Here is a 45,078-nt window from a genome sequence, read left to right as displayed (position 1 = left end):
CAGCGGCGCGCCCGGCGTGGTTGTCGCCGTGGAGGTGCGGCCGCGCTGATAGCCGGCGTTGGCGTTCAACGCCGGCAGCAACTGGGCGCGGGCGATGCCGGCCTGGGCCGCGGCTTCGTCGACGCGGGCGGCGGCGGCGGCCAGGTCCTGGTTGTGTTCCAGGGCCTCTGCGATCAGCTGGTCCAGCACCGGATCGTTGAACTGTTTCCACCAGTCCATGGCGATGGCCGGACTCTGGACCTGGGCGCTGTCCGGCAGCTCCAGTTTGGGGCGGCTGTAGTCGGGGCCAACCGCGCAAGCGGTCAGCGCCAGCGCCACCAATGAGGGAATCAGGGCGCGCTTAAACATGGTCGGCCTCCTCCGCCGCAACCGGCTTTTTGCGCCGCTCGGACGCCTGCATGATCAGCCGGAAGAACATCGGCACAAAGAATGTGGCGATGAAAGTAGCGGCCAGCATGCCGCCCACCACCGGGGTGCCCAACGCGCGACGGCTGGCGGAACCGGCCCCGCTGGAAATCACCAACGGCACGCAGCCCAGGATGAAAGCCATCGAAGTCATCACGATGGGGCGGAAACGCAGCCGCGCCGCTTCCAGCGCGGCGTCCATCAACGGCAAGCCCTGCTGACGCTGCTGCACGGCGAACTCCACGATCAAGATAGCGTTCTTGGCCGCCAGGCCCACCAGCGTGACCACGCCGATCTGGAAGTAGACGTTGTTGTCCTGATGGCCGATGACGGCGGCGAGCAAAGCGCCGAACAGCGCGAAGGGCACCGAGGTCACCACCGCCAGCGGCAGGCTCCAGCGTTCATACTGCGCCGCCAGGATCAGGAACACCATCAGGATGCCGAACAGGAAAGCCGTGGCGGCGGTGCCGCCGGCCAGTTTTTCCTGATAGGCGCTGCCGCTCCAGGCCAGCGCATAGTCGTTGCCCAATACTTGCCGGGTCACCTCTTCCAGCGCCTGGATGGCCTGGCCGGAACTGACGCCGGGCGCCGGCTGGGCCAGTATCTTGGCGGCATTGAAAATGTTGAAGCGGTCCACCAGCTCCGGCCCGTAGCTGGATTTGACTTCCACCAGGCTGGACAGCGGCACCATCACCCCCTCGGTGGAACGCACATAGATATTGGCGATGTCCTCCGGCCGCGCGCGGAAATCCGCCTCGGACTGCAACTGCACCTTGTAGGTGCGGCCGAACTTGTTGAAGTCGTTGACGTAAAGCTGGCCGAAGGTGGCTTGCAGGGTGTCGAACACTTGGTTGATGTCCACACCCAGCGCCTTGGTTTTTTCACGGTCCAGGTCCAGGTATTTCTGCGGCACGTTGGCGCGGAAGGTGGTGGTCACGCTGGCGAACTCCGGCCGCTGCCGCGCGGCGGCCAGCAGTTTCTCCGCCGCCTGGCTGAGCTTTTGCGCGCCATGGTCGCCGCGGTCCTGCAGATAAGCCTCCAGGCCGCCGGTAGTGGACATGCCGATGATGGGCGCAGGGTTGAAAGCGCTCATCACGCCGGTCTGCACGGTGCGGCCCAGGCGATTGAACTCGGCGGACACGGAGAAAGAGTCCTCGCCCTTGGCCTTGCGCTGGTCCCAATCTTTGAGGGTAACAAAGCTGGTGCCGCGGTTGGTCTGCTTGGAACCGGACAGGATGTCGAAACCGGTGAAGGTGGTGACGCTTTCCACATTGGGGTTGGCCATCATCAGCCGGTCGAATTCCGCCGTGGCCTTGGCGGTGCGAGTCAACGCGGCCGCGTCCGGCAGCGCGGTGCTGGCGAACAAGGTGCCCATATCTTCATTAGGCACCAACGAACCCGGCACTTTCTGGTACAAACCGACCGTGGCCGCCAGAATAACGGCAATCAGGCCGAAAGCGACGCCGACGCGGCGGTTGAGAAACAGCACGCCCAACACATAGCGGCCGGTCAAGCGTTCAAAAGCGCGGTTGAACCATTGGAAAAAACGCGGCGGCTGATGATGGCCGGGCTTGAGCAACAAAGCGCACAATGCCGGGGTCAGCGTCAGCGCGACAATGCCGGAGATGATCACCGACATGGCGATGGTGACGGCGAACTGCTTGTACATCACGCCGGTCATGCCGCCCATGAAGGCCACCGGCAGGAAGACCGCGCACAAGACCAGCACGATGGCCACCAAGGCGCCGGACACCTCCCCCATCGCCAGCACCGCGGCCTCCTTGGCGCTGCAGCGCCGCTCGCTCATGATGCGTTCGACGTTTTCCAGCACCACGATGGCGTCATCCACCACAATGCCGATGGCCAGCACCATGCCGAACAGGGTCAGCAGATTGATGGAAAAGCCCAACAGCAGCATGCCGGCGAAGGTGCCGATCAGCGACACCGGCACCGCGATGCAGGGAATCAGCGTGGCGCGGAAATTCTGCAGGAACAAATAAACCACTAGGAACACCAGCACCGTGGCTTCCAGCAGGGTTTCCACCACGCCGTGGATGGAGACCTTGACGAACTTGGTGGTGTCGAAGGGAATGGTGTAGTCCACCCCGGCCGGGAAGCGGGCCTTGAGCTCCTCCATCTTGGCGGCGATGGCGGCGGATACCTTGAGCGCGTTGGCGCTGGGTTGCAGATAAGTGGTGATGCCGACGCTGGGCTTGCCGTTGCGGGTGCCGAGCACATCGTAGTCGTTGCCGCCCATTTCCACCCGCGCCACATCCTTGACGCGGATCTTGGAGCCGTCCGGCATCGAGCGCACGATGATGTTCTCAAATTCCTTGGGTTCGCTGAGCCGGCCCTTGGCGTTGACCGTATAAGTAAAGCTGATGGGCGCGCTGGTGGGCTGAGCGCCGATCTTGCCGGCGGCGAACTGAGCGTTCTGCTCTCGCACCGCCTTGGCCACGTCGGACGGGGTCAGGCCCAGCTGGGCCATGCGGTCCGGCCGCAGCCACAGCCGCATCGCGTAATCCGTGCCGCCCATCATCGCCACATCGCCCACGCCGGGAATGCGCTTGAGCTCATCCATTACGTTGAGCAGAGCGAAATTGGACAGGTAGTTGCGGTCGTACTGGCCCGTGGGCGAGCCGATGGAGATCACGCTGAGCACCGAGGTGGACTTCTTGCGCACCGTGACACCCTGGCGCTGCACCTCGTCCGGCAGCTGCTTCATCGCCGCCTGCACCCGGTTATTGACGTCGATGGTGGCCTGGTCCGGATCGGTACCCACGGCAAAATAGACATTGAGGCTGAGCTGGCCGTTGGAAGCGGCGCTGGATTGCATGTAGAGCATGTTTTCCACGCCGTTGAGCTGCTGCTCCAGCGGCGCGGCCACGGTTTGGGCGATGGTTTCCGGCGTGGCGCCCGGGTAATTGGCCGACACCGACACCACGGCCGGAACGATCTGCGGATACTGCTCCACCGGCAGCGCGCGCATCGCAGCCAGGCCGGCCAGCACGACGACGATGGACAACACGCTGGCGAAGATGGGGCGATTAATGAAGAAACGCGAGAACATAAGCCTCTCCTTACGCCTTGGCCGGCGCGGCGGTCACCGGCTTGACCACCGTGCCGGGACGAGCTTGCATCAGGCCATCGACAATCACCCGCTCGCCGGCCTTGAGGCCGGATTCGATCACCACCCGGCCGCCCACCTGAGCGCCCAGCTTGACCATCCTGGCCTGCACTTTGTTGTCCGCGCCCACCACCATCAGTTGATTGTCCGCTTGAGCCTGAACCACAGCCTGCTCCGGCACGGTCAGCACATTCTTGCGCACGCCCAGATCCAGCAGCACGCGCACGAACTGGCCCGGCAGCAAACGCTCGTCCTCATTGGGAAATTGCGCCCGAGCGCTGATGGTGCCGGTTTTGGGATCCACGCGGTTGTCGCGGAAATCCAGCTTGCCGCTTTGCGCGTAGACCCGGCCGTCCGCCAGACGGATGCGAACCGGGTGGAGGGTGCCGTCATCCGCGCTCACTTTGCCGGTGGACAGGCTGTGCTCGTAATTGAGGCTGTCCTGCTCGGAAATGGAGAAATTGACGTAGATGGGATTGAGCTGAGAAATGGTGGTCAGCGGCTCGGCGGCGTCCACGCGGATCAGGCTGCCTTCGGATTGCACCTGCTTGCTAGTCAAGCCGGGAATCGGCGCGGCGACGCGGGTGTAGTCCAGGTTGAGCTGGGCTTCCTTGACCTTGGCGTCAGCGGATTGTTTGGCCGCCTTGGCGGAGTTCAGAGCCGCCACCGCGTTGTCGTAGTCCATTTTGGAAACCGCCTGTTCCTGGTACAGCGGACGGATGCGCTCCAGATCGGCTTCGGCTTTTTGCAGCGCGGCCAACTGCACCGCCTGCGCGCCCTTCGCCTGTCCCAGCTGCGCTTGGTAAGGGGCGGGATCGATCTGGAACAGCGTCTGGCCCTGCTTCACCGGCTGGCCTTCCACATAGGTGCGCTTGAGCAAAATGCCGCCCACGCGGGCGCGCACCTCGATATCACGGTAACCGGCGGTTTCGCCCACCAGTTCCATGGTCATGGGCACGTCGCCGGGCACAGCGGTTTCCACGGTGACTTGCGGTACGACGGCAGCCTGTTGCTGCGGCGAGCCGCAGGCGGCAAGCCAAACGGGCGAGGACAATAGCAGGGCAAACGACAATAGCTGTCGCGGCGAATAGCGCATTATTATTTCTCCATATGAGCGGGTATTCAGGATGGGCGGGCCAACCCAGGCGCAAGCGGAAACCTTGTAGGGTCAAGCGGACTGCTCTGAACCAGAGGCGCGGCAGTCCTGTTTGGAAGCGGCTGAAGACCCGCTAACCCCCTCACGTTGAGCCTGCTTGCACTGCCTGCGTCGGCGTGCATTGGCTCAGGTTCTCTACGAGGGCTTGTTAGCGGCTCTAAACCGCCTCCCATTAGAACAGCCTGTTATGAAGTGTTTTTTTTGAAAACAGCCGTTTTTGTAAATTGCGGGTAAATTCACGGGAAAACGGTGTAAAAAGTTGTGAATGCGAATCAAATCTATAATGACGATCGCGACGAGCCGTTTTTGCGGTTTCAAGCCGCGCCGCCAACTATCACCATCGCTAAGAGCCTGTTCTAAAGTCTCGCGAGCAAGAGCGAGACAAGGCGAAAACAAGCGAAAAAGCGGAGTGGTCGAGTGGTACATGAGCATTTTGAGCTTGTACTCACCGTGCAACGCTTCACGAAGCGCAGCAGACTTTGAACAAGCTCTATGGCAGAGGCTGAAAGGCTTTCAATAGACGCTCATAGCTGCCGTCCCCACGCATTGCGCTCAGGCCGGCCTCGAATTTCGCCGCGTTCTCACGGCCCTTGGGCCGCGCCTTGGAGAAAGCCAGCCAAAAGCCATCCTGGCTGATGCTCCCCACCTTGCGAATGCGGCCCGCGGCGGCGGGGTTGCCGCGGATGCGCAACTGGCCGGGACGCGTGTTCATCAAGACACAATCCACGCGGCGGGCCAAGAGCATGCGAATCAGGTCGTCATCCGAATGCGCCACGGATTTTATGATTTTGGAATCTCTCATGAAAGCGCTGGGATAGGTGTAGTCCTGAGTAATCCCCACTCTTCGTCCGGCCAAGTCCCGCAGACTCAGCCCGGCATCGGCGGCGGCAAGCGAAAAGATGGCCAGCTCCTCGGTGAACATCGGCGTTGGATGCCACCAGAACTGCCCGCGATTATCGTCGGTAATGGTGGCGCTGAGACACCCGGCAACGCGGCCAACCCGCGCCAACATCAAACAACGTGCAAACGGCACCAGTACGAAGCTGACCAAAACGCCCTGGCGGCGGAAGGCCTCCCGCGCCAGTTGCGGCGCCAGCCCCTGCGGCGCGCCATCGGCGCCACGCTCCGAATACGGCGGCCAGTCATCCTCCACGGCGATAAGCAGAGACGGAGGCGATGCGTCCGCTTGCGCCGCCACGGCGAGCAGGACCGCACACAAGATTCGTCGAAACCACGCTTGCATCTGTATCCCCTTCTCCACCGCAACGACACGGCCCGACAATGGACAAGCGCCGCTCGCCAACAATCGCCCGCTGCCAACGTGCGGTTCCCTAGCCACGCTTAATATCGACAGCTTTTCTAGTCAAGACGCCCTCATCAGCACCGCGGCCTCTCCTTTCCGCGAAACCACGTATGAAAATCGCGAGCCCGCCGATCGAATCGTCCTGGAACCTTATGGCGCTGCTGGATACCGTCCATCTTCTATCTCACCGGGAACAACGGCCTTCCCGCGCCACCGCCTAAGCTGAAGCGGGCAACGGCAAAGCGCTTGACCCCCGCGCGCGGGCAATGCCAAGATCATGAATCGCCCCGCCTTCATGCTAACCGCTGCCGCTTGAGGAGATTGGTTTGGAACCGTTTTGCCATCCGCTGGAAGTGCGCTGGTCCGACTGCGACGCCAACCAGCACGTCCGCCATACCGCCTACGCCGATTTCTGCACTCATGCCCGCATCGAATGGCTGCGCGGCCAGGGCTTCGGCTTTGAACAATTTCAGGCGCTGGGCTTTGGCCCGGTCATTTTCAAGGAGTGGACCGAGTATTTCAAGGAACTGCGGCTAAGCGAGCGTATCCACGTGCGCCTGGCCATCGCCGGCCTCAGCCAGGATGGCAAACGCTTTTGCATCCGCCACGAAATCTACAAAGAGGACGGCCGGCTGGCCGCGCGTCACGAAGTCAGCGGTTCATGGATAGACCTGACCCTGCGCAAGCTGACCACGCCGCCGCCGGAACTGAGCGCCATCTTCGCCTGGGCGGAGCGCACCGAGGATTTTCAGGCGCTGGATTGAGAAACGCCGAACGCAAAAAAGCCCTGACTGAAACAGTCAGGGCTTTTTGCTTGCTTTGGCGGAGAGGGGGGGATTCGAACCCCCGTTAGGGTATTACCCTAAACACGCTTTCCAGGCGTGCGACTTAAACCACTCATCCACCTCTCCAGAATCTCTGCGAAACAAGGCGCTTGGCGTTTCGTTCACAGAGGCTGCGCAGTATATAAGCCCTATCCATCCGGCGCAAGTGTTTTGTAAGCGGAATGAGAAAAAAGCGCGTCGACATACTCGCCCACCCCTTCTCGTTCGCGCCGCAGCCAGCCGGCGATCGCCGCGCGGAAACGCGGGTCGGCGATGTAATGGGCGGACCATGTCCGCTCCGGTTCAAAACCGCGCGCCAGTTTGTGCTCGCCCTGGGCGCCTCCTTCGAAGCACTGCAGGCCGGCGCGGATCGCGTATTCCAGGCCTTGGTAGTAGCACAGTTCGAAATGCAGGCAAGGAATATCGACCAACGCGCCCCAGTAGCGTCCGTACAGCACGCCGTCCTGCTCCAGACACAGGCTGGCCGCCAGCGGCGCGCCGTCCCGCTCGGCGACGAACATCAGGCAATGCGAACCCAGCCGCTCCGCCAGCAGCGCGAAGAAAGCCGGGTTCAAATAGGGCGCGGAGCGATGCTCCAGATAAGTCTGGCGGTAGCAGCGGTAGAAAAACGTCCAATCCTCGGCATGGATGGCCTCGCCGCGCAGAGCCCGCACATTGACGCCCGCCTCCGCCACCTTGCGCCGCTCCTGGCGGATTTTCTTGCGCTTGTCCCGGCTCAACGTGGCCAGGAAGGCGTCGAAGTCGGCGTAGCCGCGGTTTCGCCAATGGAACTGCACGCCCTCGCGCAACAGCCAGCCGGCCTCGCCCAGCGCTTGCGCCTCCTCCCGCGTGGGAAACAGCACATGGGCCGACGACAAGCCGTGCTCGTCCACAACCTGCTCCAGGCCGGCGATCAATTGCGGCCAGGCCTCCGGAGCGCCCAGCAACCGGCGGCCGCTCACCGGGCTGAACGGCGACGCCACCACCAGCTTGGGATAGTATTGCAGCCCGGCGCGCGCATAGGCTTCGGCCCAGGCCCAGTCAAACACGTATTCGCCGCGCGAATGGCGCTTCAAATAAGCCGGCGCCAGCGCCTGCAAGCGGCCCTCCCGCTCCACTGCCAGCGGCAAGGGCTGCCAGCCGCTGGCCTCGCCCACGCAAGCGGCCCTCTCTAGCGCTTCCAACCATGGGCGGCCCATGAACAGGTTGCCGCTCTCCCCCAGCCCGGCCCATTGTTCCACGCTCCAGGCGCCCACTCTCTCATGCAATTGCAGCGACACCATGATTCCTCTCGGGCGTTTGCGCCGTCTATCAGGTAAAATTCCATCTATCTCGAAACATTCGGTTCCCTATCAAGATGCGTATCGCGCTCGCCCAGTTCAACCCCGTTGTCGGCGATATCGCCGGCAACACCCGCAAAATCCTCGACCTCGCCCACGCCGCCATCGCCCAGGGCGCGGACGTGCTGGTCACGCCGGAGCTGGCCTTGACCGGCTACAGCCCGGAAGATCTGCTGCTGCGCGACAGCTTCTACCGCGCCTGCAGCCAGGCGCTGGACGAGTTGCTGGAGCTGGACGGCATCACTCTGGTGGTGGGACACCCGGCCCGGATGGGAGCGGAGCGCTTCAACGCCGCCACTGTGCTGCGCGACGGCAACCGCCTGGGCCAGTATCACAAAATGCTGCTGCCCAACGACGAAGTGTTCGACGAATGCCGCTACTTCACCCCCGGCGCGGCGCCTCTGGTGTTCCAACAGGGCGACGCCAAGGTGGGCGTGCTGATCTGCGAGGACGTGTGGTCCGTCGACCCGGCCGCCGAGGCCGCGGACGCCGGCGCGGACGTGGTGGTGGTGCTCAACGCCTCCCCCTTCCATCGCAACAAGATTGAAACCCGCCACGACGTGCTGCGCTTCCGCGCCGAGGAAACCGGCCTGCCCTTCGCCTACGTCAACCTCACCGGCGGCCAGGACGAACTGGTGTTCGACGGCGCCTCCTTCGCCGTCAGCCGCGCCGGCGAGGTGGTGGCCCAGGCCGCCGCCTACAACGACGAGCTGCTGATCGTCGACTTCGACGACGGCGACCTGCTGCCCGGCGCCAAAGCGGCGCTGCCCGGCCCGCTGGAAAGCGTCTACCGGACGCTGGTGACCGGCGTGCGCGACTACATCGGCAAAAACGGCTTCCCCGGCGCGCTGCTGGGCCTGTCCGGCGGCATAGACTCCGCGCTGACGCTGGCGGTGGCGGTGGACGCGCTGGGCGCGGACAAGGTGCACGCGGTGATGATGCCCTCGCGCTACACCGCGGACATCTCGGTGACCGATTCCCGCGACATGGTGAACCGCCTGGGCGTGAAGTACGACGAAATCGAAATCTGGCCGATGTACGAAAGCTTCGTTCAGGCGCTGGCGCCCAGCTTCGCCGGCCTGTCCGAAGACACCACCGAGGAAAACCTGCAAGCGCGCATCCGCGGCACCCTGCTGATGGCGCTGTCCAACAAGAGCGGCAAGCTGGTGCTCACCACCGGCAACAAATCGGAAATGACCACCGGCTACTGCACCCTGTACGGCGATATGGCCGGCGGTTTCGCCGTGCTCAAGGACGTGGCCAAGACCCTGGTGTTCGAACTGTGCCGCTGGCGCAACCTGCAAGGCGAGATCATCCCGGAGCGCATCATCACCCGCCCGCCGTCGGCGGAATTGCGCCCGGACCAGACCGACCAGGACAGCCTGCCGCCCTATGAGGTGCTGGACGCCATCATGGCGCGCTACGTGGAGGAAAACCTGTCCGCCGACGCCATCATCGCCGAAGGCTACGCCGAAGCCGATGTGCGCCGCGTGGTGCGGCTGCTGAAGATCAACGAGTACAAACGCCGCCAGGCGCCAGTGGGCCCGCGCGTCACCCACCGCGGCTTCGGCAAGGACTGGCGCTACCCGATCACCAATAAATTCAGCTGACGCCCGCAGCCGGGGCCGCCGCGCCCCGGCGCCGCATGACATAGGCGATGCCGGATGCGTTAAAATGTCCGGCTCGCGCCGGATCGTCTCCGCCCGCCCCGCGCCGAATCTCGCTCAAGGAAACATCATGCGTCTGAAGAAATCGGGACTATGCGCCGCGCTGTGCGGCATCGCCCTGCTGACTGGCTGTGTCTCGCCCCTCGCCAACAAGAGCGCCGACCAGGCCGTCCGCAAGATCATGCTGCAAAACTGGAACAGCAAGGGCTACAACATCGACGCCGACATCGGCTTCGACGAACTGAAGGTCGCCGACGTCGACAAGGCCAAGGAAGACGGCGGCCAGCTGGAGCAGGCGGCCGCCTCCGCCGCCGATCAAATCGCCCGCAGCATGCGCCTCAACATCAAGGCCGCGCTGGACGTGCCAGGCGGCAAGCTGGAACTGATTCCGGCGCTGCGTCTGGAACGTCGCAACTTGCTGACCAGCGTGCAATTGCCGCTGCAATTCCACGCCAAGGACCTGTCCTTGCTGGTGGATCCGTCCGCCGCCTACCTGTTTGTACCGGAGATGCAAGCCTACGAGGGCAAGTTCCTGCGCGTGCGGCTGCCGCAGCGCGTGGCCGACAACTTCCCGCTCCAGGCCATGTACCAGGCCATGCCTAAACTGCTGGACGAAGCCTACGCCAAAGTGGACAAACAGGCCTTCAGCTTCCAGCCGCTGGACCCGCGCGCGGCGGAACTGGGCGCGCGTTACCGACTACGCATCGCCATGAGCCGCGCCCAGGAAAACCAGCTGGCTTCCCAGATTATCGCCGGCCTGATCCAGGTGGCGCGCCAGGAAGCCGCGCGCAAGCCGGAGATCAAGCCCGGCCCGCTGGGCAGCGAAAGCTTGCTGCAACTGATTGATAGCCTGATCAAGGCCTCCGACGCCAACCCGCTGAACAGCAATACCGTCAGCGATCTGTACGTCAGCCGGGGCGGCGACCTGCTGGCCATCCGCCAGACCATACGCTTCGACAGCCCGCGCGTCCGCGGCCAGGCCCACGCCGACATCCGCTACAGCCATCTGGGCAAGCCCGTGTTCGCCTTCCAGCCCGCCGAAGCGGACATCCTGGACTTGGAGCGCCTGGACAAGCCGGAATGGCTGAAATCGCTGGGTCTGGCCTTGCACGCGCTCAACCAGCCGCCGGCGGCCGGCGACGAAGCCGCGGCAGTGGAAAACGCCGCCCCGCAATAATCGCTAACAAACCAGCAACACCGCCGGCCCGCTCGAAGAAACCCCGCGCCGCGCCGGCGGTCCCATCTTGGTCACGCGGCCCGGGCCGCCCACCGCAAGGATTTCCCCGCATGAAGATGAAACCGATCTCCGCCACACTCATCCTCGCCGCCCTGGCGCTGCCGGCGGTCGTCAACGCCGCCGCCATCGCTCAGCTCAAGGCCTTCGTCGCCGGCAACAAAACCCTGAGCGCCGACTTCAAACAAGTGGTCAGCAACAAGAACAAGCGCGAGGAAGCCAGCGGCCGGCTGGAAATCGCCCGTCCCGGCAAATTCCGCTGGGAGTACAACAAGCCCTACGAACAATTGATCGTCGGCGACGGCAAGACGCTGTGGGTCTACGACAAAGACCTGGCGCAAGTCACTCGCAAGGCGCAGGGCGCGGCCCTGGGCTCCAGCCCTGCGGCGCTGCTGGCCGGCAACAACGCCATCGAACAGAACTATCAACTGAAGGAAGCCGGCAAAACCGGCGAGGTGGAGTGGCTGTCCGCCAGCCCCAAGCAGGCCGACAACAGCTTCAGCGCCATCCGCATGGGCTTCAAGGCCAATATGCTGGTGGAAATGGAGTTGACCGACAGCTTCGGCAACCACACCAAGGTCAGCTTCAGCGCGCCGCGGCAGAACCCGCCGCTGACCGCCTCCCGCTTCGCCTTCGTTCCGCCCAAGGGCGTGGACGTGGTCAGCGGCGATTAAAGCCCGCCAACAAAACCCCCGATCCTGCGTTACGCCTCCTTGTCGCGCCACTTTACTGCCTGCGTCGGCGCGCCTTGGCTCAGATTCTCTACGTGGTTTTGTTAGCGACGCTAAACCGCCCCTCTTTAATAGCCGCCTCTGGGCGGCTTTTCTTTGTAAACCGCCCCTGCCTTGCGCCAAAAACACCACAATCCAACACCGTTCCCGCAGCGTGAACTTGACTTTTATATATCTAAAAACATATCTTAAGATATATTTTCCATAGGAGAGCCGCCATGCCTCACCGCCTCGACACCCTTCTCCGCCGCTTTGGCGGGCGCCATGCGCGTCATCGCCCCCACGCGATGGCCAGACACGGCCACGGCGGCTTCGGCGGCGGTGACGACGAAAGCATGACCCGCGGCCGCAAATTCAGCTCCGACGAACTGCAACTGCTCTTGCTGGCGATGCTGGAAGAACGGCCCAGCCACGGCTACGAACTGATCAAGGCGCTGCAAAGTCGCAGCAACGGCTTTTACAGCCCCAGCCCAGGCATGGTCTACCCGGCGCTGACTTATCTGGAAAAATTGGGCTACGTCACCGTGAGCCAGGAAGGCAACCGCAAATGTTATGCGCTGGCGGAGGCCGGTCGCGTGTCTCTGGAACAGAACCGCGAGCAAGTGGAATGGATGATGGCGCGGCTGCAGCACATCGCCCGCAAGATGAACTCCATCCGCCGTGCGCTGACCGGAGAAATGCCGCCGCCGGACGACGCCGCCGGCAGCTGGATTCCGGAGCTGACCCGCGCCCGCGGCGAATTGAAGCAAGCGCTGATGCGAACCGCCAACGTAGACGAGGATGAACAGCGCCGCATCGCTGCTATTCTGCGGCAGGCCTGTGAGCAAATTCTGGGCGACACCGGCTAAGACCCGCCAACAAAACCCCTGATCCTGCGTTGCGCCTCCTTGTCGTACTACTTGTACTGCCTGCGTCAGCGCGCCTTGGCTCAGGTACGCTGCGCGGTTTTGTTAGCGGCTCTAACCCCACGCGCCCAGCCACGACATCAAGACAGGACACCCGATGACCACACCCAATCTGACCGTGCAACGCCTGCGCCACCCGCTGCGCTTCCGCCTGCTGCAAGTGCGCGCCACCCGCCAGCTCGGACCTAAACTACTCCGCGTCACCCTGGGCGGCGAAGACCTGGCCGGTTTTACCACCGCCTCCTTCGACGACCACCTTAAAGTGTTCTTTCCAGAACACCCGGACGGCAAGCCCGTGCTGCCGACGCTGGTGGACGAAACCCTGATTTACCCCGAGGGCCAGCCCCGCCCGACCGCGCGCGACTACACCCCCTGCTGCTTCGATCCTGAGCGGCAGGAACTGGACCTGGAGTTCGTGCTGCATGAAGCCGGCCCGGCCACCAGCTGGGCGGCTCAGGCCAAGCCCGGCCAATATCTGGGCATCGGCGGCCCGCGCGGCTCCTTCGTCATCCCGGCGGACTTCGACTGGCACCTGCTGATCGGCGACGAATCCGCGCTGCCGGCTATCCGCCGCCGCCTGGCCGAACTGCCGCCCACGGCCAAGATCATGGCTCTGCTGCAAACCAGCGAGGCGGACGAGCGCTGCGAACTGCCGCCCCACCCCAACGCCGACATCCGCTGGGTACATCAGGACGTCGCCGACTCGGAACCGGCTCTGCTCTCCGCGCTCAAGCAACTGGCGCTGCCAGCGGGCGAAGGCTTTGTCTGGGCTGCCGGCGAATACCACGCCATCCGCGCGGTGCGCCTGCACCTGCGCGAGGAGCGCGGCATCGACAAGAGCCGCATCCGCGCCGCCAGCTACTGGCGCGAGGGCAAGGCCGCCAGCCACGAAACCCTGGAAGACTGAGCAGCGGCTCAAACGACAAAGCCCCCGAACGGGGGCTTTGCTCAACTGGAGGCAAGAGACCAAGCAAGCCCCGCCTCTCCGGCAAGGCTTGCCCAAACGGGCTCAGTTGCGCGTCACCGCGTCGCCGGGCGCGTAAGCCGCGGCGTCGATGGGCGAATGCGCGGCGATGTACTCGCGCAGCATCTCGGCGTCGACGAAGCCGGTGTTGACGTAACCCGGATGCTTGTTCATCAGCGGATAGCGGTCACCGCCCGCGGCGATGAAGCTGTTGATCGCCATCCGATAGGTCTTGGCCGGATTGATGGGCTGACCGCCAATCAGCGCCTGCTGCAGCTGACCGCCGACGATGCGCAGCTTGACGCCGGCAAATTGGCCGAAGGCGCCCGCGCCGGGCGTCATGCTCGCGGCGGCTTTCAAGTAGTCCAGCGCCTCCTGGCCGTTCAGGTCCACATAGGCCAGGGTGCTGCCGAAGGGGAACACCTTCAACACGTCGCGGTAGTTGATCGCGCCGGCCGGCAACGAATCACGGATGCCGCCGGAATTGGATACGGCGAAGTCCGCCTTGACCTTGTCCATCATCACCTTGCCGACGAACACACCCAGATTGGTGGGCTGACTGCGCACCACGCCGCGATCGCCGTCCAGCTTGGCGCTGGTCCGGCCCACCGGCACATCCAGCGCCGCCTGACCTTTGTTCTGATAGTTTTGCAGGAAGTTGCGCAACTTGCCGTCTTCCTCGATCAACTGGGTATACGGCACCTTTCGTTCCTTGCCGTCCTCGCCCTTGACGGTTTTTTTCAGATTCACCGGCATCAACTGATATTTGGAGAGCTTGAGCTTGCCGTTCCGGAACTCGAAATCGGCGCGGCCCACGTATTTGCCCCACTCGTGCGCCTGCACAATCCAGGCGCCATTCTGGCGATCCGGCGCGCAGGGAGCACCCGGCACGTAGGCGTCGTCGCGCTGATTCTCCGCCTTCATGCACACCGGGTTCTGGCTGTGGCCGCCCACGATCAGGTCCAGCCCCTTCACCGCGCGCGCCATTTCCACATCGCCCGGCGCGTTCACGCCGTGCTGGCCATCGGTGTAATGGCCCATATGGGTGGCGGCGATGACGATGTCGGCCTTCTGGCGCAGTTCAGGCACCAGTTTACCGGCCTCGGCGATCGGGCTGCGGAACTCGATGCCCTTGACCTGCTCCGGGTTCACCATCTTGGCGGTGTCGTCGGTGGTCAGGCCCAGCACCGCCACTTTCACCCCGCCCAGATTGAACATCGCGTAGGGATCGAACATGCGCTTGCCATCCTGGTAGATATTGGCGGACAGCATGGGGAAGTTGATCCACTGGCGCTGCTTCATCAGCACCGGCACCGGCTTGTCGAACTCGTGGTTGCCCACCGCCATCGCGTCGTAGCCGATGCGGCTCATGCCGCGGAAGTCCGGCTCCGCGTCCTGCAGATCGGATTCCGGCACCCCGGTGTTGATGTCGCCGCCGGACAGCAGCAGCATGTAGCCGCCGTCGGCCTTGACCTCGGCGCGCACCTGATCCACCAGCGTCTTTTGCGCGGCCAGCCCGTATTCGCCGTCGCTATTGGGCCAGAAACGACCGTGGTGGTCGTTGGTGTGCAGGATTGTGATTTTGTAAGTCTTGTCTTCGACGTAATTGCCTTTGCCCGGCGTGGCGGCGCAGGCGGAGAGCAGGCCGGCGGCCAGCAGGGACAGGGCAATCGGTTTCACGGACAGTTTCATCGTTAATCCTCGTTCTTATGCAGGCGGCGGCTTGCGCAAGCCGCAAAAATGGCGGACCCGCGGGCCCGCCATTGCTGGAAGTGATTCACCAGCCGGACGCGCAAAGCGTCCAGCCAGGCGCCGGCGCTTACTTGCTCCAGCTATCCTTCAGGCCCACGGTGCGGTTGAACACCGCCTTGCTGCCGGCCTGGTGGTCGTGGCGGTCGGTGACGAAGTAGCCCAGGCGTTCGAACTGGAAGCGGGACTCCGGTTCGGCCTTCAACACGGCGTCTTCGACATAGGCGGTGACGGTGCTCAGCGATTCGCCGTTCAGGAACTGGCGGAAATCGACATACTCGCCGTCTTCGCCGCGCACCGCGTCCGGGCGCGGCTCGGTGAACAGACGCTCGTACCAGCGCACTTCGGCCTGGATCGCGTGTTCGGCGGACACCCAGTGAATCACGCCCTTGACCTTGCGGCCTTCCGGGTTCTTGCCCAGGGTGTCGTGGTCAATGCTGCACTTGAGTTCCACCACATTGCCGGCCGCGTCCTTGACCACTTCCTCGCACTTGATCACGTAGGAATAGCGCAGGCGCACTTCGCCGCCGGCGGTCAGGCGCTGCCACTTCGGCGGCGGCACTTCGGCAAAATCGTCCTGTTCAATCCAGATCTCGCGGGCAATCGGCACTTCGCGCTCGCCAAACTCCGGATGATGCGGATGGAAGGGCGCGCTGCGGCTGGCGGTAACGGCGGCGTCGTAGTTGGTCAACGTCACTTTCAATGGTTTCACCACCGCCATCACGCGCGGAGAGTCGTTTTCCAGCGTCTCCCGCACCGCGCCTTCCAGCACGCTCATGTCAATGATGTTCTCGCCCTTGGACACGCCGATGCGCTGAGCGAACAGGCGGATGCCGGCCGGGCTGAAACCGCGACGGCGCATGCCTTCCACCGTGGGCATGCGCGGGTCGTCCCAGCCGCTCACCAGGCCGTCGTTGACCAGCGCCTGCAGCTTGCGCTTGGAAGTCAGCGCGTACAGCAGCTCCAGCCGCGAGAACTCGTACTGGCGCGGGTGGCAGCCGATGCTGATATTGTCCAGCACCCAGTCGTACAACGGGCGGTGGTCTTCAAACTCCAGCGTGCACAAGGAGTGGGTAATGCCCTCGATGGCGTCGGAAATGCAGTGGGTGTAGTCGTACATCGGATAGATGCACCACGCGTCCCCGGTGCGGTGATGATGCGCACGGCGGATGCGGTAGATCACCGGATCGCGCAGATTCACATTGCCGGAAGACATGTCTATTTTCAGACGCAGCGTCTTGCTGCCGTCCGGGAACTCGCCCGCCCGCATGCGGGCGAACAGGTCCAGGTTTTCTTCCACGCTGCGATCGCGGAACGGGCTGTTCTTGCCCGGCTCCGTCAGGCTGCCGCGGTACTGGCGCATTTCTTCGGCGTTCAGATCGCAGACGAAGGCCTTGCCGTTCTGGATCAGCTCCACCGCGTAGCCGTAAAGCTGCTCGAAATAATCAGAAGCGAAACGGACGTTGCCGTCCCAGTGGAAACCCAGCCACTCCACGCTGTCCTTGATCGACTGCACGAACTCGTCGGACTCTTTCTCCGGATTGGTGTCGTCCATGCGCAGATTGCACTTGCCCTTGTAATCATCGGCCAGGCCGAAGTTCAGGCAAATGGATTTGGCGTGACCGATGTGCAGGTAGCCGTTGGGCTCCGGCGGGAAGCGAGTGACGATGCCGCTATGCTTGCCGGAAGCCAGGTCCTCGTCAATGATGTTGCGGATGAAATTGCTGACAACCGGCGCGTTGTTTTCCGTGCTCATTGTTTTGTGCAGTGCGATTATGACTAATCGAAGATTGTAACCGATTTCGCCCCGACTGGGAGCGGACCGGCCACGCCCGCCTCCCGTTTGATCGCCTTACACCAAGACCTTGCCCGTCAACTGTTCCAACAGCGCCAGCGGCGACTGTTGCGGCTGCGCCATCTCCGCCGCCGGCAGCCAGAAAGTCTGCTCCAGCATGAACTGGCCGGACATCACCGCGTGAGACGCCTGATCGGAGAAACAGACCCAGGCGCAGCCGGGCGGAAACGGCATGGTTTCCTGCGGACATTGGCGCTGGTAATCCAAATCCGCCTTCATCGCGTCGTGCAGATGCAACATGATGTGGTCGTAAGCGCTGCGCTTGCGCTTGGTGATTTTCAAGGCCGCCAGCAAGGCCGCCGAACCCGGCCATTGCCGCGGCACCCGCGGCAGCATGCGCCGCGCCATGTCGACGAAGGGCTCGCCCACCCGCCACACTCTGGGCTCGCCATGCGGGTTGATATTGCAGAACACTCGCAAAATGCGTTCGCCGTAATTGGGGCGGGACGGAAACGCGTCCACGTGCAGCCGGCTGTCGTCCTTGCGCCAGGAAGTCCGGCGCTCCTCTACCCGCATCAGCCGCAGGCTGGTGGGCGCGGCGCGCAGCTTGCCTTGGTACTCCGGCAGCAGCCTCGAGGCCAGATCGGCAGCGGCCCGCTGGTAACGCGAGATCAAGCCGCGCGCCTCCGCCTCCCGCTCCGCTCCGCCCACCACGCCGTGCAAGGCGCCGTTGCCCGGCTCCAGGCTGATGTTCTTGCGCTTGGGATCGGCGATGGCCGGGTCCAGCAAGCGCCCCTCCTCGGCCAGCAGCTGGAAGTCGAAACGGGGAAGATACAAAACCTTGCCCCGCTCCAATTCATCCACATAGCGGCCTTGCGCCGCCTCATCCACCAATACGATCTGGCTCGTCATATTGAGCTCCTGCCTAAAACAATGATTTCCTTCACGGAGGGAATGGCGGAAACAACGGAACTGACGCCGAGGCCTGCCCGGTTTTACCCGCCCCCTCCTCCTCCGGCCGCGCCATGGCGGCTGCTCGGCAAGCCGTTTCCGGTCTGGCGAATGGGCCGCTAGGATACGCCCGCGGCAGGAGAATGTCATGCCGAAACCGTCGCCTCCCGTTCCTGCGGCCAGGACGCGCAGCGCCTTGATTTTGATGAGCAAAACCGCCCCTTCGGCAAAACCCTACTGCAACCAAGGCAATTCTCAATAAAAAACAAGCGCTTATTCCACAAGCAAGGCGCAACTATGGCATAATGTCGGGTTGCTCGAACTTCAGTCCATTGCCAGCATGACGACCGCACACGCCGCCAAACCGATCACCTCTTACCGCAAGTACTGGGCCAGCCGCTTCGGCCCCGCCCCGTTCCTGCCGATGACCCGCGCCGAGATGGACCAGCTGGGCTGGGATTCCTGCGACATCATCCTGGTCACCGGCGACGGTTATATCGATCACCCCAGCTTCGGCATGGCGCTGGTGGGCCGGCTGCTGGAAGACCAAGGCTTCCGCGTGGGCATCATTTCCCAGCCGGATTGGCACTCCGCGGACGCTTTCCGCGAGCTGGGCAAGCCCAATCTGTTCTTCGGCGTCACCGCCGGCAATATGGATTCGATGATCAACCGCTACACCGCGGACCGCCGTCCGCGCTCGGACGACGCCTACACCCCGCACGCCGCGGCCAACAAGCGCCCGGACCGCGCCGTCACCGTCTACGCTCAACGCTGCCGCGAGGCCTACCCCGGCGTGGGCGTGATGGTGGGCAGCATTGAGGCCAGCCTGCGCCGCATCGCCCACTACGACTACTGGAGCGAGAAAGTGCGCCCGTCGGTGCTGATCAACTCCAAGGCCGACCTGCTGCTGTACGGCAACGCCGAGCGCGCGTTGGTGGAAGTGGCGCATCGCGCCGCCAGGGGCGAAAAGCTCAGCGAGATCCGCGACGTGCGCGGCACCGCCTTCATCGTGCCGCACGGCTGGCGTCCGGACGAAGAATGGCAGGAGATGGATTCCAGCGTGGTGGATCTGCCGGGCAAGGTGGACGCCCACCTCAACCCTTACCAGGAAATCCCGGAACAGGCGGCCGAAGCCACCAAGGACCAGGACCCGTCCAAACCGCAAGTCATCCGCATCGAATCGCGCGAAGAGCGCCTGGCCAAGCGCCGCGCCGAACGCGCCAAGACCGTGATCCGCATTCCGGCCTACGAGGCCGTGGCCCACGACCCGGTGCTGTACGCCCACGCCAGCCGCACCCTGCACCTGGAATCCAACCCCGGCAACGCCCGCGCTCTGGTGCAGATGCACGGCGAGCGCGACGTGTGGCTGACGCCGCCGCCCATTCCGCTCACCACCGAGGAAATGGACCACGTCTACGGCCTACCCTACGCCCGCAATCCGCACCCCAGCTACGGCGACGCCAACATTCCGGCCTGGGAAATGATCAAGTACTCGGTCAACATCATGCGCGGCTGTTTCGGCGGCTGTACCTTCTGTTCCATCACCGAGCACGAAGGCCGCATCATCCAGAGCCGTTCCGAGGAATCCATCCTCAAGGAAATCGAGGAAATCCGGGACAAAACCCCGGGCTTCACCGGCCACATCTCGGACCTGGGCGGCCCCACGGCCAATATGTACCGCCTCTCCTGCAAGGACCCGAAGATCGAGCGCTCCTGTAGGAAGCTGTCCTGCGTGTTCCCGGACATCTGCGAAAACCTGAACACCGACCACAGCCACCTGATCCAGCTCTACCGCAAGGCGCGCGCGCTGCCGGGGGTGAAGAAGATCAACATCCAGTCCGGCTTGCGCTACGACCTGGCCGTGCGCTCACCCGAATACATCAAGGAACTGGTGCAGCACCATGTGGGCGGCTATCTGAAGATCGCCCCGGAGCACACCGAGGACGGCCCGCTGTCCATGATGATGAAACCGGGCATGGGCGCTTACGACAAGTTCAAGGAACTGTTCGAGCGCTTCAGCCGTCAGGCCGGCAAGGAGCAATATCTGATCCCCTACTTCATCGCCGCCCACCCCGGCACCAGCGACGAAGACATGATGAACCTGGCGCTATGGCTGAAGAAGAACAACTTCCGCCTGGACCAGGTGCAAACCTTCACCCCCACGCCGATGGCGATGGCCACTACCATGTGGCACACCCGCCGCAACCCGCTCAAGCGCTTGAGCCGCAGCTCGGAAAAAGTGGATGTGGTGCGCGACGGCTACCGCCGCAAGCTGCATAAGGCCTTCTTGCGCTATCACCATCCGGACAACTGGCAGATCCTCCACGACGCGCTGATCCAGATGGGCCGCGCGGACTTGATCGGCCACAGCAAGCACTGTCTGATTCCGCCAACGCCGCCGGGCGACAAGGCCGCCGCCGTGCGCCACCGCATGGGCGCGCCGCTGTCGCGCAACAAAGCGCCCGGCCAACGCGCCGCGGCCCCCGCCGGACACGGTCAGCGCGGCAAACCCGCGCAGACCAAAACCGCGGCCAAGCCCCACGCCGGCCAAACGCCGGCCGGACGCGGCAAGCCCACGAAACCGGGCAGCAAACCGGCAGGCGCAGGCAAGGGCCGCAGCCGTTGAATCCAGCCGCCCACGGGCGGCTTTTTGCCGACCGGCGGCCGGGCACTTTACCCCGCCGCCGACGTCTCAGAACCTAATATACGATCTCGCGAGCCAAGGCGAAAACAAGCGGAAAAGCGGCATGCACAAGGGTACATGAGCATTGTGAGCTTGTTTTTAACGCCGCATCGCCGACACGTAGCAGATCGTAAATAGCTTCTCAACCCCATACCCCGCCCAGCGAGCCCGCCATGATCCACATCGACTTCGACCACAGCTACGCCCGCGACCTGCCCGACGCCTGCATGCCGGTCAAGCCCGACGCCCCGCCCGCGCCGGCTCTGCTGTACTGGAACGCCGCGCTGGCGGAGGAACTGGGCCTGGACAGCAGCCAGGCCGACACCGCGAAGCTGGCCGCCGCCTTCTCCGGCGCCGCGCTGCCGGCCGGGGCCAGGCCGGTGGCCCAAGCCTATGCCGGCCACCAGTTCGGCGGACTATCCCCCTCGCTGGGCGACGGCCGCGCGCTGCTGCTGGGCGAAGTCATGGACCGCAACGGCCAGCGCCGCGACATCGCCTTCAAAGGCAGCGGCCGCACCCCGTTCTCGCGCCGAGGCGATGGCAAAGCCGCGGTGGGGCCGATGCTGCGCGAACTGATCATAGGCGAAGCCATGCACGCGCTCGCCATCCCCAGCACCCGCGCGCTGGCCGTCACCGCCACCGGCGAAACCGTCTACCGCGAACAGGCGCTGCCCGGCGCGGTACTGACCCGCGTCGCCGCCAGCCACCTGCGCGTCGGCACCTTCCAGTTCTTCGCCCTCCGCGGCGAACGGGACATGCTGCGCCGGCTGGCCGACTACACCCTGGCGCGCCACTACCCCCAACTGGCCGGCGCCGAGCAGCCCTATCTGGCGCTGCTGCAAGCGGTGGCGGAACGCCAGGCGGAGCTGATCGCCCGCTGGATGCACGCCGGCTTCATCCACGGCGTGATGAACACCGACAATATGGCGCCCAGCGGCGAAACCATAGACTACGGCCCCTGCGCCTTCATGGACGTCCACCACCCGTCCACCGTGTTCAGCTCCATAGACAGCGGCGGCCGCTACGCCTACGGCAACCAGCCGGCCATCGCCCAATGGAACCTGGCCCGGCTGGCGGAAACCCTGCTGCCGCTGCTGGACCCGGACGAACCCAAGAACGCGGTGCCGACGGCCACCGCCGTCATCGAAGACTTCGCCGAGCGCTACCAGGCGCATTGGCTGCGACAGGCGCGCCGCAAGCTGGGCCTGAGCCAGGCGCAGGACATCGACCAGGAGCTGGCCGAAGACTGGCTGGCGCTGCTGGCGCGCCAGGACGCCGACCACACTCTGGCCTGGCGCCGGCTGGCCGACGCCGCCGAGGGCCGCGACCAGGCACTGACCCAGCTCTTCAACGACCCCGCCGCCGCCGAACCGTGGCTGGCCCGCTGGCGCCAACGGCTGGACGCCGAGCCGCAAGCCGCCGCCGAGCGCGCTGCCGCTCTGCGCCAGGCCAACCCCCTCTATATCCCGCGCAACCACTTGGTGGAAGAAGCGCTGGCCGCCGCCAGCGATCATGGCGATATGGGGCCGACGCTGACGCTGCTGGACGTATTGCGACAGCCCTTCACCGAACGCGCCGGCCTGGAGCGCTACACGCTGCCGGCCGCGCCGGAAGTGGCGCAGGGGTATCGGACCTTCTGCGGCACCTGACACGCATCAACAAGCCACACACGGCCAACCAAGCAAAAAGCGCAAGGCTCCCCGCCTTGCGCTTTCTTCATGGCGCGGCTCCCCACGCCTCAAACCAGCCGCTTCTCCATCACATAATCGTCCATCACAAAGCCGTTGCCGATATCAAACACCGCCTCCTCGCGCACCAGGAAGCCGCGGCGCTGATACACCGCGATCGAACCGGCATTGTGTTTGTTCACCGTCAGCACCAGGGTATGGCAACCGCGCTGCCGCGCCGCCCGTTCCACCGCATCCAACATATAAGCGCCCAGGCCGCGACCGCGCATTTCCGCCAATAAATACAGCTGCTCCAGCTTCATCTCCCCCGGCGTCGCCGTCAGCGCGTAACTGCAATAGCCCACCGCCCGGCCATCCAGCTTCAGCAGGCCGAACCAGCGGTCCGGCGCGTCCAGATAGGCGGACAGCTTCTCCGGAACATAACGGCCGGCCAGCATGTATTCGATCTGCTCGCGGCTGATCATGCTGATGAAATGCTGATGCCAGATCTCGCCGGCCAGCGTGGCCAAGACGGGGAAATCGGCGGAGGTCAACGGCTCCAGACAAACGCTTTGGCTCATGCGCGGCACTCTCCAGGTTGAACGGTCATACACGGGAAATGTGGGCGACACCTCTCGCTGACAAGTCCAAGGGCATTCGATTTAACCCGGCGGCTTCACCCGAACGGGCAAGACAGTTAGAATACAAACATCATAAAACGGCGCTAAAAACCAGCCGTCGCCACCTTCCCGCAGCGAGACCCCATGCACTTCATTTTCGATATCGACGGCACCATTTGCTTCAACGGCAGAACCATCAGCCCAGCCATCCAGGGCGCGCTGGACGGCTTGCGCCAACACGGCCACCAGCTAGGCTTCGCTTCCGCCCGCCCCTACCGCGACATCCTGCCGCTGCTGGATGCCCGCTTCCACGACGCGCTGATCATCGGCGCCAACGGCGCAATGAGCCATCAGCAAGGCGAGCTGCGGCGGCTGACCCCTATCCCGGACCCGGTATTCGCTGACATCACCCAACTGGCGCAACGCTTTGCCGCGTCCTATCTGGTGGACCTCAGCTGGGACTACCATTACAGCGGCGACGCCGGCCATCCCTTCCTGGCCAAAGTGGACCCAGGCAAGCTGGCCAGCCATGTCGGCGCGGAAGACATCCGCCAGCCGGCCAAGCTGCTGATCACCGCCTGCGCCGATGTCCCCGGCCTGCGCCGGAAGCTGGACGCTCACGCCGGCGTGGAACTGCACCACCATTCCGACGAACAGATCTTCGACATCACCGCCACCGGCGTCAGCAAGATGGCCGCGCTGCGCCAATGCGGCATCGACGCCGATGAGCTGATCTGCTTCGGCAACGACAGCAACGACGTCAGCATGTTTCTGGAGGCCGGTCACTCGGTGCAGGTGGGCGCCCACCCGCGGCTGGCGGAACTGGCCAGCGAACGTCTGCCGCTGGATCAGGACATTGAAGCGCGGCTGGTGGACACCATCGCGCGGCTGAGCCGCGCCCCCTCGCCCGCGCGGCGGGATTGAAAAAGCAGGCTTCGCCAAGGATAAATAAGGTAGCGCCGCTCACAAAGAGGCTGCGTTGCGCCGGCTTGCCATACTCAATGAACCGCCTGCGTCAACGCGCCTTGCTCCAGATTATCTGCGAGCGGCTCCGCCATAACCCCTCCCGCTCGCCTCAACCCCATGGAGCGCTCATGGCCGCCACCCTGAAGCTGTCCGAACTGATCAGCTCGCTAAGCTATGCGCTGGACATCACCGAAGGCCAGCCGGAAGGCCATTGCATCCGCAGTTGCTGGATTGGCATGCATATCGGCCAAAGCATAGGCCTAGCCCCGCAGCCGCTATGGGATTTGTACTACGCCATCCTGCTCAAAGACCTGGGCTGCAGCAGCAATGCGGCGCGCATCAGCGAGTTGTACCAAACCGACGACCGCAGCTTCAAACAGGACTTCAAGCAAGTGGGCGCCAGCCTGCCGCAAATGCTGGGTTTTGTGTTCAAGAACACCGGCACCCACAGCGCGGGCTGGGCGCGGCGCGCGGCCTCCATCCTCAACGTGCTGCGCCACGGCAAAGCGATGGCGGACGAGTTGATCAACACCCGCTGCCACCGCGGCGCCGACATCGCCCGCCAACTGCGCTTCAATGAAAACGTGGCGCGCGGCATCCAATCGCTGGACGAACACTGGGACGGCTCCGGCAGGCCGCTGGGCCTGCGCGGCGACGCCATCCCGCTGAACTCCCGCATCGCCCTGCTGGCTCAGGTGATAGACGTGTTCCACATCACCCATGGCCGCCAAGCCGCGCTGGACCAAGCGCTGCGCCGCGCCGGCGGATGGTTCGACCCGGAACTGGTGGCCGCCTTTCGCCGGGTCAGCGCCAGGCCGGATTTCTGGCGGCAACTGGAGGCCGACGACATCGATCAGGCGGTGCTGAGGCTGGAGCCGGCCCAATGCGCGGTGCCGCTGGACGAGGATTATCTGGATGAAATCGCCGAAGGCTTCGGCCAGGTGGTGGACTCCAAAAGCCCCTTTACCGCCGGCCACAGCCAGCGAGTGGGCCATTACGCCGACCAGATCGCCGCGGAGCTGGAACTGGGCCAGGCGCGGCGACGCTGGCTGAAACGCGGCGCGCTCTTGCACGACGTGGGCAAACTGGGCGTCAGCAACACCATACTGGACAAGCCCGGCAAGCTGGAGGCGGACGAATGGGAGGCGGTCAAACGCCACGCCGGCTACACCGAGGCCATTCTGGGCCGCATCGAACACTTCGCCGAACTGGCCTGGGTGGCCGGCGCCCATCACGAGCGCCCGGACGGCGGCGGCTACCCGCGCGGCCTGTCCGGCGACGCCATCGCGCTGGAAACCCGCATCATCACCGCCGCGGACATCTTCGACGCCATCAACGCGGAACGCCCCTACCACCCGGCTACCCCGGCGCCGCAAACGCTGGACATCATGCGCCGGCACGTGGGCAGCGCCATCGACCCGGCCTGTTTCGCCGCGCTGGAACAGGTGCTGCGCCAGGAAGGCGCCTTGTCTTGAGCGCATAAAAAACCGCCGGCGCAAAGCCGGCGGTTTTAATGGCGATCAGCGGTTTTCACTCCAACTGTTCGTTCAGTTTGAGCTTGCCCACCAGCCAGGTGTGATCGTAGCTGACGATCTCGAACGGGTTGCCGAAGGGGTCGACGAAGGACAACGAGCAGAAAAAGCGATGGTCGCGCACGGAATCCCGAGCGATGGTCTGGCCGTCGCGATTAGTGACGCGTTCGCCGGCCAGCTGGTCTATCCACTCCAGAAAATCCTGGCCGCTCACCACAAAAGCGATATCGCCCTGATGGTTGGCCGCCCCGCTCTTGTCCTCGCTCATCGCCAGGCGCACCGCCCCGTTGGCGTTGGCCAGCATTACCGCTCCGTGCGGGCCTTCGCGCATATGCTTGTAGCGCGGGTCCGGGGCCATGGCCAGCACGCGCTGATACCATTTCAGGGCCTTGGGCACGTCAGTCACACGAATGTGGATGTGATCGATCTTGCCTAAAGTCAGCATGACTTCCTCATATTGTTTTTGATGCGATGGCCCTTGGGCAAGGCGCCGTCCACGGGGCGGCGACACTGCTCTCCCCTTGCCGCCGCCGGTATTTCTTTATAACAGCAAGCTGTCTATCCGCGCATTGTACTTGATTGCCATCAGGCTTGCTCGCGCTGCAACAAGGGCTGCAGATAGCGCCCGGTATGGCTGACCGGATTGGCCGCCACTTGTTCCGGCGTGCCGGTGGCGATGATCTGGCCGCCTCCGGCGCCGCCTTCCGGCCCCAAATCTATCAGCCAGTCCGCGGTTTTGACCACGTCCAGATTGTGTTCGATCACCACCACGGTGTTGCCGCTTTCGCGCAGGCGGTGCAGCACCTGCAGCAACAGATCGATGTCATGGAAATGCAGGCCGGTGGTGGGTTCGTCCAAGATATACAAGGTGCGGCCGGTGTCGCGCTTGGACAACTCCAGCCCCAGCTTGACGCGCTGGGCCTCGCCGCCGGACAGGGTGGTGGCGCTCTGCCCCAGCCGGATGTAGCCCAGGCCCACTTCCATCAGGGTGCGCAGCTTGCGCGCCACGGTGGGCACCACGCTGAAGAAATCCAGCGCCTGCTCCACCGTCATTTCCAGCACCTCGTGAATGTTCTTGCCCTTGTATTGCACTTCCAGGGTTTCGCGGTTGTAGCGCTTGCCGTGGCAAACGTCGCAGGGCACGTAGACATCCGGCAGAAAGTGCATTTCCACCTTGATCATGCCATCGCCCTGGCAGGCTTCGCAGCGGCCGCCCTTGACGTTGAAGGAGAAGCGGCCCGGGCCGTAGCCGCGCTCGCGCGACAGCGGCACGCCGGCAAACAGCTCGCGGATGGGGGTGAACAGGCCGGTGTAGGTGGCCGGGTTGGAGCGCGGGGTGCGGCCGATCGGGCTTTGGTCGACATTGATCACCTTGTCCAGCTGCTTCAGGCCCTGGATGTCCTGATAGGCCGCGGGCTCTTCGCTGGCGCCGTTCAGTTCCCGCGCGGTAATCTTGTACAAGGTGTCGTTGATCAGCGTGGATTTGCCGGAGCCGGACACGCCGGTAATGCACACCAGCATGCCCAGCGGCAGTTCAAGGGTGACGTTCTTGAGGTTGTTGCCGCTGGCGCCGATCAGACGCAGCATGCGCTCCGGGTCCACCTTGCGGCGCTCCCCGCCCAGCGCGATGCGGCGGCGGCCGGACAGGTAGTCGCCGGTGATGGAATGGCCGCAGGCGGCCACTTCGGCCGGGGTGCCGGCCACCAGCACTTCGCCGCCGTGCTCGCCCGCGCCCGGCCCCATATCCACCAGATAGTCCGCGGCGCGGATGGCGTCTTCGTCGTGCTCGACCACGATTACGCTGTTGCCCAGATCCCGCAGCCGCATCAAGGTGGCCAGCAGGCGGTCGTTGTCCCGCTGGTGCAGGCCGATGGACGGCTCGTCCAGCACATACATCACGCCGGTGAGACCGGAGCCGATCTGGCTGGCCAGGCGGATGCGCTGCGCCTCGCCGCCGGACAGGGTGTCCGCGGAGCGGGACAGGTTGAGATAATCCAGGCCCACATTGTTGAGGAAGGACACCCGCTCGCTGATTTCCTTGACGATTTTTTCCGCCACCGCCTGCTTCTGACCGCTGAACGCCAGTTGGGCGAAGAAGAGCGCGGTCTCCTTCAAGGGCATCTGGTTGATCTCGTACAGGGTTTTTTCACCGACAAAGACGTGGCGCGCCTCCAGGCGCAGCCGCGAGCCCTGGCAATGCGGGCAGGGCTGGTTGTTCTGATACTTGGCCAGTTCTTCGCGCACGGCCGCGGAGTCGGTTTCGCGGTAGCGACGCTCCAGGTTGGGGATGATGCCTTCAAAGGGGTGCGCGCGGCTGAACTTAGTGCCCTTCTCCGACATATAGCTGAATTCGATGCTGTCTCGGCCAGAGCCATGCAACACCACATTGCGCACTTTTTCCGGCAGGTCTTCAAAGGCGAGCTCGGCCACGGAGAAGCCGTAATGCTCGCCCAGCGACATCAGCATCTGAAAATAGAACTGATTGCGCTTGTCCCAACCCTTGATCGCGCCGGCGGCCAGGCTCAATTCCGGATGCGCCACCACGCGGCGCGGATCGAAGAAAGTGATTTCGCCCAGGCCGTCGCACTTGGGGCAGGCGCCCATCGGGTTGTTGAAGGAGAACAGCCGCGGCTCCAGTTCCGGCAGGCTGTAGGAACACACCGGGCAGGCGAACTTGGCGGAGAACCAGTGCTCTTCGCCCTTATCCATTTCCACGGCGATGGCGCGGCCTTCGGCATGGCGCAGCGCGGTTTCGAAGCTTTCCGCCAGCCGCTGCTTCATGTCCTCGCGCACTTTCAGACGGTCTATCACCACCTCGATGGTGTGCTTCTTGTTCTTGTCCAGCTTGGGCACGGCGTCGATTTCAAACACTTCTCCGTCCACGCGCACCCGCACAAAGCCCTGGGCGCGCAGGTCTTCGAACAGGTCAAGATTCTCCCCCTTGCGGCCAACGATGACCGGGGCCAGGATCATCACCCGGCTTTCCTCCGGCAGCGCCAGCACGTGATCCACCATCTGACTGACGGTTTGCGAGGACAACGGCACGCCGTGCTCCGGGCAATGCGGCTCGCCCACCCGCGCGTACAACAGACGCAGGTAGTCGTGGATTTCGGTGACGGTGCCGACGGTGGAGCGCGGATTGTGGCTGGTGGCCTTCTGCTCGATGGAGATCGCCGGGGACAGGCCTTCAATCAGGTCCACGTCCGGCTTTTCCATCAATTGCAGGAACTGGCGCGCATAGGCGGACAGGCTTTCCACATAGCGGCGCTGACCTTCCGCGTACAGGGTGTCGAAGGCCAGCGAGGATTTGCCGGAGCCGGACAGGCCGGTAATCACGATCAATTGGTGGCGGGGCAAATCCAGGTTGATGTTCTTCAGATTGTGCGTGCGTGCGCCGCGAATGCGAATGCTGTCCATATTGGAGCGTAACTCACCGTCGGTCAGGGAACCTGTTAATATACCTGACTTGGCAAGTCTGACTCCACCAGATCTTTAACGCGCGGCGTCATCCGGAACGGCGCCGGACCGTTACTAGAACCATGGGGCGCGGCCCTCAGGCCGCAGCCCGCCAGCAACACAAACGACGCACACAAGAATGAACGCAACAGAACTCCGGGCCAGCCTTGGCCTCGCCGGCATCTACGCCCTGCGCATGCTGGGCATGTTCCTGATCCTGCCGGTATTCGCCCTGTACGCCCAAACCCTGGAAGGCGCGAACAACCACACGCTGATCGGCATCGCGCTGGGCAGTTACGGCCTGACCCAGGCCCTGCTGCAACTGCCGCTGGGCATGCTGTCCGACAAGATAGGCCGCAAAAAAGTGATTTACGGCGGCTTGCTGCTGTTTGCGCTGGGCAGCTTCGTCGCCGCCGGCGCGCACGACATCGCCACCCTGACCGTGGGCCGGGTCATCCAGGGCGCCGGCGCCATTTCCGCCGCCATCACCGCGCTGCTGGCGGACCTGACCCGCGAGGAAAACCGCACCAAGGCGATGGCGATGATAGGCATGTCCATCGGCACCACCTTCGCCGCCAGCCTGGTGCTGGGGCCTCTGCTGGCCAAGTACATCGGCGTCAACGGCATTTTCGCGCTCACCGGCGCGCTGTCGCTGGCGGCGTTGATTGGCGTGTGGCTGATCATTCCGGACCCGGTCAGCTCGCGTTTTCACTCGGACACCGAAGCCAACGCCAAGCGGCTGCCCGCGGTCTTGAAAGACCCGCAACTGCTGCAGCTGAACTACGGTATCTTCGCGCTGCACGCGGCGCAGATGGCGATGTTCGTCACCATTCCCTTCGCGCTGATCAAGACCGCTCACCTGGACAAGACCCAACACTGGCAGGTGTACCTGCCTGTTACGGTAATCGGCTTCCTGTTGATGGTCCCGGCCATTATCTACGGCGAGAAAAAAGCCAGGCTCAAGCAAGTGTTTGTCGGCGCCATCGCGCTGATGGCCGCCGCACAGATGGGCATGGCGATGGCGCTGGACAGCTTCTGGCAGATCGTGATCTGGCTGGGTTTGTATTTCATCGCCTTCAATATCCTGGAAGCCACGCTCCCCTCATTGATTTCCAAGATCGCTCCGGCCGATGCCAAGGGAACCGCGATTGGCGTGTATAATACCGCCCAATCCCTTGGCCTGTTCCTGGGCGCGGCGGCCGGCGGCTGGTTGTACACCCGCTTCGGCCCAGCCGGCGTGTTCGGCTTCACCAGCCTGCTGATGCTGACCTGGCTGTTGTGGTCGCTGGCCATGCGGCCGCCCAAGCCGGTGCGCTCGGTGATGTTTCACATCGGCGAGGACTGGCGGGGCGATGCCGGCGACCTGTCCCGCCAATTGGCCGGCGTGGCCGGCGTGCATGAAGCCGTGGTCGTGTTGGAAGACCGCGTGGCCTATCTGAAGGTATCGCAGCAACAGTGGGATGAAGCGACGGTGCAGCGCCTGATCGGAGCCACCTTCTGAGCCGCGGCGACAGGCCAAATATTTAGATTTTTATTCGGAGACATCGATGAACAGCATCACCTTTGACGGCCGTCTGGCCGCCGACGCCGAACTGCGCTACACCCCCAGCGGTGAGCCGGTACTGTCGTTCCGCGTAGCCAGCGACATCGGCTTTGGCGAGCGCAAGAGCACCAACTGGTTCAGCTGCCAGGTATGGGGCAAGCGCGGTGAATCGCTGAAGAATTACCTGGCCAAAGGCCAGCAGGTTACCGTTTACGGCCAACTGACCCTGCGCGAATGGCAGGACAAGGAGGGCAACAAGCGCCTGTCCCCGGACGTGCGCGTCAACGAGCTGAGCCTGCAAGGCGGCCGCAATGAGATGGGCGGCTCCGGCGGCGGCATGAGCGGAGGCGGCATGGACGACGGCTACGGCTACAACGCCCCGGCCCCGCGCCAGGAGGCCCCGGCCGCGCCCCGTCGCCAAGAGCCGCGCCCGGCGCCCAAACAGCTTGACGATATGGACGACGACATTCCGTTCTAACCGGAACCACATGTTAGATTGTTAAATTAGACTGGAAATACTCTGTGTAATCAATAGATTGCACTTGGTTTTTCCGGTCTTTTTCTTTACGCCCATAATTCACATCACCGGAACCGTGCTGCTGTCGTAAAGTCCTGTCATCTGATGAGTCAGGAGAAGTGCGGTGACCACGTTTTTCATTCGAGAAGTGCGGATGCAGTCCGGTGAACACATCCCCCTGCTCGTGTCCGGTAGCCCCCTCGGACTACCGGTTCCCATCGCAACCCGTTTTGTCCTGACCCAGTTCCGGCCAAAGGGCCTGAAAGCCAGCAGCATCCGCCAACGGCTCTCCGCCTTAGCCCTTGCTTACACTTTCTTTGCTAAGCATGGTATCCAGCTCGACGAACGGGCAGCCAAACGTCAGTTCCTAAGCCAGGAGGAGTTGGTAGCACTATCCGATTACTGTCGCCGGACGCAGAAGATTGGGACACTACGCGTAGTCGGCCCTGGCTATGCAGCGCTACGATTTCGGGTGGCTACCGATTACATTCGCTGGGTACCCGAACCCATCATTTCGCGGATCGTTGACGACTCACGCCGGGATGCCGCATTGGGAGCCCTGCAGAGCTTTCTCCAGCGCGCACGCACCGTCGACGGCGAGATGCTTCAGTCGTCCCTGGAGAGCGCCTAGGCTTCACGCCAGAGCAACGTGCACTGTTCTTACGGGTCATCGAGCCTGGCTGTTGTGACAACCCTTTCAAGCCGCAGCTCCAATTCCGTAATTACGTGATGTTGCAACTCGAGTTTGAGCTTGGCCCACGCGGCGGCGAAGTGCTCGGACTCAAGACAAGGGATGTGGACTTCAGTGTCGAGCCAGCATCGCTCACCATTCATCGCCGCCACGATGATCCGGAAGAGCCCCGCACCCCCGCACCTGCAACCAAGACTTTCGGACGCCTGCTACTCCTTGATACCAAGCTGCGTGATTTGCTTGATGAATGGATCACGCGCCACCGGGCAAATCGGCAGCAGTTTCCTGCGGCAGCCAAGCATCCATACCTCTTTGTCAATAATCGTGGCGAACCGCTAGGCAGCCGCGGTTTCCGTAAAGTCGTTGAGAAGCTACGTCGCCATTATCCGATCCTGGCCGGTCTGTGCCATCACCTTTTGCGTCATGACTGGAACGATCGCTGGGTCGAATTGAATGAGGAAGAAGGCGGTGATCCAGAAATAAGTCTGCGCGATCAAAAATATGCGATGGGCTGGAGCCCAGCTTCAACGATGCCACTCCGCTATGCCAGACGCGCCATACGGAATGCCGCCAACAAGAAACTATTGCGAATGCAGCAGAAGGGTTGGAAGAAATGAATCACTCTATGCAATCTACATTCAATTCCACCGATACCTCATCGGAAGCCGATGACCAGACGGCGGTCATTGCCCTTTCAGGTGCAAGCATCGATACCTCGGGTACACAATGGCGGTTGAGTGCGATGGAAGTGTTGAACTGGGATCTAATGCCGTTACAGCAAGGCCCCATATTAATATCCACTGAGGCGTACTTCCGAAATTTCATTCGCCGAAGCAACCCACGCTATGTTTTTGGACAATTCAATTGGCTAAAGGCATGTTTCATTGCCGCAAGTAATACAGCCACCAATATTAATGACCCCACGAAATACGACATTATATTATTTGAAGTGCTGCACAAGCACTTGAGAGAAACCGTTTCTTTAGGAACAGTTTCTAATTACCTAGACGCATACCGTCGTTGGTATCTGTGGTGCACCGATGCCCAATGCGAAGGATTCGACGAAGAAGTCGCAGCGGAACTGGAGAACCGCACCATTGGTGGCAACCTGAAAGGTGCGGCAGTATTACGCGACGATCCCGATGAGGGCCCCCTGCGTCAGGTTGAAATAGAAGCCCTGATAGCACACCTGCACCGTGCTGGTGAAACCGCCACACTGAGTATTGAGCTGCTTGCGGCAGCATGGCTGTTTATTGCTTTTGGTACAAATCCCAAAAATCTCATCCTCCTGAACGAGGAGGACTTGCTCACAACCAAGCAGGCTGACGGTAGCTTTATTTATGAGCTCCGCCTGCCACGAATCAAGAAAGGCCACGTCAATGAGCGCAGTGGTTTCAAAACCCGCTCGCTAGTACCGGAAATCGGTCAGTTACTGGAGCAATTGATCGAGCAAAATACCCGCGCTAGACGATTGGCTTTGCTAGAGCACAATCCAATTCGCTTTGCCCAGTCGCTATTCCGACGTGAAGTCCCTAAAGAGGCTCTTCTGGACACTGACTTCGAATCCGATGCATATCGCAGAGATAACCAATGGTTCAATAATGCACTCTACCTTATCGTAACCACTCTTGATCTCAAATCGGCAGCTGGAGGACCACTCCACCTGACCCCTCGCCGCTTGCGCTATACCTTCGCAACCCGACTGGTACAGGAAGGGGCCTCCCCTATGGAGCTGGCCGAGGCACTGGATCACACCGACCTCCAGCACGTCATGGTGTATTTCAATACACGTTCGGATGTTGTCGTGCGCCTCGACAAGGCCTTGGCGCTACGATTAGCCCCTGTGGCGCAGGCATTCATGGGCATGCTGATCCCCTCGGAAAGCGAAGCACCCCGCGGCAATGACCCCGCCAGTCGTATCAAATTCTTGGACCACAATGATCATCAATTGAAAAACATCGGCACCTGTGGCAGTTTTGGATTTTGCGGCTTATCGGCACCCATCGCTTGCTATACGTGCTTTAAATTTCAAGCTTGGCACGATGCACCACATGAAGCAGTACTGGATTGGCTTATTGCTGATCGAGATGCGCATCTTTCACGTGGTGCAGATCCAAAAATGACTCAAATGCATGACACCACCATTCGCGCTGTCGCTCAGGTAGTTCTGCAATGCCAAATGTCCCGCAACATGGAGGATGATCGATGAAATTTCAAACAGCAGCGCATAAGGCGGCCGAGCTCAACTTGGTAAAGTTTATCGACACTTCCCGCTCCAATATTCCTTTTGGCCCAATCCATTGGGATGCCATGTACTGGGAAGTGCCAAAAAAATCACGAGCCAGTAGTGGTCGCAAGATTGAACGAATTTGGTTCAATGCCAATTTCGCCACAAAAACTACAGCAAAAAACGCGGAACCATTTCCAGAGCCTTTTTCTTCATTCGTGAAATCTTTTATTTGCTACCGGGAGAGCCATGCGAAAAAAGGATTGGCGACATTGGATCATATGGTCGCAATACGTGCCCAGCGCTACCTGCTCGAGGCACTAAGGGATAGAGGAAATACACCGACGGCATTGGTTCCTGCGGACTTTGATAACGCCATCAACCGTTGCTTGCAGTCGGAGCAGCACTCCTCAGCTTATCGCATTGGCATCAAACTTTCGGAAATAGCCAAGCTACTAGACAAGCATCGCCTGGTTCCTATACGGATTGATTGGAAAAATCCGGTGCCACGCAATAGCGACGCTAGTGGCGCCATCGGGGCTCGAGTGGGCAAGGAATTTAACGAACACCGCAACCGCAAACTACCATCTGAAGAAGTAATGAATGCCCTGGCGGACATCTCCAATAGAAAGGATTTGGAAGATCGTGATCTGTTGCGTCAACGAGCAATCGATCTGCTTGTCTGTGGAGGATTTCGCATCAACGAATTGTTGACCATACCCCGTGAATGTTGGCGGGAAGAACAACTGAAGGATACGAATAACGTCCCGCTGCTTGACCAGAACGGAAAACTCGCAGTGCGATGTGGAATACGTTACATCCCAGAAAAAGGGGGGCACACCGAGACGCAAACCAAATGGCTGCCAACCGTCATGGTGGATGTGGCCAAGCGGGCAATTAATGACATTCAACGCATTACCGAACCATTTTGGGCCATCGCTCAGTTTATCGCGAGCAATCCGAATAGAACTTTGCTACCTGAACCATGGCATTCGACGCCGCCCGGCTCTCTATTCAGTATGGATGAAGTTGCACAAATCGTCGGCCTCGCAAATCATACATCAGCCAGACTGTTCGTCAAAACAACTAATCTACCATTAGTTAAAAAGCAAGGAAAAGAGCGCTTAATCCAAGCTATCGCTAAAAGCGACTTAGAATTTTATCTCGCTTTGCAGTCCGGGCAACAAGATATTTTCCCGCAAGGACAAGGGCACTATGGTCTGTCTGAGTGTCTATTTGTGGTAGGCATTAATTTCCTGGGGTCACAAAGAGGAACATTGAATGGTACGGCAACACTGCTAACCGATGGACAGATCAGTGACTATATCGTGGGTCGCAATATGGGCTTATCGATTTTTGACAGATTAGGCTATTACGAAAAAAATGGTGAACCACTCATGGTCACCTCACATCAGTTTCGCCACTGGCTGAATACCTTGGCTAACGAAGGGGGGCTCTCTCAGCTAGAAATCGCACGCTGGATGGGCCGAAAGGATATCAGGCAAAATTCAGCCTACAATCACATGACCGGGGTACAACTCGCAGCAAGCATTCATAATAAACTACAAAATATTGAAATAAAAGGATTAATGCAGGACACCATCATTCGCATTAAAGACCCGGTAAGACGTGACGAATTTATCAGCTCATTGACAACTACAGCACACGTAACCGATCTAGGGATTTGCCTACACGATTGGTCAGCCCTCCCCTGCCCGAAGCATCGGTCTTGCATGACATGTGATGAACACTTAGTTGACAAAGGAAATGAAGATCAGAAGATTCGTGCCCTTGCCCTGAAACAGGATACAGAAGTACTGCTAAATCTGGCGGAGTCTGCAGAGGAAGTACAGGCCTACGGAGTAAATAATTGGCTTGAGCACCAAAAAATTGCACTTAGCCGACTGGATACCATCATTAACTTGCATAACGATCAAAATATACCGGACGGCACGCTAATTCATTTAGGCGATCCAAAACCTTCTATTTCAGTAGAAACGGAATAAACATGCCGCTTCGAAAGTCTGCTCAGCGACGACACTTGACCGAACGACAAATATTGCACATTGCCACCCTGATTAAAGAGTGGGCAAACCCAACTCCGCCGACATGGGAAAAAATAGTTAGCCTTGTCGCGCAGGAGTTACATCACCAATGGAGCCGACAAACTCTTCAGTCACATCCACAGATCAAGCAGGCGTATGAAAATAAGATTGCGGCCTGTCGTTCTCAACTCAAAACCGGAAAAAAACCTCCACAGCGCCTACCAGAGCACATTGTGCTTGAGCAGAAGTTGGAGCAATTGAAGAATGAAAATGAAGAACTGCAAGCCAGGTTGCATGAATACGATGAGCTGCTATTGTGTTATTTAGGCAATGCTATTCGTTATGGTGTTACTCAAGAGCAATTGGAGCACCCCCTCACTCCCCCATCCCGCCAACAGACAGACCCGCTTTTGAAAAACAGCCAGCATAAGCAGAGGAAAGGTAAAAACTCCTGAGGCTGATTCCAATTTACACAGAGTATCCTCCTGACAGTAGTGACGACAAGCAGCATTGCCCTACCCACCAAATCGCCCCGGCTACTGTAGGCAATCCTACCCTACAGTTGACGACTTCGTTGTGCAGGCGGGCACGCAATGGTCGGTGGCTGACTGCTTTGTAAGTCGTTGCTGCCCCAGTCTTGCCAAGGCCAAGCAACCGGTATTCTCATACGACGGCTACTTCTTATTTTGTAAAGCCAACTTGCTACATATTTCGTCGACCCAGCGGCGCACCCAAGCCCGATCCTCCCCGCTGAGTTCATTCAATTTTTCCACTAAGTCTTGGGCCTGATCGACAGACCTTCCAGAACTGGAGCGGATCAAGCTGGCAATAGGTACCGCTAAGACATCCGCGATGTGCATTAACCGCGATAAGGAAGGTAACGTTACCCCTCGCTCTAGCCGACTGATGCTCTCCTGCTCCACACCGATAACGTCTGCCAACTTCTCTTGCGTCAGCCCTTTTGCACGCCTTGCATCTGCAATTGATCGCCCAAGACTTCTGGCAAATTCCCTCTCATTCTGTCCAGTCACTGAAACGACGCCTGATGTCTGTTAACCACAAGAATGGTGGTCTTATCGGCGCATTCTGTTAACATCTCACAATGTGGCATTGCCACCTATAGTGTTCTATTTTTTGTGAGACGCACAACGAGAGTGTGTTGCGCGGCCAATCAAAGGAATTACTGATGTTGTTAACCACGCCCAGTTGGGCAGAGGAACAGCCCACGCGGCGACGGTTGGTTCAACCCTACCTACCCTGGCGCTGCGTTGGGGTTTCCTCTGAGTCGCCCTGTTTCTTGGTCGAGTGTCGCCACGATCAGCGAGATGAACGGGATTTGCTGAATAGCTTCTTGGTGCCGTCGCCCGAACATTTGTTCGAGATAGTCCGCCAATTGTGTAACGGAACCTACCGGGTGTATCGGCTGCATATGTCAGGTGGAGGCGACGAGGTTAGTCGACTTGAACTGATCCACTCCATCAGAAGTTACCGTGTCAACGGAGTGACTTGGTTCTGCCACTTCGGAGTTGACGGGGTTGCTCAGCCTTGCCAGCCTTGGCAACCCAGACCGGAAGCCCCTGCCGAGTGGTTTACCGAATGGACTTGTGAGCCGGTACTGGATGTTCCCGTTGTCTATGAACCGCCCCATGATTGCCTCTGTCAGCCTTGATCCCCATGTGCTTGTGCAGTAGCGCTACTGATCAAGAATCGGCAGTTCCTCCCTTTCTCCTTCATTGTTGATTCAGGAATTTCTCATGAGTCTGATTGCCAATACTTTCCGAGCTATGATGTGTGCTGCTTTGCCTGCCCTAGCTCAAGCGGCTGAACTTCCATGGTGCATGTTGCCGACACCTGACTGGGTTGAACTAGCATATGAAAACGAAGGAAAACAGCCGCAAGGTGTGAAGCATATGGTTGAAACGCTGTACGAAACAGGATTCAAGCCAAATGTCGGCTTACTGAGGAAGAAAAAAAAGATTTGGCAGGACAAGTACGACTTTGACGCTCACGGCCGGCTGATTCGTAGGAGCCGGGAGGGTGGTCAACCAGACCAGTTTGGCTACAACACACAAGGACGTCTAACGACCTATCTAAACCAGCCCGTGACCTATCAGGACGACTACCATTACACCATCAATGGCGGTGATCGGCTGGACTCTGAAGCCGTAACAGTGTCCCAACTCGGCGATGGAAAGTGGCAGAAAACCTCGATTACTACCGCTGTCTATGATCCGAGTCGTCGTTATAAGGTGGGAGAACGAGAAATAGCGATGTATGGACGAGACTGCCAGTTGGAGTCTCGCCAGTGGGAAATGACACCTGGGCCTGGTGGCGGCCCTTTGCAAGTCGAGACCATAACAGGGCTGCATACATTGAATCGGCGCCTGCAAATTCGCTCGTCTTGGCTACGTGCTCCACTGTCCGATGGCAACTGGCAACAGAGTACTTTCACTGAGGTGTTTATCGACGGCCAATGGCAGCGTTGGGCGGCGACACCATCCTCGATCAAGGAGTACACCCCACAAGGTAAAATCCGCTCCGAGCATGAGGTCGATAAGCAAGGCCAAGTCAATTTGCGTCAGGTTTACACTTTTCTAACGGACCGCCGCGGCAACAACACGCGTAAAGTTCTGGTGCAGGAGTACGATGTGCATAAAGACGGTTCCTTTGGTGCCATGATTTGGGAACGAAAGTACATCTACTATTAATTACGTTCAGGTCAACGTTGCGTTAAAAAATCCCAATAGTTAGAAAAATCTTTCAAGCAACAGCAAGTAAATAACATCACGAAAGCATGGCAAACAGGACCGCACAGCACTTGATGCAAACAGCTCCACATGGGCTGCCAATCGATATCGGCATGTTACGTGACTTCGGTGTCTACCCTGCGCAGGCGACCTACATGGTAAAAGCCGGCAGGCTGCAGCGGCTTTCACATGGGATCTACTACTCGCAGGGGACCGGCTATGAATAAATGATATTACCGCTTAGATATATTGCCAGTGAGCCCGACAAACGGATTGGCAAACGGGTTTCGCAAGCAGCCAGTAAATATCGAGGCCCTTCGGAAAGAAGCCCGTGTCCAAGCCATTAGCCCTGCTCGAACCGGCGCAGATTGCTATGGTGGTGCAACGGCTGATGCGTGAGGCCCCCAGAAGTCAGCCCATGGATTCCCGTTTACTACGAGATCTAGGGGTAAGCGTCCCGCTGGCTTTACAGCTGGTTAAGCTGGGGTGGCTATATCGGCTGTCGGTGGGTGCCTATCTATTGACCGGCGATGCCCCCTCCCCAGAGGGTACCATCGCGTATCTGAGCCGGCGTATCTCCGGCCTTCATGTGGGGGGCAAAACGGCGCTTGATTGGCAAGGAGTTCGCCATAACGTCATGTTCAGGGAGCGGCTCGTCCTGTGGGGGCAGGCCCATTACCCGTTTCCTGCCTGGATACGAAATGTCACGCTCTATGACTACCAAACTACCCGGCTATTCGACGATGGGGTGCCCTATGGAAAATGGCTAAAGCCTGTACCTGGTCGACACCCCGATGTAATGGTGTCACTTCCTGAGCGGGCCCTTGTTGAGTTGGTCAGCCAACTGGGACGGGGGCAATCACTAGAAGAGGTTCGAAACCTGATGCTGACGATGCGCAACCTAAGGAGGACCATTCTTGACGAGATGCTCGAGCACTGCACAAAAGTGACCGTGGTCAGGATGGTTTGCAAACTGCGCCGCGAGTCAGGGTATGACTGGGCGCGAGGCTTGTAGAAATTGCTCGAGTAGATCACACCATCAAAAAGCTGACCTAGTTATTCCGATGAAGGTCCGGGCTGTAGCGGAAGCCCTCCTTCTATTAAGGCAGGAGCCAACCCTACAGCTTGCGATTTACCGGCCATTTAATGCTAAATTCATAACAGATCATAACCAGCGTGAGCAGCGAGTCCCCACGCCTCATATAAGAGCAATTTGTAAAGGAATCGATGAGATGGTGGTTTTCCTCGACTGCGAGTTTACTGACTTCATTGATATCGAGCTAATCAGCATTGCGCTGGTGACAGAAGATGGCCGAGAGCTGTACATCGAGCGAAGCGACTTTGGTGTAGAGCGCTGCAGCGCGTTTACCCGAGAAGCAGTACTGCCGCGGCTTGCTCGGCCCGGCGTACCAGTCCTGGACCGGGATCGGCTGCGCCAAGTCATCAAGCAATGGTTTGCAGAACTATCTGAAGCGGTCACACTCGCCTGTGATCATCAGGTCGACTATGAACTGCTTATTGATGCGCTTGATGGCAGCTTACCTGCCAACTTAACGTCACGGCTGGATCTGAGTCAGTTGGAAGCTCCGTTTCATCGCACGGTCTCCGCCTACCATGCAGTGCCAGGCCAAGCTTGGCACCATGCTTTGCATGATGCACGCGCTTTTCTTGCCGCTTGGCGAGCCCATGCTGGCCATCTTCACTTACCATACCAATGCTAATTGGCTCACAATCGATGAAGTAAACTCAGTTTCCAAGAAACCTGATCTGCCCCTCCAGCCATACCTGAGTATTCGCATGAATTCCGCCAGCAATTCTTAGGTACGATCAAAGGCGTCGGGCGAATCTACCAGCAGACCTTCGTCGATTCCTACAGCAACGTAGCCTGTGCCAAGCAGTACACCACCAAGACACCGAGTATCGGAACGGATCTGCTCAACGACCGAGTCCTGCCGTTTCTTGCTGAGCATTAGATGGGCGTACTGCGCATCCTGACCGAGTGCGGTACTCACCACTACAATACAGAACCAACCCTCCAGGGAAAGATGTGATGCGGCCGTACGCCGTTGCAAACCTTTATCGAAGGCAAATCGGAATCGAGGAAAAAGGTCAACAAGCTAAATTGATCTGACAATCGGCCGCCGTCAAACCGAGAGGCTGTCAGATCAAGCCTGAACTTCTACAATTAAAGTGGTGCCATTCAGCTTTGTTCATTTTGCAACTTTATCACAAAACAGCCAAGCATTTTTGGCACCACAACGTATTGTTGAGTTTACTTAACTAAATCATATTTCGGACTTGGGCCATACTGATTCGTTCCTGCTTCCGAATCAAAAAAAGCAAAAACAAAGGGGACTATAGGCACCCACACCCACCAACCACTACGGCCTACATCGTGAAGTCTACGAATAAAAGCACTGAATGAGGCAAAATACAAAGGAAGGCAAATAAAAAGCGTAATAACACCGCCAATTTCCTGTGAAGCTAGGGCAGACAATGCAATCGCCTGTGAAACCAAAGAAATCAACATGATTGCTACACCTGAAAACAACGTATAATACCAAAATTCTTTCCGCCTGGCTCGCCCGTTAAAATTTGCAAAATTTTTTAGTGCAAAAACAAACCAACCGAATGAGCTCAAATCACGACCTAGGTTTTGACTTACAACAACTTTATTTGTCACGACACTCTCCATCTATTACGCAAACAATACACTTCTGATCGGCAAAAACAATCTAAAATATGCCTTCCAATATGGTGCATATCAAAAAGTCTTCACCACACCAAGAAACCAAGGGCACAATATAGTCAGTTGTGAAAAATATTTCCATATATTATTTTCGAAAAAACACAGGTTATGTTTCACATATCATTCCGTTACGCCAAGCTGAAGGCGGCTTGATCTGTTCCCCTTAGGCCTTACCAATCAAAAGTAGAGAGAAGTCCGTCACTGAAGGAGAATGACGGACATGAAGAAGAGCAGATTCACCGAAGAACAGATCATTGGCTTTCTCAAGCAGGCCGAACTGGGCATGGCCATCAAAGAGGTCTGCCGGCAGGGCAGTTTCTCCGAGGCCACCTTCTATATTAAGTGGCGCAGTAAATACGGCGGCATGAATGTCTCCGAGCTTCAGCGCGCCCGAGATCTGGAGGCCAAGAACGCCCGTCTCAAGAAGTTGCTGGCCGAGGCCCATCTCGACATTGAAGCCCTCAAGGTCGCCTTCGGGGTAAAGCGTTAGCCCCGCAGGCCAAGCGGCAGGCCATTAGCGTGATGTTGAGCAGTGGATTAACGCTCTCAGAGCGCCGCGCCAGCCGGCTTGTGGGACTCTCCCGAGATGCCTGGCGGCATCCGCCACAGGCGGATGCGCTGACGTATCAGCTGACGGCTCGCATCGTCAACATCGCGCAGACACGCCGCCGTTTTGGCTACCGGCGGGTGCATGATCTGCTGCGTCACGAATTCCCTGGCATCAATCACAAACGGGTTTACCGCTTGTACCGCGAGCAGGGCCTGGCCGTCAGGCGACACAACCGCCGGCGCAAGCTCACTGGCGTGCGTACGCCACTGCAGGCGGCCACGCAGTTGAACGAGGTGTGGAGCATGGATTTTGTCAGCGACCAGTTAGCCTGTGGCCGACGCTTGAAATGCCTGACGGTAGCCGATGACTTCAGCCACGAGGCGGAGCAGGTTGCGGTAGATTTCTCGATGTCTGGCCAATACGTCACGCGCATGCTGGATCAGGTAGCGCAATTTCGCGGCTATCCGTTGGCAGTCAGGACGGATAATGGGCCAGAGTTCACCAGTCGTGTGTTTATGGGGTGGGCGCGAACGCATGGTATCCGGCACATTCTGATTCAGCCGGGTCGACCGATGCAGAATGGTTACGTTGAAAGTTTCAACGCCAGATTCCGCGATGAGTGCCTGAATGAACATGTCTTCGATTCGTTGGCAGAAGCGCGGCAGATCATTGCGGCTTGGCGGGACGACTACAACCAGGTTCGCCCACACGGTTCGATTGGCCGCATACCACCAGCAGTGTTTGCGGCACGCTATCGCCAGCAGCGGACCACCGAACTATCAAGCAGTACCACTACCATGCAAACCTAGGACTTCTCTCCTTATCGCTGGTATGGCTGGAGGGGGCAGATCAGGCTCGCTTACAGATAACCCATGCTAGCAATAAAAAATCTAAAGACCAACACAGAAATAACAATTGCATAGGCAGAGGATGCATAGATTACTCCTATTCTAGCCACCCAACCCAATGGTTTATTTTTTACTATTGAAATGGCTGCCATGATTAAGCCAATTATGGAAAAAAGCAGCGACACTCCAAAATGAGAACCATCAAAGCTAGCATAAAGACCAAGAGTGGTTATAGGATAAACAACAGAAAAAAAACTTATAAAAAAAGAAATAATTGCACACCACATATCGAAAAAATCCTTTTCATATATTTTCAAACATCCTGAATCATCCTCGCTTTCCTAGATACCACGAAAGCCTCACACTAGCTTTGAGAAAGAGGAGTCATGAGCAACTGGCGCCCCTCTAAGCATTCAAGATTGAAGCCTTCAAATAGGTAACAAAGCGCGGCGTTACCGTTTAGAGAAATTGCCCCCTAAACATCTTATCAAAATAAGATCAAACAGAAATATTACTATTGATAACTAAAGTATGAGCAGCCTTGCCCACTTAATGTATCCGAGTCAAAATAGATGCCAGAAAATTTACATACAACTATCGCACCTCATTACGCATGGGCACATGTTTTATTCTATAAAACCGCTTTCAAATCCTAAACTGATCACTCTCCACGCTAAAAAAAGCGCGCATATGAATATGCGCGCAAAGCCGTGGAGGAGAAACAAAGATCACGCACTACTTTTCACTACAATAACTTATTACCGCACGAATCTCCTTGAAGCAAAGATTACAGAAACCCCATAAATTAATATACCAAAGTTGAAAGAACTTGCTTGCCCATCTCGGCATATTTTTTCTTCATATCTTCTGTCACATTAAACGTTGATATTAGTAGCTTTCCATCGAGACTAGATATCTGCATGACATTAAAAATATTAACATCATCGCCCGCAGGTGTAGTCATTTCTAGGCGCATCATTTTCTTGCCATTCACTTCTACATCTTTTACAACTGGAGAATATGCGCTCATTTGATTTTGCAATGCTTCTGCCAGCATGGGCAACTGCTCTTCTTTGGCCGATGTATTTGTCAAATTAAAAGCAAACGAGACTTTACCGTCCACCTCAGCATCAAACCACGCTTCTTGAGGTCTATTACTCGTTGCTGGATATTTAACGTCTAAAATGGACTGGGGCATCTTTGTAAATTTTTTAGGCATGGCTACTTCTGCCTTGCCGTTTAAAATAGCAACCCCCTTTTGGTTGTTTTCAGCACCAGCATTGCTAGCATTTATTTTTTTGGTATCGTTTTTACTTACATCACCACTACAAGCAGCAAGAGTAAAAGCAGATACCATGCCCACTAAAGCCAAGACAAAGCGCAAACTCATTTACTGACCCTATTCACAGTTATATTTAAAAAAGGCATGGTCTCAAAAAAGCACCGCTGACGATGATAAATAATCACACTGCCTGGCTCAATAGAAAATTTTAGAAAGTGCTATAAAAAATGCCTACCAGGCACACACACCCATCAAGCATCTATCGGACTATCTCTACGACTCTGACAACCCATTTCTGTATCGACACTTTGGCAGCCCATTGATCGCCAACCCTATTGCCACACCTAAAACCACTGTTGAATTAATACAAAAAAGCCCACTTATTAGTTATTCCCCCCAAGAAGGAATACATAGTTAGCGGATAAAGAGCTTTCTTACCTCAAAAATGCCCCTTGAAGGGGCATTTTTTTTGCCTTTGTTTTGTCATAGCTATACCCTATTTAGACCCGCTAACAAAACCTCTTGATGTCAGATGCGTATGCCCGCATTTGGCGAAGATGAAACGGAAAGTCGTCAGTCAGAAGCTCTGGAAGTCATTGCAACCACTACTTCCTCCACCACCGCGTTCCCGCCGGGGTGGGCGGCCGCGGTTGGATGATTTTGCCGCCCTCAACGGCATCTTGTTTGTTCTCACTACCGGCATTCCTTGGGAGGACCTCCCACAGGAACTCGGTTTTGGCAGCGGTATGACCTGCTGGCGAAGACTGCGCGATTGGCAAGCGCTAGGCATTTGGGACCGCCTAC

38 protein-coding genes, 1 tRNA gene and 1 pseudogene are annotated in these 45,078 nt (G+C 59.5%); 24 read left to right on the top strand and 16 right to left on the bottom strand.

Annotated features, from left to right (window positions below; translation table 11 throughout):
- The 4 genes from BR71_RS17905 to BR71_RS17890 all read right to left on the bottom strand — a co-directional run.
- Window positions 1-348 (bottom strand): TolC family protein (locus BR71_RS17905; protein ID WP_043640744.1); only part of this gene is annotated, 348 nt, incomplete at its 3' end.
- On the bottom strand, window positions 341-3,475 hold the full coding sequence (locus tag BR71_RS17900; RefSeq protein ID WP_043640741.1) for an efflux RND transporter permease subunit: 3,135 nt from the start codon (window positions 3,473-3,475) through the stop codon (window positions 341-343). The genes BR71_RS17900 and BR71_RS17905, both read right to left, overlap by 8 nt.
- A 10-nt stretch (window positions 3,476-3,485) precedes the next feature.
- The gene (locus tag BR71_RS17895; RefSeq protein ID WP_043640738.1) at window positions 3,486-4,628 is read right to left on the bottom strand and encodes an efflux RND transporter periplasmic adaptor subunit; all 1,143 of its coding nucleotides are present in this window, start codon (window positions 4,626-4,628) and stop codon (window positions 3,486-3,488) included.
- Between the two features lie 550 nt (window positions 4,629-5,178).
- Entirely contained in the window at window positions 5,179-5,931 is a 753-nt protein-coding gene (locus BR71_RS17890) for a substrate-binding periplasmic protein (protein WP_043640736.1), read from the bottom strand.
- A 386-nt stretch (window positions 5,932-6,317) separates the two neighbouring features.
- On the opposite strand from BR71_RS17890, the gene BR71_RS17885 reads away from it, so the two are divergent.
- On the top strand, window positions 6,318-6,755 hold the full coding sequence (locus BR71_RS17885) for an acyl-CoA thioesterase (protein ID WP_162179232.1): 438 nt from the start codon (window positions 6,318-6,320) through the stop codon (window positions 6,753-6,755).
- Window positions 6,756-6,811: 56 nt separating this feature from the next.
- Here the strand turns inward: BR71_RS17885 and BR71_RS17880 are convergent.
- Together BR71_RS17880 and BR71_RS17875 are read right to left on the bottom strand one after the other, a co-directional pair.
- A tRNA-Ser gene (locus BR71_RS17880) sits at window positions 6,812-6,902 on the bottom strand.
- A gap of 62 nt (window positions 6,903-6,964) precedes the next feature.
- Window positions 6,965-8,098 (bottom strand): GNAT family N-acetyltransferase, encoded by a 1,134-nt coding sequence (locus BR71_RS17875; RefSeq protein ID WP_052370784.1) that lies wholly within the window; start codon window positions 8,096-8,098, stop codon window positions 6,965-6,967.
- A 74-nt stretch (window positions 8,099-8,172) separates the two neighbouring features.
- On the opposite strand from BR71_RS17875, the gene BR71_RS17870 reads away from it, so the two are divergent.
- The 5 genes from BR71_RS17870 (at window position 8,173) to BR71_RS17850 (ending at window position 13,599) form a co-directional block, all read left to right on the top strand.
- Window positions 8,173-9,765 carry an NAD+ synthase gene (locus BR71_RS17870; protein ID WP_043640734.1) on the top strand — a complete coding sequence of 531 codons (1,593 nt, stop codon included), beginning with the start codon at window positions 8,173-8,175 and terminating at the stop codon, window positions 9,763-9,765.
- A gap of 127 nt (window positions 9,766-9,892) precedes the next feature.
- A complete protein-coding gene (locus BR71_RS17865) occupies window positions 9,893-10,999 on the top strand; it encodes a hypothetical protein (RefSeq protein ID WP_043640732.1) in 1,107 nt (368 codons plus the stop codon).
- Window positions 11,000-11,109: 110 nt separating this feature from the next.
- Window positions 11,110-11,730 carry an outer membrane lipoprotein periplasmic chaperone LolA gene (gene lolA / locus BR71_RS17860; RefSeq protein ID WP_244269661.1) on the top strand — a complete coding sequence of 207 codons (621 nt, stop codon included), beginning with the start codon at window positions 11,110-11,112 and terminating at the stop codon, window positions 11,728-11,730.
- Between the two features lie 275 nt (window positions 11,731-12,005).
- Window positions 12,006-12,635 (top strand): PadR family transcriptional regulator, encoded by a 630-nt coding sequence (locus BR71_RS17855; protein ID WP_052370783.1) that lies wholly within the window; start codon window positions 12,006-12,008, stop codon window positions 12,633-12,635.
- A gap of 154 nt (window positions 12,636-12,789) precedes the next feature.
- Complete coding sequence (locus BR71_RS17850) at window positions 12,790-13,599, top strand: siderophore-interacting protein (protein ID WP_043640729.1); 810 nt, start codon at window positions 12,790-12,792, stop codon at window positions 13,597-13,599.
- 102 nt (window positions 13,600-13,701) lie between these two features.
- Here BR71_RS17850 and ushA read toward each other — a convergent pair whose 3' ends face one another.
- The 3 genes from ushA to kdoO form a co-directional block, all read right to left on the bottom strand.
- On the bottom strand, window positions 13,702-15,348 hold the full coding sequence (gene ushA, locus BR71_RS17845) for a bifunctional UDP-sugar hydrolase/5'-nucleotidase UshA (protein WP_043640725.1): 1,647 nt from the start codon (window positions 15,346-15,348) through the stop codon (window positions 13,702-13,704).
- 127 nt (window positions 15,349-15,475) lie between these two features.
- Window positions 15,476-17,161: a glutamine--tRNA ligase/YqeY domain fusion protein gene (locus BR71_RS17840; protein ID WP_043640723.1), complete on the bottom strand. Its 1,686-nt coding sequence runs from the start codon at window positions 17,159-17,161 to the stop codon at window positions 15,476-15,478.
- 96 nt (window positions 17,162-17,257) lie between these two features.
- Window positions 17,258-18,112, bottom strand: coding sequence for a Kdo hydroxylase KdoO (gene kdoO / locus BR71_RS17835; RefSeq protein ID WP_043640720.1), 855 nt, complete (start codon window positions 18,110-18,112; stop codon window positions 17,258-17,260).
- Window positions 18,113-18,491: 379 nt separating this feature from the next.
- Here kdoO and BR71_RS17830 point away from each other — a divergent pair, with 379 nt between their 5' ends.
- Both BR71_RS17830 and BR71_RS17825 read left to right on the top strand, forming a co-directional pair.
- Window positions 18,492-20,777, top strand: coding sequence for a YgiQ family radical SAM protein (locus BR71_RS17830; protein WP_043640717.1), 2,286 nt, complete (start codon window positions 18,492-18,494; stop codon window positions 20,775-20,777).
- A gap of 230 nt (window positions 20,778-21,007) precedes the next feature.
- The gene (locus tag BR71_RS17825) at window positions 21,008-22,483 is read left to right on the top strand and encodes a protein adenylyltransferase SelO (protein ID WP_043640713.1); all 1,476 of its coding nucleotides are present in this window, start codon (window positions 21,008-21,010) and stop codon (window positions 22,481-22,483) included.
- An 89-nt stretch (window positions 22,484-22,572) separates the two neighbouring features.
- Here the strand turns inward: BR71_RS17825 and BR71_RS17820 are convergent, their stop codons facing one another.
- Entirely contained in the window at window positions 22,573-23,082 is a 510-nt protein-coding gene (locus tag BR71_RS17820; protein WP_052370781.1) for a GNAT family N-acetyltransferase, read from the bottom strand.
- A 183-nt stretch (window positions 23,083-23,265) separates the two neighbouring features.
- Between BR71_RS17820 and BR71_RS17815 the strand changes: the two genes are divergently transcribed.
- The gene (locus tag BR71_RS17815; RefSeq protein ID WP_043640709.1) at window positions 23,266-24,045 is read left to right on the top strand and encodes an HAD-IIB family hydrolase; all 780 of its coding nucleotides are present in this window, start codon (window positions 23,266-23,268) and stop codon (window positions 24,043-24,045) included.
- Between the two features lie 170 nt (window positions 24,046-24,215).
- Complete coding sequence (locus tag BR71_RS17810; RefSeq protein WP_043640707.1) at window positions 24,216-25,562, top strand: HD-GYP domain-containing protein; 1,347 nt, start codon at window positions 24,216-24,218, stop codon at window positions 25,560-25,562.
- A 55-nt stretch (window positions 25,563-25,617) separates the two neighbouring features.
- Here the strand turns inward: BR71_RS17810 and BR71_RS17805 are convergent, their stop codons facing one another.
- Both BR71_RS17805 and uvrA read right to left on the bottom strand, forming a co-directional pair.
- Window positions 25,618-26,064, bottom strand: coding sequence for a VOC family protein (locus BR71_RS17805; protein WP_043591565.1), 447 nt, complete (start codon window positions 26,062-26,064; stop codon window positions 25,618-25,620).
- Between the two features lie 140 nt (window positions 26,065-26,204).
- Entirely contained in the window at window positions 26,205-29,036 is a 2,832-nt protein-coding gene (gene uvrA, locus BR71_RS17800; RefSeq protein ID WP_043640704.1) for an excinuclease ABC subunit UvrA, read from the bottom strand.
- A 178-nt stretch (window positions 29,037-29,214) separates the two neighbouring features.
- Here uvrA and BR71_RS17795 point away from each other — a divergent pair, with 178 nt between their 5' ends.
- From BR71_RS17795 to BR71_RS24315, 7 genes are all read left to right on the top strand, one after another.
- Window positions 29,215-30,576, top strand: a complete 1,362-nt coding sequence (locus tag BR71_RS17795) for an MFS transporter (protein WP_043640701.1) — start codon at window positions 29,215-29,217, stop codon at window positions 30,574-30,576.
- Between the two features lie 46 nt (window positions 30,577-30,622).
- Window positions 30,623-31,096, top strand: coding sequence for a single-stranded DNA-binding protein (locus tag BR71_RS17790; protein WP_019102147.1), 474 nt, complete (start codon window positions 30,623-30,625; stop codon window positions 31,094-31,096).
- Between the two features lie 163 nt (window positions 31,097-31,259).
- Window positions 31,260-31,766, top strand: a complete 507-nt coding sequence (locus BR71_RS17785) for a hypothetical protein (protein WP_043640698.1) — start codon at window positions 31,260-31,262, stop codon at window positions 31,764-31,766.
- A complete protein-coding gene (locus BR71_RS23770) occupies window positions 31,685-32,443 on the top strand; it encodes a tyrosine-type recombinase/integrase (RefSeq protein WP_341860355.1) in 759 nt (252 codons plus the stop codon). Before BR71_RS17785 ends, BR71_RS23770 begins: the two co-directional genes overlap by 82 nt.
- Window positions 32,440-34,035: a tyrosine-type recombinase/integrase gene (locus tag BR71_RS17780; RefSeq protein ID WP_081862725.1), complete on the top strand. Its 1,596-nt coding sequence runs from the start codon at window positions 32,440-32,442 to the stop codon at window positions 34,033-34,035. Before BR71_RS23770 ends, BR71_RS17780 begins: the two co-directional genes overlap by 4 nt.
- Complete coding sequence (locus tag BR71_RS24320) at window positions 34,032-36,059, top strand: hypothetical protein (protein ID WP_156039031.1); 2,028 nt, start codon at window positions 34,032-34,034, stop codon at window positions 36,057-36,059. The genes BR71_RS17780 and BR71_RS24320 overlap by 4 nt, the downstream gene beginning before the upstream one ends.
- 35 nt (window positions 36,060-36,094) lie before the next feature.
- Window positions 36,095-36,553 carry a hypothetical protein gene (locus BR71_RS24315; protein ID WP_156039030.1) on the top strand — a complete coding sequence of 153 codons (459 nt, stop codon included), beginning with the start codon at window positions 36,095-36,097 and terminating at the stop codon, window positions 36,551-36,553.
- A 219-nt stretch (window positions 36,554-36,772) separates the two neighbouring features.
- Here the strand turns inward: BR71_RS24315 and BR71_RS23765 are convergent, their stop codons facing one another.
- A complete protein-coding gene (locus BR71_RS23765; protein WP_043640689.1) occupies window positions 36,773-37,129 on the bottom strand; it encodes a helix-turn-helix domain-containing protein in 357 nt (118 codons plus the stop codon).
- Window positions 37,130-37,852: 723 nt separating this feature from the next.
- Here BR71_RS23765 and BR71_RS17765 point away from each other — a divergent pair.
- The 5 genes and pseudogenes from BR71_RS17765 to BR71_RS24860 form a co-directional block, all read left to right on the top strand.
- Window positions 37,853-38,806, top strand: a complete 954-nt coding sequence (locus BR71_RS17765; RefSeq protein WP_081862724.1) for an RHS repeat domain-containing protein — start codon at window positions 37,853-37,855, stop codon at window positions 38,804-38,806.
- Window positions 38,807-38,892: 86 nt separating this feature from the next.
- Window positions 38,893-39,072, top strand: a complete 180-nt coding sequence (locus BR71_RS25145; protein ID WP_043640683.1) for a type IV toxin-antitoxin system AbiEi family antitoxin domain-containing protein — start codon at window positions 38,893-38,895, stop codon at window positions 39,070-39,072.
- A gap of 104 nt (window positions 39,073-39,176) precedes the next feature.
- Window positions 39,177-39,860, top strand: a complete 684-nt coding sequence (locus BR71_RS17755; protein WP_052370779.1) for a type IV toxin-antitoxin system AbiEi family antitoxin domain-containing protein — start codon at window positions 39,177-39,179, stop codon at window positions 39,858-39,860.
- A 217-nt stretch (window positions 39,861-40,077) separates the two neighbouring features.
- Window positions 40,078-40,566, top strand: coding sequence for a hypothetical protein (locus tag BR71_RS24310; RefSeq protein WP_156039029.1), 489 nt, complete (start codon window positions 40,078-40,080; stop codon window positions 40,564-40,566).
- A gap of 93 nt (window positions 40,567-40,659) precedes the next feature.
- A pseudogene (locus BR71_RS24860) lies at window positions 40,660-40,815 on the top strand (IS481 family transposase); the annotation flags it as partial.
- A 302-nt stretch (window positions 40,816-41,117) separates the two neighbouring features.
- Here BR71_RS24860 and BR71_RS23760 read toward each other — a convergent pair.
- Window positions 41,118-41,528 (bottom strand): DUF805 domain-containing protein, encoded by a 411-nt coding sequence (locus BR71_RS23760; RefSeq protein WP_162179230.1) that lies wholly within the window; start codon window positions 41,526-41,528, stop codon window positions 41,118-41,120.
- A 286-nt stretch (window positions 41,529-41,814) separates the two neighbouring features.
- Between BR71_RS23760 and BR71_RS17735 the strand changes: the two genes are divergently transcribed.
- A protein-coding gene (locus tag BR71_RS17735) for an IS3 family transposase (protein ID WP_425265951.1) occupies window positions 41,815-42,953 on the top strand; the annotation gives its coding sequence in 2 pieces (ribosomal slippage) (window positions 41,815-42,073 and window positions 42,073-42,953; 1,140 coding nt in all).
- A gap of 50 nt (window positions 42,954-43,003) precedes the next feature.
- On the opposite strand, the gene BR71_RS24305 is transcribed toward BR71_RS17735, so the two are convergent.
- Window positions 43,004-43,279: a hypothetical protein gene (locus tag BR71_RS24305; protein WP_156039027.1), complete on the bottom strand. Its 276-nt coding sequence runs from the start codon at window positions 43,277-43,279 to the stop codon at window positions 43,004-43,006.
- Between the two features lie 518 nt (window positions 43,280-43,797).
- Window positions 43,798-44,382 (bottom strand): hypothetical protein, encoded by a 585-nt coding sequence (locus tag BR71_RS24300; RefSeq protein WP_156039026.1) that lies wholly within the window; start codon window positions 44,380-44,382, stop codon window positions 43,798-43,800.
- A 449-nt stretch (window positions 44,383-44,831) separates the two neighbouring features.
- Between BR71_RS24300 and BR71_RS23755 the strand changes: the two genes are divergently transcribed.
- Window positions 44,832-45,078: transposase (locus BR71_RS23755; protein WP_156038828.1), on the top strand; the 247-nt coding region annotated here is incomplete at its 3' end.

Source organism: Chromobacterium haemolyticum DSM 19808, from assembly GCF_000711885.1.
Classification (GTDB): domain Bacteria; phylum Pseudomonadota; class Gammaproteobacteria; order Burkholderiales; family Chromobacteriaceae; genus Chromobacterium; species Chromobacterium haemolyticum.
The sequence above is the reverse complement of the archived record's forward strand: the minus strand, read 5'-3'. Positions and strand labels throughout refer to the sequence as shown.

Coding starts and splice junctions, on each gene's coding strand:
- BR71_RS17895 (WP_043640738.1), bottom strand. CDS start 4,628: ATGCGCTATTCGCCGCGACAGCTATTGTCGTTTGCCCTGCTATTGTCC.
- uvrA (WP_043640704.1), bottom strand. CDS start 29,036: ATGGACAGCATTCGCATTCGCGGCGCACGCACGCACAATCTGAAGAAC.
- BR71_RS17840 (WP_043640723.1), bottom strand. CDS start 17,161: ATGAGCACGGAAAACAACGCGCCGGTTGTCAGCAATTTCATCCGCAAC.
- BR71_RS17850 (WP_043640729.1), top strand. CDS start 12,790: ATGACCACACCCAATCTGACCGTGCAACGCCTGCGCCACCCGCTGCGC.
- BR71_RS17865 (WP_043640732.1), top strand. CDS start 9,893: ATGCGTCTGAAGAAATCGGGACTATGCGCCGCGCTGTGCGGCATCGCC.
- BR71_RS17795 (WP_043640701.1), top strand. CDS start 29,215: ATGAACGCAACAGAACTCCGGGCCAGCCTTGGCCTCGCCGGCATCTAC.
- BR71_RS24310 (WP_156039029.1), top strand. CDS start 40,078: ATGGTGGTTTTCCTCGACTGCGAGTTTACTGACTTCATTGATATCGAG.
- BR71_RS17855 (WP_052370783.1), top strand. CDS start 12,006: ATGCCTCACCGCCTCGACACCCTTCTCCGCCGCTTTGGCGGGCGCCAT.
- BR71_RS17825 (WP_043640713.1), top strand. CDS start 21,008: ATGATCCACATCGACTTCGACCACAGCTACGCCCGCGACCTGCCCGAC.
- BR71_RS17870 (WP_043640734.1), top strand. CDS start 8,173: ATGCGTATCGCGCTCGCCCAGTTCAACCCCGTTGTCGGCGATATCGCC.
- BR71_RS17900 (WP_043640741.1), bottom strand. CDS start 3,475: ATGTTCTCGCGTTTCTTCATTAATCGCCCCATCTTCGCCAGCGTGTTG.
- BR71_RS25145 (WP_043640683.1), top strand. CDS start 38,893: ATGGCAAACAGGACCGCACAGCACTTGATGCAAACAGCTCCACATGGG.
- BR71_RS24300 (WP_156039026.1), bottom strand. CDS start 44,382: ATGAGTTTGCGCTTTGTCTTGGCTTTAGTGGGCATGGTATCTGCTTTT.
- kdoO (WP_043640720.1), bottom strand. CDS start 18,112: ATGACGAGCCAGATCGTATTGGTGGATGAGGCGGCGCAAGGCCGCTAT.
- BR71_RS17890 (WP_043640736.1), bottom strand. CDS start 5,931: ATGCAAGCGTGGTTTCGACGAATCTTGTGTGCGGTCCTGCTCGCCGTG.
- BR71_RS17875 (WP_052370784.1), bottom strand. CDS start 8,098: ATGGTGTCGCTGCAATTGCATGAGAGAGTGGGCGCCTGGAGCGTGGAA.
- ushA (WP_043640725.1), bottom strand. CDS start 15,348: ATGAAACTGTCCGTGAAACCGATTGCCCTGTCCCTGCTGGCCGCCGGC.
- BR71_RS17765 (WP_081862724.1), top strand. CDS start 37,853: ATGAGTCTGATTGCCAATACTTTCCGAGCTATGATGTGTGCTGCTTTG.
- lolA (WP_244269661.1), top strand. CDS start 11,110: ATGAAGATGAAACCGATCTCCGCCACACTCATCCTCGCCGCCCTGGCG.
- BR71_RS17820 (WP_052370781.1), bottom strand. CDS start 23,082: ATGAGCCAAAGCGTTTGTCTGGAGCCGTTGACCTCCGCCGATTTCCCC.
- BR71_RS17830 (WP_043640717.1), top strand. CDS start 18,492: ATGACGACCGCACACGCCGCCAAACCGATCACCTCTTACCGCAAGTAC.
- BR71_RS17780 (WP_081862725.1), top strand. CDS start 32,440: ATGAATCACTCTATGCAATCTACATTCAATTCCACCGATACCTCATCG.
- BR71_RS17810 (WP_043640707.1), top strand. CDS start 24,216: ATGGCCGCCACCCTGAAGCTGTCCGAACTGATCAGCTCGCTAAGCTAT.
- BR71_RS24305 (WP_156039027.1), bottom strand. CDS start 43,279: ATGTGGTGTGCAATTATTTCTTTTTTTATAAGTTTTTTTTCTGTTGTT.
- BR71_RS24320 (WP_156039031.1), top strand. CDS start 34,032: ATGAAATTTCAAACAGCAGCGCATAAGGCGGCCGAGCTCAACTTGGTA.
- BR71_RS17790 (WP_019102147.1), top strand. CDS start 30,623: ATGAACAGCATCACCTTTGACGGCCGTCTGGCCGCCGACGCCGAACTG.
- BR71_RS17805 (WP_043591565.1), bottom strand. CDS start 26,064: ATGCTGACTTTAGGCAAGATCGATCACATCCACATTCGTGTGACTGAC.
- BR71_RS17815 (WP_043640709.1), top strand. CDS start 23,266: ATGCACTTCATTTTCGATATCGACGGCACCATTTGCTTCAACGGCAGA.